The 56,343-nt window shown below is 39.3% G+C and carries 60 protein-coding genes and 1 pseudogene; 29 read left to right on the top strand and 32 right to left on the bottom strand.

Going from position 1 to position 56,343, the window contains the following annotated elements; all coding sequences use genetic code 11:
• Positions 1-33: 33 nt before the first annotated feature.
• Positions 34-2,367: a sensor histidine kinase gene (locus ACE1B6_RS16570; protein WP_413258358.1), complete on the top strand. Its 2,334-nt coding sequence runs from the start codon at positions 34-36 to the stop codon at positions 2,365-2,367.
• 78 nt (positions 2,368-2,445) lie between these two features.
• Here ACE1B6_RS16570 and ACE1B6_RS16565 read toward each other — a convergent pair whose 3' ends face one another.
• Positions 2,446-3,177, bottom strand: coding sequence for a Crp/Fnr family transcriptional regulator (locus tag ACE1B6_RS16565; RefSeq protein WP_413258357.1), 732 nt, complete (start codon positions 3,175-3,177; stop codon positions 2,446-2,448).
• 272 nt (positions 3,178-3,449) lie between these two features.
• On the opposite strand from ACE1B6_RS16565, the gene ACE1B6_RS16560 reads away from it, so the two are divergent.
• Positions 3,450-4,421: a DALR anticodon-binding domain-containing protein gene (locus ACE1B6_RS16560; RefSeq protein ID WP_413258356.1), complete on the top strand. Its 972-nt coding sequence runs from the start codon at positions 3,450-3,452 to the stop codon at positions 4,419-4,421.
• Between the two features lie 155 nt (positions 4,422-4,576).
• Here ACE1B6_RS16560 and ACE1B6_RS16555 read toward each other — a convergent pair whose 3' ends face one another.
• Positions 4,577-5,437 (bottom strand): Cof-type HAD-IIB family hydrolase, encoded by an 861-nt coding sequence (locus ACE1B6_RS16555; protein ID WP_413258355.1) that lies wholly within the window; start codon positions 5,435-5,437, stop codon positions 4,577-4,579.
• A gap of 181 nt (positions 5,438-5,618) precedes the next feature.
• On the opposite strand from ACE1B6_RS16555, the gene ACE1B6_RS16550 reads away from it, so the two are divergent.
• The gene (locus ACE1B6_RS16550; RefSeq protein ID WP_413258354.1) at positions 5,619-5,837 is read left to right on the top strand and encodes a hypothetical protein; all 219 of its coding nucleotides are present in this window, start codon (positions 5,619-5,621) and stop codon (positions 5,835-5,837) included.
• Between the two features lie 30 nt (positions 5,838-5,867).
• Positions 5,868-6,071 (top strand): type II toxin-antitoxin system HicB family antitoxin, encoded by a 204-nt coding sequence (locus ACE1B6_RS16545; protein ID WP_413258353.1) that lies wholly within the window; start codon positions 5,868-5,870, stop codon positions 6,069-6,071.
• Between the two features lie 18 nt (positions 6,072-6,089).
• On the opposite strand, the gene ACE1B6_RS16540 is transcribed toward ACE1B6_RS16545, so the two are convergent.
• Entirely contained in the window at positions 6,090-6,737 is a 648-nt protein-coding gene (locus ACE1B6_RS16540; protein WP_413258352.1) for a Uma2 family endonuclease, read from the bottom strand.
• Between the two features lie 51 nt (positions 6,738-6,788).
• Positions 6,789-7,451, bottom strand: a complete 663-nt coding sequence (locus ACE1B6_RS16535; RefSeq protein WP_413258351.1) for a Uma2 family endonuclease — start codon at positions 7,449-7,451, stop codon at positions 6,789-6,791.
• Between the two features lie 87 nt (positions 7,452-7,538).
• Between ACE1B6_RS16535 and ACE1B6_RS16530 the strand changes: the two genes are divergently transcribed.
• Both ACE1B6_RS16530 and recJ read left to right on the top strand, forming a co-directional pair.
• A complete protein-coding gene (locus ACE1B6_RS16530; protein WP_413258350.1) occupies positions 7,539-8,192 on the top strand; it encodes a GNAT family N-acetyltransferase in 654 nt (217 codons plus the stop codon).
• 30 nt (positions 8,193-8,222) lie between these two features.
• The gene (recJ, locus tag ACE1B6_RS16525; RefSeq protein ID WP_413258349.1) at positions 8,223-10,595 is read left to right on the top strand and encodes a single-stranded-DNA-specific exonuclease RecJ; all 2,373 of its coding nucleotides are present in this window, start codon (positions 8,223-8,225) and stop codon (positions 10,593-10,595) included.
• A gap of 165 nt (positions 10,596-10,760) precedes the next feature.
• On the opposite strand, the gene ACE1B6_RS16520 is transcribed toward recJ, so the two are convergent.
• From ACE1B6_RS16520 to ACE1B6_RS16490, 7 genes are all read right to left on the bottom strand, one after another.
• Complete coding sequence (locus ACE1B6_RS16520) at positions 10,761-11,804, bottom strand: hypothetical protein (RefSeq protein WP_413258348.1); 1,044 nt, start codon at positions 11,802-11,804, stop codon at positions 10,761-10,763.
• 56 nt (positions 11,805-11,860) lie between these two features.
• Positions 11,861-12,805 carry a glycosyltransferase family 2 protein gene (locus ACE1B6_RS16515; protein WP_413258347.1) on the bottom strand — a complete coding sequence of 315 codons (945 nt, stop codon included), beginning with the start codon at positions 12,803-12,805 and terminating at the stop codon, positions 11,861-11,863.
• 14 nt (positions 12,806-12,819) lie between these two features.
• The gene (locus ACE1B6_RS16510) at positions 12,820-13,518 is read right to left on the bottom strand and encodes a YdcF family protein (RefSeq protein WP_413258346.1); all 699 of its coding nucleotides are present in this window, start codon (positions 13,516-13,518) and stop codon (positions 12,820-12,822) included.
• A 36-nt stretch (positions 13,519-13,554) separates the two neighbouring features.
• The gene (locus ACE1B6_RS16505; protein ID WP_413258345.1) at positions 13,555-14,073 is read right to left on the bottom strand and encodes a MogA/MoaB family molybdenum cofactor biosynthesis protein; all 519 of its coding nucleotides are present in this window, start codon (positions 14,071-14,073) and stop codon (positions 13,555-13,557) included.
• Positions 14,074-14,140: 67 nt separating this feature from the next.
• Positions 14,141-14,479, bottom strand: coding sequence for a photosystem II reaction center protein Psb28 (gene psb28, locus ACE1B6_RS16500; RefSeq protein ID WP_413258344.1), 339 nt, complete (start codon positions 14,477-14,479; stop codon positions 14,141-14,143).
• A 466-nt stretch (positions 14,480-14,945) separates the two neighbouring features.
• On the bottom strand, positions 14,946-16,457 hold the full coding sequence (gene ilvA, locus ACE1B6_RS16495) for a threonine ammonia-lyase, biosynthetic (RefSeq protein ID WP_413258343.1): 1,512 nt from the start codon (positions 16,455-16,457) through the stop codon (positions 14,946-14,948).
• Positions 16,458-16,623: 166 nt separating this feature from the next.
• Positions 16,624-17,211, bottom strand: a complete 588-nt coding sequence (locus tag ACE1B6_RS16490) for a nucleotidyl transferase AbiEii/AbiGii toxin family protein (protein WP_413258342.1) — start codon at positions 17,209-17,211, stop codon at positions 16,624-16,626.
• Between the two features lie 298 nt (positions 17,212-17,509).
• On the opposite strand from ACE1B6_RS16490, the gene ACE1B6_RS16485 reads away from it, so the two are divergent.
• Together ACE1B6_RS16485 and ACE1B6_RS16480 are read left to right on the top strand one after the other, a co-directional pair.
• Positions 17,510-18,133 carry a hypothetical protein gene (locus ACE1B6_RS16485; RefSeq protein WP_413258341.1) on the top strand — a complete coding sequence of 208 codons (624 nt, stop codon included), beginning with the start codon at positions 17,510-17,512 and terminating at the stop codon, positions 18,131-18,133.
• 12 nt (positions 18,134-18,145) lie between these two features.
• Positions 18,146-18,364, top strand: a complete 219-nt coding sequence (locus ACE1B6_RS16480) for a type II toxin-antitoxin system HicB family antitoxin (protein WP_413258340.1) — start codon at positions 18,146-18,148, stop codon at positions 18,362-18,364.
• A 221-nt stretch (positions 18,365-18,585) separates the two neighbouring features.
• Here ACE1B6_RS16480 and ACE1B6_RS16475 read toward each other — a convergent pair whose 3' ends face one another.
• The 6 genes from ACE1B6_RS16475 to ACE1B6_RS16450 form a co-directional block, all read right to left on the bottom strand.
• Positions 18,586-19,083, bottom strand: a complete 498-nt coding sequence (locus tag ACE1B6_RS16475; RefSeq protein ID WP_413258339.1) for a DUF29 domain-containing protein — start codon at positions 19,081-19,083, stop codon at positions 18,586-18,588.
• 239 nt (positions 19,084-19,322) lie between these two features.
• Positions 19,323-19,565, bottom strand: a complete 243-nt coding sequence (locus ACE1B6_RS16470; RefSeq protein ID WP_413258338.1) for an acetyltransferase — start codon at positions 19,563-19,565, stop codon at positions 19,323-19,325.
• 134 nt (positions 19,566-19,699) lie between these two features.
• Positions 19,700-20,278: a hypothetical protein gene (locus tag ACE1B6_RS16465; RefSeq protein ID WP_413258337.1), complete on the bottom strand. Its 579-nt coding sequence runs from the start codon at positions 20,276-20,278 to the stop codon at positions 19,700-19,702.
• A 131-nt stretch (positions 20,279-20,409) separates the two neighbouring features.
• Entirely contained in the window at positions 20,410-22,554 is a 2,145-nt protein-coding gene (locus tag ACE1B6_RS16460) for a peptidase domain-containing ABC transporter (protein WP_413258336.1), read from the bottom strand.
• Between the two features lie 207 nt (positions 22,555-22,761).
• Positions 22,762-22,998 (bottom strand): hypothetical protein, encoded by a 237-nt coding sequence (locus tag ACE1B6_RS16455; RefSeq protein ID WP_413258335.1) that lies wholly within the window; start codon positions 22,996-22,998, stop codon positions 22,762-22,764.
• 54 nt (positions 22,999-23,052) lie between these two features.
• Positions 23,053-23,283, bottom strand: coding sequence for a hypothetical protein (locus ACE1B6_RS16450; protein WP_413258334.1), 231 nt, complete (start codon positions 23,281-23,283; stop codon positions 23,053-23,055).
• Between the two features lie 171 nt (positions 23,284-23,454).
• On the opposite strand from ACE1B6_RS16450, the gene ACE1B6_RS16445 reads away from it, so the two are divergent.
• Positions 23,455-24,417 carry an HlyD family secretion protein gene (locus ACE1B6_RS16445; protein WP_413258333.1) on the top strand — a complete coding sequence of 321 codons (963 nt, stop codon included), beginning with the start codon at positions 23,455-23,457 and terminating at the stop codon, positions 24,415-24,417.
• A 75-nt stretch (positions 24,418-24,492) separates the two neighbouring features.
• On the opposite strand, the gene ACE1B6_RS16440 is transcribed toward ACE1B6_RS16445, so the two are convergent.
• Positions 24,493-25,521: a calcium-binding protein gene (locus tag ACE1B6_RS16440; RefSeq protein WP_413258332.1), complete on the bottom strand. Its 1,029-nt coding sequence runs from the start codon at positions 25,519-25,521 to the stop codon at positions 24,493-24,495.
• Between the two features lie 235 nt (positions 25,522-25,756).
• Between ACE1B6_RS16440 and ACE1B6_RS16435 the strand changes: the two genes are divergently transcribed.
• Complete coding sequence (locus ACE1B6_RS16435) at positions 25,757-27,091, top strand: helix-turn-helix domain-containing protein (protein WP_413258331.1); 1,335 nt, start codon at positions 25,757-25,759, stop codon at positions 27,089-27,091.
• 47 nt (positions 27,092-27,138) lie between these two features.
• On the opposite strand, the gene ACE1B6_RS16430 is transcribed toward ACE1B6_RS16435, so the two are convergent.
• Both ACE1B6_RS16430 and pgeF read right to left on the bottom strand, forming a co-directional pair.
• Positions 27,139-27,987: an Rpn family recombination-promoting nuclease/putative transposase gene (locus tag ACE1B6_RS16430; protein WP_413258330.1), complete on the bottom strand. Its 849-nt coding sequence runs from the start codon at positions 27,985-27,987 to the stop codon at positions 27,139-27,141.
• Positions 27,988-28,002: 15 nt separating this feature from the next.
• Positions 28,003-28,848 (bottom strand): peptidoglycan editing factor PgeF, encoded by an 846-nt coding sequence (gene pgeF / locus ACE1B6_RS16425; RefSeq protein ID WP_413258329.1) that lies wholly within the window; start codon positions 28,846-28,848, stop codon positions 28,003-28,005.
• Positions 28,849-28,927: 79 nt separating this feature from the next.
• Here pgeF and ACE1B6_RS16420 point away from each other — a divergent pair, with 79 nt between their 5' ends.
• Both ACE1B6_RS16420 and ACE1B6_RS16415 read left to right on the top strand, forming a co-directional pair.
• Positions 28,928-29,758, top strand: coding sequence for a biotin--[acetyl-CoA-carboxylase] ligase (locus ACE1B6_RS16420; RefSeq protein WP_413258328.1), 831 nt, complete (start codon positions 28,928-28,930; stop codon positions 29,756-29,758).
• A gap of 23 nt (positions 29,759-29,781) precedes the next feature.
• Positions 29,782-31,422, top strand: a complete 1,641-nt coding sequence (locus tag ACE1B6_RS16415; protein WP_413258327.1) for a M23 family metallopeptidase — start codon at positions 29,782-29,784, stop codon at positions 31,420-31,422.
• A 73-nt stretch (positions 31,423-31,495) separates the two neighbouring features.
• Here the strand turns inward: ACE1B6_RS16415 and ACE1B6_RS16410 are convergent, their stop codons facing one another.
• Positions 31,496-32,149 carry a riboflavin synthase gene (locus tag ACE1B6_RS16410; RefSeq protein ID WP_413258326.1) on the bottom strand — a complete coding sequence of 218 codons (654 nt, stop codon included), beginning with the start codon at positions 32,147-32,149 and terminating at the stop codon, positions 31,496-31,498.
• Positions 32,150-32,493: 344 nt separating this feature from the next.
• Here ACE1B6_RS16410 and ACE1B6_RS16405 point away from each other — a divergent pair, with 344 nt between their 5' ends.
• The 3 genes from ACE1B6_RS16405 (at position 32,494) to ACE1B6_RS16395 (ending at position 34,793) form a co-directional block, all read left to right on the top strand.
• On the top strand, positions 32,494-32,997 hold the full coding sequence (locus ACE1B6_RS16405; RefSeq protein ID WP_413258325.1) for a bifunctional nuclease family protein: 504 nt from the start codon (positions 32,494-32,496) through the stop codon (positions 32,995-32,997).
• 89 nt (positions 32,998-33,086) lie between these two features.
• Positions 33,087-34,211: an aldo/keto reductase gene (locus ACE1B6_RS16400; protein ID WP_413258324.1), complete on the top strand. Its 1,125-nt coding sequence runs from the start codon at positions 33,087-33,089 to the stop codon at positions 34,209-34,211.
• A 15-nt stretch (positions 34,212-34,226) separates the two neighbouring features.
• The gene (locus ACE1B6_RS16395; RefSeq protein ID WP_413258323.1) at positions 34,227-34,793 is read left to right on the top strand and encodes a hypothetical protein; all 567 of its coding nucleotides are present in this window, start codon (positions 34,227-34,229) and stop codon (positions 34,791-34,793) included.
• Here the strand turns inward: ACE1B6_RS16395 and ACE1B6_RS16390 are convergent.
• On the bottom strand, positions 34,751-35,947 hold the full coding sequence (locus tag ACE1B6_RS16390; protein WP_413258322.1) for an extracellular solute-binding protein: 1,197 nt from the start codon (positions 35,945-35,947) through the stop codon (positions 34,751-34,753). The two genes, ACE1B6_RS16395 and ACE1B6_RS16390, sit on opposite strands and share 43 nt — an antisense overlap.
• A gap of 288 nt (positions 35,948-36,235) precedes the next feature.
• On the opposite strand from ACE1B6_RS16390, the gene ACE1B6_RS16385 reads away from it, so the two are divergent.
• The gene (locus ACE1B6_RS16385; RefSeq protein WP_413258321.1) at positions 36,236-36,613 is read left to right on the top strand and encodes a hypothetical protein; all 378 of its coding nucleotides are present in this window, start codon (positions 36,236-36,238) and stop codon (positions 36,611-36,613) included.
• 16 nt (positions 36,614-36,629) lie between these two features.
• On the opposite strand, the gene cobT is transcribed toward ACE1B6_RS16385, so the two are convergent.
• From cobT to ACE1B6_RS16370, 3 genes are all read right to left on the bottom strand, one after another.
• The gene (cobT, locus tag ACE1B6_RS16380) at positions 36,630-37,745 is read right to left on the bottom strand and encodes a nicotinate mononucleotide-dependent phosphoribosyltransferase CobT (protein WP_413258320.1); all 1,116 of its coding nucleotides are present in this window, start codon (positions 37,743-37,745) and stop codon (positions 36,630-36,632) included.
• A 134-nt stretch (positions 37,746-37,879) separates the two neighbouring features.
• Entirely contained in the window at positions 37,880-38,578 is a 699-nt protein-coding gene (locus tag ACE1B6_RS16375) for a DUF2232 domain-containing protein (RefSeq protein WP_413258319.1), read from the bottom strand.
• 25 nt (positions 38,579-38,603) lie between these two features.
• Positions 38,604-39,284, bottom strand: a complete 681-nt coding sequence (locus tag ACE1B6_RS16370; RefSeq protein ID WP_413258318.1) for a Crp/Fnr family transcriptional regulator — start codon at positions 39,282-39,284, stop codon at positions 38,604-38,606.
• A gap of 485 nt (positions 39,285-39,769) precedes the next feature.
• Here ACE1B6_RS16370 and ACE1B6_RS16365 point away from each other — a divergent pair, with 485 nt between their 5' ends.
• From ACE1B6_RS16365 to ACE1B6_RS16345, 5 genes are all read left to right on the top strand, one after another.
• Positions 39,770-40,924: a hypothetical protein gene (locus ACE1B6_RS16365; protein WP_413258317.1), complete on the top strand. Its 1,155-nt coding sequence runs from the start codon at positions 39,770-39,772 to the stop codon at positions 40,922-40,924.
• A gap of 8 nt (positions 40,925-40,932) precedes the next feature.
• Entirely contained in the window at positions 40,933-42,903 is a 1,971-nt protein-coding gene (locus ACE1B6_RS16360; protein ID WP_413258316.1) for a hypothetical protein, read from the top strand.
• A 279-nt stretch (positions 42,904-43,182) separates the two neighbouring features.
• Positions 43,183-43,875 carry a sugar transferase gene (locus tag ACE1B6_RS16355; protein ID WP_413258315.1) on the top strand — a complete coding sequence of 231 codons (693 nt, stop codon included), beginning with the start codon at positions 43,183-43,185 and terminating at the stop codon, positions 43,873-43,875.
• Between the two features lie 242 nt (positions 43,876-44,117).
• The gene (locus tag ACE1B6_RS16350; protein ID WP_413258314.1) at positions 44,118-45,503 is read left to right on the top strand and encodes a pentapeptide repeat-containing protein; all 1,386 of its coding nucleotides are present in this window, start codon (positions 44,118-44,120) and stop codon (positions 45,501-45,503) included.
• A gap of 46 nt (positions 45,504-45,549) precedes the next feature.
• Positions 45,550-45,786: a hypothetical protein gene (locus ACE1B6_RS16345; RefSeq protein WP_413258313.1), complete on the top strand. Its 237-nt coding sequence runs from the start codon at positions 45,550-45,552 to the stop codon at positions 45,784-45,786.
• 103 nt (positions 45,787-45,889) lie between these two features.
• On the opposite strand, the gene ACE1B6_RS16340 is transcribed toward ACE1B6_RS16345, so the two are convergent.
• The 5 genes and pseudogenes from ACE1B6_RS16340 to ACE1B6_RS16320 form a co-directional block, all read right to left on the bottom strand.
• Positions 45,890-46,096 (bottom strand): hypothetical protein, encoded by a 207-nt coding sequence (locus ACE1B6_RS16340; protein ID WP_413258312.1) that lies wholly within the window; start codon positions 46,094-46,096, stop codon positions 45,890-45,892.
• Positions 46,097-46,100: 4 nt separating this feature from the next.
• Positions 46,101-46,469: a GIY-YIG nuclease family protein gene (locus ACE1B6_RS16335; protein ID WP_413258311.1), complete on the bottom strand. Its 369-nt coding sequence runs from the start codon at positions 46,467-46,469 to the stop codon at positions 46,101-46,103.
• 125 nt (positions 46,470-46,594) lie between these two features.
• Complete coding sequence (locus ACE1B6_RS16330) at positions 46,595-48,544, bottom strand: protein kinase domain-containing protein (protein ID WP_413258310.1); 1,950 nt, start codon at positions 48,542-48,544, stop codon at positions 46,595-46,597.
• Positions 48,545-48,840: 296 nt separating this feature from the next.
• The gene (locus ACE1B6_RS16325) at positions 48,841-49,167 is read right to left on the bottom strand and encodes a helix-turn-helix domain-containing transcriptional regulator (protein ID WP_413258309.1); all 327 of its coding nucleotides are present in this window, start codon (positions 49,165-49,167) and stop codon (positions 48,841-48,843) included.
• A pseudogene (locus tag ACE1B6_RS16320) lies at positions 49,139-49,312 on the bottom strand (type II toxin-antitoxin system RelE/ParE family toxin); the annotation flags it as partial. The pseudogene ACE1B6_RS16320 and the gene ACE1B6_RS16325, both read right to left, overlap by 29 nt.
• Before the next feature lie 55 nt (positions 49,313-49,367).
• Between ACE1B6_RS16320 and surE the strand changes: the two are divergent.
• Genes surE through ACE1B6_RS16300 form a run of 4 tightly spaced genes read left to right on the top strand, consistent with a single transcriptional unit; the run spans position 49,368 to position 51,476 of the window.
• A complete protein-coding gene (gene surE / locus ACE1B6_RS16315; RefSeq protein WP_413258308.1) occupies positions 49,368-50,045 on the top strand; it encodes a 5'/3'-nucleotidase SurE in 678 nt (225 codons plus the stop codon).
• Positions 50,046-50,080: 35 nt separating this feature from the next.
• A complete protein-coding gene (locus tag ACE1B6_RS16310) occupies positions 50,081-50,260 on the top strand; it encodes a hypothetical protein (protein ID WP_413258307.1) in 180 nt (59 codons plus the stop codon).
• Between the two features lie 2 nt (positions 50,261-50,262).
• Positions 50,263-50,526: a hypothetical protein gene (locus tag ACE1B6_RS16305; protein ID WP_413258306.1), complete on the top strand. Its 264-nt coding sequence runs from the start codon at positions 50,263-50,265 to the stop codon at positions 50,524-50,526.
• Positions 50,527-50,537: 11 nt separating this feature from the next.
• Positions 50,538-51,476, top strand: a complete 939-nt coding sequence (locus tag ACE1B6_RS16300; RefSeq protein ID WP_413258305.1) for an NAD-dependent epimerase/dehydratase family protein — start codon at positions 50,538-50,540, stop codon at positions 51,474-51,476.
• Between the two features lie 374 nt (positions 51,477-51,850).
• On the opposite strand, the gene pgsA is transcribed toward ACE1B6_RS16300, so the two are convergent.
• Positions 51,851-52,378, bottom strand: a complete 528-nt coding sequence (pgsA, locus tag ACE1B6_RS16295) for a CDP-diacylglycerol--glycerol-3-phosphate 3-phosphatidyltransferase (RefSeq protein ID WP_413258304.1) — start codon at positions 52,376-52,378, stop codon at positions 51,851-51,853.
• 146 nt (positions 52,379-52,524) lie between these two features.
• Between pgsA and ACE1B6_RS16290 the strand changes: the two genes are divergently transcribed.
• The 4 genes from ACE1B6_RS16290 to ACE1B6_RS16275 all read left to right on the top strand — a co-directional run bounded on the left by ACE1B6_RS16290 (position 52,525) and on the right by ACE1B6_RS16275 (position 55,898).
• The gene (locus ACE1B6_RS16290; protein ID WP_413258303.1) at positions 52,525-53,055 is read left to right on the top strand and encodes a hypothetical protein; all 531 of its coding nucleotides are present in this window, start codon (positions 52,525-52,527) and stop codon (positions 53,053-53,055) included.
• Between the two features lie 3 nt (positions 53,056-53,058).
• Positions 53,059-54,504, top strand: a complete 1,446-nt coding sequence (locus ACE1B6_RS16285; RefSeq protein WP_413258302.1) for a DUF5009 domain-containing protein — start codon at positions 53,059-53,061, stop codon at positions 54,502-54,504.
• 97 nt (positions 54,505-54,601) lie between these two features.
• Positions 54,602-55,255 (top strand): peptide-methionine (S)-S-oxide reductase MsrA, encoded by a 654-nt coding sequence (gene msrA / locus ACE1B6_RS16280; protein WP_413258301.1) that lies wholly within the window; start codon positions 54,602-54,604, stop codon positions 55,253-55,255.
• 163 nt (positions 55,256-55,418) lie between these two features.
• Positions 55,419-55,898, top strand: a complete 480-nt coding sequence (locus tag ACE1B6_RS16275; protein WP_413258300.1) for a YbaY family lipoprotein — start codon at positions 55,419-55,421, stop codon at positions 55,896-55,898.
• A gap of 79 nt (positions 55,899-55,977) precedes the next feature.
• On the opposite strand, the gene ACE1B6_RS16270 is transcribed toward ACE1B6_RS16275, so the two are convergent.
• Positions 55,978-56,172 (bottom strand): hypothetical protein, encoded by a 195-nt coding sequence (locus tag ACE1B6_RS16270; protein ID WP_413258299.1) that lies wholly within the window; start codon positions 56,170-56,172, stop codon positions 55,978-55,980.
• Between the last annotated feature and the right edge of the window lie 171 nt (positions 56,173-56,343).

The following is a 56,343-nucleotide window of genomic DNA, read 5'->3' as shown; positions in this document are numbered from 1 at the left end:
GCTGCTGTTCAATCCAGGTATGGAGAATTAAACATGGCAAATCGAGGATGGAAAGAGTTAGAAAAGGGAAAACTTACCAATTTTCGATTTCCTATTCTCGCTCAGAAGGAAATTTCTAAGGAGGAGGATATCCTGTTTTGGGAATCGCCTGGGGGTATTTTATACCTGAGTTTGGATGGTGGGATTCTCAAAGCTAATCCGGCGATGAGTAATTTAATTGGTTATACGGAAGCACAGTTACGTCGTTTAGATTATCGGACAATTTCTCATCCAGATGATTTTGCTGATGAAATGAAATTTATTCAGCAGTTAATTAATGGTGCTGTCTTAGGAAAATCTCCTTTACAAAAACGGTTTATCTGTCGTAATGGAGCGATCGTCTGGGCAGAAGTAACGATTTTTCTGAGGGGAGAATTAGAAGCTGAGGATAGCTATTTGTTGGTGTTTGTGAAAGATTTAAGCTATACCTTAGAGGCGGAAAAAGAGATTCAACAAAGACGGGAAAGAGAAGCATTATTAAGTGAGATTGCGGCGACGATTCGCAGTACTTTTAATTTTCCTCAGATTCTCGAAATTGGGGTGAGAAAATTACAAACTGCGTTGAATTCCGATCGGGTAGTAGCTTATCAGTTGCAATCAGATTGTAGCGGTATTTGTATATCGGAAGCAGTTAATCCAGCATACAAAGCTATTAAAGGTCAGAGTTTTTCCGCAGATTGTATTCCCCAACGTTATTTACAAGCTTATAGTCAAGGTAGGCTTTGGCATAGTATAGATGTTCGCACTGAAGAGATGTCGGAATGCTATCACCAAATGCTGGAAGAAATGGAAGTGCGAAGTATTATAGTAGCGGCGATTCAACAACGGAAAGATAATTATTTGAAGTTGGATTATGGGAAACTTTGGGGTTTGTTGATTGTTCATCAGTGTCGCATACCTAGACAATGGACGGAAGATGAAAGACAGTTGGTGCAAGCGGTGGCGAATCAAATGGCGATCGCTTTTGAGCAAGCAAGTTTAGTACAACAATTGCAAGCTTACACTCAAGAATTAGAAGAAAGAGTCAAAGAAAGAACCTTAACTTTAAAGCGATCGCTACAATTTGAACAACTAATTCGTAAGTTAACAGTATCACTCCGCCAAGAGTTGAAAGAAGAGCAAATCTTACAAACAGCTGTAGAAGGATTAGTCACAGCTTTAGAAATTGATGGTTGTTGTGCGATGCTATTTCAAGCAGCGGAAGAAGTATTAGAAATACAGCATGAATATTTTCAAGATGAACTATCTTCTTTGATGATTAATCAGGATATTTCCTTAGTAGGAAAAAGTTTATTACTGAAAGAATTACCAAAAAATTGTTGTACTGCATTGTTGGCGGGAAAAACTTATCGCAGTTTAATTAACCTCAACAATATTCAGCCCGAAACAATAGTAAATATAGTTTTAATTAGTCCAATTTGGGACACCCAAGGCTTAATTGGGGCAATTGCTTTGTTACAGTCTCAACCCGATCGCTTTAGTCAAGATAAAGTTCGCTTGATTGAACAGGTAGCAAATCAATGTACCTTAGCAATTCGCCAATCTCGTCAGTTGCAACTTTTGGAAGCAAAGAATCAAGAATTGTCAACTTTGAACCGGGTAAAAGCAGAAATCATTGCTAACACTAGTCATGAATTACGCACACCTTTAACAGCAATTATGGGTTTTTCTAGCGTGTTGCTTGAGGAATGTTTTGGCAACCTTAACAAAAAACAAAAGGAATATGTCGATCGAATTTACAGCAGCGGGCAGTATTTGCTGGAGTTAATTAATGATATTCTCGATATGTCTCGGATTGAAGCTGGACGTTTGGAGTTAGATCTGCAAGTTGTATTTATTAATGAAATTACAGAAAATGCTGTGACTTTAGTTCGGGAAAGAGCGATCGCTCAAGGTTTATCTTTAGAAGTAGAGATAGCTGACGATTTAGAATACTTAGTTGCCGATCCGATTCGCCTGAAACAAATTTTAATTAACTTGCTCAGCAATGCAGTAAAGTTCACACCCAAAGGAAGTGTTGGTTTAAGAGTGTACCGTTCTCGCGAAACTGTTAATAACTGCACTAGTGACAAGGTGAATTTTACAGTTTGGGATACTGGTATTGGAATCGATCCCAGCGATCAAGTAAAACTATTTTCTCCATTTTCTCAGATTCATACTTCGTTATCTCGGCAATTTTCGGGAACTGGTTTGGGTTTAGCGATCGCTCGAAAATTAGCCGAACTTCACGGGGGCTCGATTACCCTAGAATCCTGTCTAGGAAAAGGCACAAATTTTACTTTGCAAATGCCGCTTCTTACTGCATCTTCGTTGCCAATTAAGTTATGAAGGGATGGAGGGATAAAAGGAGTCTAAAAATTGTTTAGTTACTACCCTTTAGCGAACCCACCATCCAATAACAACTTGTTATCGACGTAATGCCATATCCGCAGGTAAACAGATCAGGTTATCATCTTGGGTGAGAATTAATCCTCGTTGCCGTAGTTTACCCATCAAGCGGGTAACGGTGACGCGAGTCGAACCGATGGCGCTACCAATTTGAGCATGAGTCAAGGTCCAAGGTAGAGTGTAACCTTGTTCTGCTGGTTCGCCGTATTCTTCAATTAATAAGGTGAGGAATCCTAACAGGCGATCGATCGTCCGGCGTTGTCCCAAAGTACTCAACCAGAGCAATTTCCGCTGGTGCTGATAGCGAAATGCGTCCAAGACTTCCCGGCGAAAATGGGGCCAATTATCTAAATCGTGCCAATACATCCAAATTACTGAAGTTTGGTCAATGTGAGCATAACTATGTAAGGTAAATGGCGATTGAGCTACGATCTCAAAAGGTTGTCCAGCACCAACGAAACCTAAAAAAGCTTCTTCTTGATTCAGATTAGCAACAGCGCGTGCGCCTTGATTGCGATGAGTTGCACTAACTTGAGCAACTCCGACCATTCGTACTGCACCTCGCTGCACTAAGTAAAGTAGTCCCGGACGAGCCGGAATTTTTTCATCTTTGCTAAAAGTCCGGCAGCGATAGTGTTCATTAGCCCAGTCGAGAATGCGTTGCCATGTGAGAAATGGACGTGCGGGTTCAGGACGTAATGCTTCAGAATTTAAAGTGTTGGGTTCTAAAGAAACAGATTGTGGGAGCATAAGCTTGCGTGTCAACTAAAGATTAATCTTATTACCTTTGCCATTGGGGGAGATTTTACTGTTCAAACTTAGTCAAAATGATCTCTTCGACCAAGCTTGATTCATACTATCTTTATATAAGTTTTACTAGATATTTATAGTAATAAAGGATACTTTACAATTAATTAATCAGTCTGTAATTAAAGTTTTGTATTTGTTATATTTTACGCAATCTATATCCGTGGATAGATGGCAAAGATAAAAGTTAAACATTCGGTAATCCTTGAGGGTTGATGAATCTAAGTTTACCAGCAACTAAGTTCCCCGCAGCTAGAACCTTTCTACTGTTCTGGCTGCAAAGAACAATTACTAGGGTAGCATATCAGCAAAATTTAATACTTCCCATACCTTTGGCTTATGAACCGAGTTTCATCACCCGAAAGAGTGATTTGCATACTTCAAGATTGACAAAAAAATGTAGTCAGACTAGAGAAAACTTAGTTACAAAAGGTAGTCTTTTGTTGACCAAAGTAAAGGAAAACACAAGAACACTTTACATTTGTCCGATCGCGTTCCAACTATCTCAATCTTGGGAAACATCACCAATAGATATTGCTACCCAAATTGCCGATCGGTTTTCCTACTTATCAAGTCAAGAATTGTCTGCCAATCCCAAAAAATATTTTGCACTCAAAGTAGTACCTCCAGGTTGGTTGCACTTGCAACTAACTGACTTAGGAATAGTCACTTGGTTGCAGAGTTTGGCAGAGGAGCAGGAAAACTTGTTAACTCAAAACTCCTCCACCTCCTCGCCTAGCTCTTCCCAGTCCCCAGTCCCCAGTCCCCAGTCCCAAGTATTCTCTGTGCAGTATGTTCATGCGCGTTGCTGTTCTTTGCTGCGTTTGGCGGCGAGAGAGGGAACATGGGGAGGAGCGATCGCACCTGAAGCGATTCCCTGGTTAAATGAAAAGGGAGAGTTGCGATTAACCCATCCAGCAGAAGGCAACTTGATTTCTCAGCTACTTTCTGCGTTAGATACGCTGTACTGTCCTGAATCATCAAAAAATCCTAGTTGGGAAAAATTCGCTTCAGAAATTAGCCTCTCTTGGGAAAAGTTTTACAGTCAATGCCGCATTTGGGGCGAAGTCAAGACAGAAACGCCAGAATTAGCCCAAGCAAGACTCGGCTTACTTTTGGCTACCCAAACAATGCTGCAAATGCTGCTAGAAGAAGGTTTAGGCATTCCAGCACCTGGGGAATTGTAGTGGCAGATCTGCCCAAAGAATGAAAATTTCCTTAAAAGGGGTGACAAATTAAAATAGCTCCTGTATAGTTACAGATGTGTGAGGAGCGAACCAGTGAGAGAACCGAGACGAAACACGGCCAGTCGTCGGTTCTCTTTCTGATTTCAGGGGTTTTTTTAGAGAATGAATTTCTCGATCGCAGCGACTACCCCATCTTCTTCAACGCTAGGGGCTACCCAATGGGCGATCGCTTGCACCTCCGCAGGGCCACCACCCATCGCTACGCCAATACCTGCATATTCGAGCATTTCTACATCATTGAAGTTATCACCCACTGCCATGACGTTGCTAGCTGCCAATCCTAAGATTTCTTCAGCTAAGTAACGCACAGCTGCACCTTTATTTACCCCAGGGTTAGTCGCTTCAAAAAAGGTAGATACAGATGTAGTAAGGTAAAGTTCTGCTGGGGTGTATTGTTGCCTGAGACTGCCTAAAAGACGTTCGATCACCTCGATATCGTCGCTTAATGCTAATACTTTTGTCGGTTCATTTTCGGTGTCTAAAACTGTTCGCAAGTCACCCACTGCTATTGGTTGAATGTTGGAACGTCCGGCATAAATTTCGGTTTCTGGGGTGATTTCTCGGACGTAAAGCCGATCGTTGATATAAAAGTGGACGGAAAGGAGCGATCGCAATTCCGGCTGTTCAAAGTAATCTAATAGCTGCAATGCCATATTTTTAGATACTGGTAAATGTTGTAAAACTTTTTCTGTGCCAGGATCTTTGATTAGTGCTCCTTGATAAACCATTAGTGGCAGATCGGAATTGATATCTTGATGAAAGCGTAAGGCGGAACAGTACATTCTGCCTGTAGCGATCGCCACTTTTACGCCTTTAGCTTGCACTGCTTTTACTGCTTGTTTAACAGCTTCGGTAATTTGATTGGATTCTCCGGCGATCGTCCCATCAATGTCGAGAACTAAGAGTTTAATTTCCGAGTTTTCTGCTGTTAAAGACTGGTTAATTTCTCTATTCATGATTTAATTGTCGATTGTGCTTTATTGTCGGGTGTGTTAATAACGCACCATCCGCTAAATTTAACGCAAATTTGGATCTGATAGTGATGTTCCTGCCGATTTTGACGATCGAATTATTCCCCAAAATACCCAAGGAACAATTGTAGAATGCTATGAAGACCCGGAAGGTTATGCCGTCGATTTGGCAATTCCTAATTCTCATTTGGTGGGAGAATTTGAATACGGAAATGTAGTCTTGACTCCTGAACAATTTATGGTAGTAATTTATGCTAATTCAGTTGAAAAAACATCTTCTAGTTGGGATTTAGGGACAAATTCTGTGGAATGTGATGTAAAAGATGGCGCAATTAACCACGATCGCTATCTTTATAATTCATCATATCAGATCGATAGTTGCTAAAATATCCTTAACAAATAATTCAATAAGCAGATGAAAATTAGAGCAATCATTCATCCAGCAGAAGAAGGTGGATATTGGGCAGAAGTTCCGGCGCTTCCAGGGTGCATTACTGAAGGAGACACCATAGAAGAGGTGACGAATAATTTAAAAGATGCTGTTGAAGGTTGGCTGGAAGTTGCTAATAGTCGTGAAGCAATTGCTTCTACAGATCAAATTGTGGAAATTGCTGTATGAAATCTATTTCCCATCTATTTACAGCGATCGCAACTCTTCTTCAAACTCTCGCAGTGCTACGCTAGAACCAATTTGCCAACCTCGCTCGATGTATTGCGGAATTAAAGTTTTAAGATCGTAATTAGGGAACCAGCGGCTAATTTGGGATTCTTGATATTGTGGGGAATCGAAGTGATAAATTAATAATTGATTTTGACGGTAAACCCAAAGTTCTACAGGTGCGATCGCTTGATAATCTTCCGATTTAGTGGTGCAAGTTAGGTCAATTTCAATGGCTAAATCTGGGGCGGGATCTGTTTCTAAGTCAATGCGTTCTTTGCCTAAAATGCGATCGCGATTGTCTATATAAAAACAGCAATCTGGTTCAATTCCTTGGCGGTTAATTCGCTTCAATGTAACTGGGGTAAATGCGTCCCAATCTTTCCCCAAATGTCGCAATAAAGCTTTGACCAAATCTGCAAGTAAATCTGCATTCTTAGCGTGTCTTGGCAACGGTGACATAATTCTAATTTCCTGGGTTTTACTATTATAACGAATCCTCAAACCAGCTTTATCTTCTCGAAGCTTTAACAATGTTTCGTAATCTTGCCAAGTTCTAAATCTGAGGATTAGTTCATCCCCTGGGGCTAGAGAAATGATATCTTCAGTAATTGTCGGTAAAACCATATTTTGATTTCCTGAAAAGCTGACATTTTTCTAATTATAGCAAAGCTAAATTCACTCCAAAGCAGCAATTTGTTGAGCAAACCACATCGCCGCCATTCCATTTCCTTGGACTAACATTTTCAGAGTTTCCGATAACAAAGAAATTGGTAATCCTTCCATCACTCCTGAAAATTCACATTCTTGATATTTTCCCTTATCTTGTAACCTAAAGGCTAATACTCTTGCACCTTGAATATCTACCACCCAATATTCAGGAATTTTTAAAGCTGCATATAAACGTTTTTTCTCATCTAAATCATTGGCTAAAGTTGTATCGGCAATTTCACAAACTAAATCGGGTACACGCCATTTATCTAAGTTAATTTTTCGTGGTTCTCCTCTTTGCCATTGGGGGAAATCTTTACCGACGTATAAAACGCGATCGGGCGCACCTCCACCTACATTTGGCTTCTCAATTACGCACCCTCCTAGATCGTCAAAAGCTTGTTCTCTTTTGCTGCTAAAGCAGAGGAAAAATATCATTGTCAGCAAAGAGTTAAATCTAGCGTGGTTAATTCCTTCGTTACCCATTTCAATTAAAAGATAGCCGTCATAAAAAAATATTTTAGCTGATTCCAAGTTAGGATCTTCATAAGCAGCTAGATAATCTTCCCATGTAGCTGTTTGCCATTGGGAAATAGGGAGATTATTTAATAATGAAGTTACGCTATTCATAGTTCAAAAGCAGAGTATGATAGTAAGGTAGGCAATTAAATCTATTATAGATTTAAGCTAAGTAATAGAACAGATCATCATTGATTTATGAATCAAGCGGAAAACTATAACTCGATCTATATCCGCAACATGGAAATAGATGACATTGCTCCGGTATATCATTTAGGTGAAGATGTTTTTACCAGCGATTTGTACCCTTATTTATATCGCACTTGGGATGAATGGGAGGTGATCGGACTTTACAATACCGATCCAGAATATTGTTTAGTTGCGGAAATAGATGAACAATTAGCAGGCTTTGTTTTAGGTACAATAATTAACAAAGCAACCTGGACTTATGGTTACATTATTTGGCTGGGAGTTAATCCTAATTTTCAACGTCGAGGTGTGGGAGACAAATTAGTTGATAAACTGGTGGAAAGAATGATTGAAGATGGGGTGCGTTTTATGTTGGTAGATACCGATCCAGCTAATACGCCAGCAGTCAAATTTTTTACTCGCAAAGGTTTTGGTAATACTCGTCAGCACGTTTTTTTGTCAATGAATTTGAGTAAACATGAATATTATGGCAGATTAATTGCTTATGAACGGGAAAAAGCTGAGAGGTCTGCATATAAGCGATCGCGCCGTCGCCCACCTACTAAAACCCCAGAAGCAGTAAGTGAAGCTGCCACTAAAATAATGGTAAGTGATAATCACTTACCAGATGAAAATAATCCTAATATTTCCCCTAATAGTTAATAGCTAAAAGCCAAATTTAAGGAAATAAAAATGCCTCAGCAGCAACCTCAATGGCAAATTCAGCCAACAGTTCGACCACCAGAATGGTTAATTAATGCAGTTAAACAGCAAGCCCCAGAATTATCAGGTAATTATGCTGCTCAATTATTATGGCAAAGGGGAATTCGGGATGGTAAGCAATTAGCAGAATATTTAAATCCTGACTTTTATAAACCAGCTAATCCCTTTGCTTTTGGCGAAGAAATGAGGTGGGCAATGGAAAGATTGCTCAAAGCAAGAGACAATCAAGAAATTGTTACCATTTGGGGAGATTTTGATGCTGATGGCATCACTTCTACTACTGTTTTATGGGAGGGTTTAGGGCAGTTTTTTCCGCAAAATACGCAATTGTTTTATTACGTTCCGAATCGGTTTACCGAATCTCACGGTTTGAACTGTCAAGGAATTGAACAACTAGCGAAACAGGGAGTTAAGTTAATAGTTACTTGCGATACTGGCAGCACTAATTTAACTGAAATTGAATTTTCCCAAAAGTTAGGAATCGATGTAATTATTACCGATCATCATACTTTACTACCCGAAAGACCCCCAGTAGTTGCAATCATTAACCCCCGGAATTTACCAGCAGATCATCAATTATTTAATCTTTCGGGTGTTGCTGTTGCTTACAAACTGGTAGAAGCACTTTATCAAACGTTGCCAAATGTTCCACAAGAACCATTAGAAGATTTATTAGATTTAGTGGCGATCGGGTTAATTGCCGATCTAGTTCAATTAAGTGGTGATTGTCGATATTTAGCTAAATTGGGTATTGAAAAACTGCAAACAGATTTACAAAAACCACCTAAATTAAGGCGACATCCGGGGATAGGTAGATTGCTAGAACTTTGCAAGAAAAGTGGCGATCGACCAACTGATATTTCCTTTGGTATTGGCCCAAGAATTAACGCTGTTAGTCGCATTCAAGGAGATGCTACTTTTTGTGTAGAATTGCTCACTAGTCGCAATTTAAAACTAGTAGAAAAATTAGCTTCAGAAACGGAATTAGCTAACTCTCGCCGCAAAGCATTACAGCGAGATGTCGAAAAACAAGTTTGGCAAAAACTAGCTCAATTAGACTTATCAACTACTAGTATAATTGTCCTGACTGAAGTTGGTTGGCCTGTGGGAGTTTTAGGTTTAGTTGCAGGACAAGTTGCCCAAGAAACAGGTCGCCCAACTATTTTATTAAGTATAGAAACACCAGAAGAAAATCCAGAAAAAATTAATTTTGCTAGAGGATCGGCGCGTTCGGTTAATCAAATTGACCTTTATCAATTAGTCAAAGATCAAGCACATTTATTGCATAGATTTGGCGGACATCCTTTCGCCGCAGGTTTGAGTCTTGCTATGGAAAACCTGCCCGTATTTACGGAAGCAATTAATCATCAATTGCGCCAACAAATTGCCGCAGACCCTAGTAAATTAAACCGAATAATTACAGCAGATTTAGTGGTAGAAGTGGCAGATTTAGGTCAAGAGTTATTTCGAGAAATGAAAGTTTTAGAACCTTGTGGTATGGGCAATCCTGTTCCCCAGTTAATGATTAAAAATTGTTGGTTTGAGAATTTGGAAAATTATAATATCAAAGATGCGATCGGGAATAAAGTCACTTACATTAAAACTAATTTTTTAATTAAAGATTCTTCAACTAAAGTTGGATTTCCAGGGATTTGGTGGGGACATTATAAAGATGAAATTCCTCAAGGGCTTTGTGATGCGATCGCAGAACTAGATTTCAATACCTACCAAAAACGCTATGAAGTGCGGTTAATTGCTGTGCGTTCCTGCACAGAAAATGTTGACTTATTCAATAACGTTAATCAATATCAACCAGATGGAATTTTAGACTGGCGAGATACAGAAATTCCGCCATTAACTCCCAATTACCAACCCTTAATTGTCAGAGAATGTCCAAGTAATTGGGATGACTTACAGTTATGGTTTCGTCAAGCATTGCAAACTAATAAAGAGTTAGCTATTGCTTATCCACCTCCTAAACAAGTATCGCCTAATCAAATTTGGGAAGAGTTAGTAGGAATTGCTAAATATCTAAATCGTACTGGAAAAAGCGCGACACCAGATCAATTACAACAAAAATTAGGAATTAGTGATACTTGCTTATATTTGGGATTAGAAACTTTAGCCAAATTGGGATTTCAGGTAACAAATTGGGATGGACAATTTCAAATTACTAATAATCATAAATTGCCATCATCAAATTTGGATAGTAAAGCTAGTGAGGCGATCGCCCAATTTCTAGCAGCAGTGAAAGAAGAACAATTCCGCCGCCAGTATTTTTATGAAGTTCCTCTAGCAACTATTCAATCAGTAGTTTCTCGAACTAGTGTTTCCGAAATATAGCAGTTCTCATAATGGTGAGGTATACATATTGTAGGGGCGGGTTTAGCTGAAATCCTTGCTAGAGTGAAAGATATACCAATCAAAACCCGCCCCCAAATGTACCGCATCCAAACGAGAAAAGCTATAGATAGAAGTTACAACTATCAAATCTTAACTAGTTCGGAGTCAGGAAAATAAGCAACTAATTTGATTTTGCAAATTTATTCGAGCATTCAGCATTTTCAAGGAGAAAAATTGCTGTTTAAACAGTATTTTCTGTTTCCATCTAGTAGTATTACACCACTTTTCATAAACAGGAACAGCTTTTTCAATGAGGAAATTACGCCACTTTTTAACTACCTTGTTTGGTTGAGTTTCTTCACTACGTATTCGCCCATTTTCCACCATCGCATTACGGAAATTTTGCTCGTCTCTTAGTCGTTTAAGCGCCAGTAAAACTTCATTGAGCGAACTTACTTCGATATAATCTAAATCGCTTTTCCGTTCAGCCTGATATGCTGTTTCACAACCTAAAATTGCTGGTATTCCAGCGTGCCATGTATTATAAAGTTTAGTAGCTGGTTTACTGGTATGATATTGACGATCGAAACTCCGCACAGCCAATACTACATCTACATTGCTAAAATCATGCCAGCGATCGCGATTAACTATCTGAAAATTTAACCCTAATTCATCTATTTGCTCATTCCAGGCTGCTGTTTTTAACTCTGGTGCTAAATTTCTTTCATGACCAAAATAGGCCACATTTTCAAATTTATCACCTCTGGCAGCATCGCGAGGAATTAACCCTGGCTGCCTCCAATGAGGCATATAAGCACTCTGCCATATCTTTCCTGAATGTTTAAATATTTCTTCCTCACGATTCAACACAACATGAATCTGAGCATTAGGATGAGGAGCTTTATCCGCTAACATACAAACTAATAGAATTTTTGCTCCTGGTTGAAAATTATCTGTTAAAGATGAACGATGTGCTAAAACAATTCCTTCGGTAGGCATCTTTCCCACTAGTTGGCAAGGAAAATTATCCGCTTTTAGGCGAAGATATGTTTGCAAAGTCCAACAATAAACACCATCTTGATATACTCCAGGTAAGTAAACCTCTGGATCTTCGAGCATATTGTTTGTCAACTTTTCACAATTAGGTAAGTAAAAATAAATTGGCGGTAAGTTATTTGTCATATTGCGAGATAGTTCAACTGCGTTCATTGTAACTTACTCTCTTTCTTGTCCAAATTGATTGCAACAATATCCGCGAAATTACTTTATTTTTTTAACAATCGCCATTTAAGAGCTTTTGCCATAGTTCTAGGTACACCGTATAGTTTTTCTAAAAATAGATTCCAGAGATAACCGTACTGCGGGTATCTTTTAACTAGCAACGCATCAGAAATTACATGAAATCTTGGGGGTTTCAATTCTGGAGGTTTATCAACATAGCGGATTTGTTCTGGTTTAGGCATACAATGCCCAATAATAGCATCTTTTTGGTAGTATTTAGCTTGAATAAACAAACCTAATAGTCGATCGAAACCTGATGAAGGTATCCAGGTAATTGCACCCAATAATCTTGTAGTTTGAGAAAGATCTACTAATGCTTGTTGCACTAATTTATTTTTCCAAACTATATTATTGAAATTTTCAAAATGATAGCCTAAATTGTCTTTTCTACCTGTAAAAGGCAATAAGGCGAATTTTAAATCCAGCTTTTTTCCTAAAGGAACAACTGGAATTTCTAACAAACCTTTGTAATTGCCTTGCTGATAAGGATAAGGATTTTCTGGAGTTTTCTTGCAAATCTCTAATCGTCGAACATCAAGAATTTCATCCCAATCTTTTCTAATCAGTTCTTGATCTCTAAAGTCAATATTCTCTTTTTTTAACCTTAAAATCCAACTTTCGGGAAATTGTTCAAAATACTGAGTTGTCAAATGCACTACATCAGGATGTACAAAATCATCATCATCTAAAGCTAAAACATATTTACCAGTAGCATTGAGTAACCCAACAAATCTTTGCATCATTTCTCCTTTGTAGGGACTAGTCAATATTTTAACTCTCGGATCGTTTATAGGAGGAATCGGAACACTAGGGTAATAAACTAAGACAAATTCAACATTTCCTTGAATTTTCAATAATTGTTCTAACCAATAATTAGAAAATTTTCCAATAGTCGGAGTTACAATTGTCAGAATTGGCTGATTATTCATATCATTTATCCTAGTTAATAACCTAAATTAGCTTGTCTTTCACATTTAAAACCTTTCGTTTTCCAATCATTTAAGTTAACTTGGGAAAGTGGGATTAAATCAGTGCATTTTGGTTCATAAAATTGACTCACCACAGCCCAAATTAACCCGCGAGCTACATCTGCTATAGTTACCAAAAATGATTCCCGATTGGCAGGAACGCCTTTAGTTTCTGTGGCTATTTCTAGATCGACCCAAATTCCGTGAGAACCTAACATAATTTGTGCTAACCAAATTGCTCTTGGTAAATGGGTTGCTGAAGTAACTACTTTAACTTTTTTTACCTGCCATTCTTTGAGAATTGGTAAACTAAAATAGAAATTTCCAAAAGTTGAGTTGGCGCATTTTTCTAACCAAACTTTATCAATTGGAGCAGTAGCTCTTTGAAATATCAGTAAAATACAAGGATCTAAGGAACCGTGAGAAATTAAAATGGGGATTTCGGGGGATTGTTTCGCTAATTCAGAAACATGAATTTCTCTGGTAATACTTCCTCCTAACACGAGAATAGCTCCTACTGGTTTTTGAGAAGATTTATATAAGATCGCACTGTTATATAGTTGGAAAATTCCTAATACTAAGCATAATCCAACTAAACTGATAAGCAACGATCGCTTCGCCAAAAATTGCCCGCAAAACCGGAATTTCTTTTGACGTTTTCTCTCTGGTTTCATTGCTGATACTTTGCCTAATTTCGATCAATTTTGAGGTCAATTTTGGGCTAGGTTAGGGTTAAGTTGATTTACTAAATGCACTAGTTCAGGCAAAATTAATTTTTCCATAGCGAGTTTTACGGCATTACTAGAACCAGGAACAGAAAATATCAGTTTACCTTGATAAATACCTGCTACTGCTCTAGATGCGATCGCTCTCGATCCAATTTCCTGATAACTCAAAAACCGAAACATTTCCCCAAAACCAGGCAAACTTTTTTCTAGCAACTGTTCGATCGCGTCATAAGTTGTATCCCTTGGTGCAATCCCGGTACCACCATTAAAAATCAAAGCTTGCAAGTCTGAGCGTTGACTCAAAATTTGCATTTGCTGTTGAATTTGTGCTGGTTCATCTTTGACAATAGCGTAAGCTCCTACTGTATGACAAGTATCTAGTAATAAATTCTTGATTAAACTTCCGCTGCGATCGGTTTCCTCAGTGCGAGTATCACTAACTGTAATTACTGCACAATTAACTGTAAGTTTAGATTCATCGGGATGTGGCAAGTTTCTCATAAATTTTACTCATCTAAAAGGAGGATGAAGTAGTAAAATTAACCTCATCCTCTAGTTTTTGATTTTATTACTCTGACTTGTTCAAACCTAAACCATGTTCTTCTGCATACCGATTCATAAATCGGATAAACCGATCCCAATCCGCAGCCGATCTAATAACATAAAGTGCTTCCAATGCTTCAGGTTGACCGTTGATAAACTTAGCTTTTACTTCCCTTGTTACTAATTCGCCCTCTTCATCAACTAAATACATTCCGGTAATTTCTTCGGTACTGCTACTGCTGAGTGCTTTCGGTTTTTGGAAATAAAATGTAGCTGTGCCATTACTACCATCCCGCGATCGGGTAATCCGTACATCGGGAATCACTTCTTCATTGATGCCTCTAGAAAACTGAATTTCAGCCATGATAACTTAATCGACTATTTTTATGATTGCCAATCTTAGTATTTTCTCATTATTTAGAACCCAAAGTTATAGATCTTTTGAAAATTGGGATTAACAGTATAAAAAAACACTCTAAATCTGTATACTTTTACCGGGAATTGCTAGCATAACTTCACACTATTAACACAATTTTCGGAACCATGATAAAAATTTGATGAAGACAACTTTTTTTTTATGCTTTTTTACCCTCAAATTCGTATAATTTTTGCATAAGTACGCATAACTACGCACAACCTTTGCTTGTTGGGGGTATTGCCCACCGAGATTTTACAGGTAGCGTCTGAAGTGTCAATTTGCGTTATCCCTGCTACCAAGTTGCATTTTGCACCTTGGTACAGGTGTTTTATTTAAATCATCTTTTGCAAATTCACCAGGATAAAAGCGATCGATCGCCAGCTTGAATGCAGAGTGCGATCGCCTTTTTCTCCTACCCCAAAAACAACTTATAAGCTGGATTTTGGCTTTCATCCCAATAGCGATAACCCAAGGTATCAAGAAATGCTTGCCACTCTGCCATTTCATTAGGTGGTACTTGAATTCCGACGACAATTCTGCCGTAATCTGAGCCATTATTACGATAGTGAAATACGCTGATATTCCAATTCGGACTCATAGAATTAACGAATTTCATTAATGCGCCGGGACGTTCAGGAAATTCAAAACGGTACAATAATTCATTGTGTGCAAGTGGAGAACGTCCGCCAACCATGTGACGCAAATGTAATTTGGTGAATTCATCATCTGTTAAGTCAATTGTTTTCAAGCCATGCGCTTCAAAAGTTTCTACCATTTTGGCAGCATCGGCAAGATTTTCTACTTGCACACCGACAAAAATATGAGCGATTTTTTCATCAGCAATGCGATAATTGAATTCAGTTAAACCGCGTCTTCCCATACATTCGCAGAATTTGCGAAGACTACCGGGAGTTTCAGGAATTGTGACTGCAAAAATAGCTTCCCGGTGTTCGCCTAATTCTGCTCTTTCGGCTACAAAACGTAGGCGATCGAAATTCATATTAGCACCACAAGCGACAGCAACTAAAGTTTGCCCTTCGATTTGTTCTCTTTCAACATAAGCTTTAGCACCTGCGATCGCTAATGCACCAGCTGGTTCTAAAATTGACCTTGTATCCTCAAAAACATCTTTAATCGCCGCACAAGTATCATCAGTATTCACCAAAATAATATCATCCAAATATTCCTGACACAGGCGAAAAGTTTCCTCTCCCACTTGTCGCACAGCAACACCATCAGCAAATAAACCCACCTGCGATAAATTTATCCTTTCACCTGCTTTCAAAGACTGATACATTGCATCAGCATCCACAGGTTCCACACCAATAATTTTAATATCTGGACGAATGCGTTTTACATAAGCGCCAATACCAGAAATTAACCCACCACCACCAATTGCCACAAAAATTGCATGAATTGGTTTCTGATATTGTCGCAGAATTTCCATGCCGATCGTACCCTGTCCAGCAATCACATGAGGGTCATCAAAAGGATGAATAAAAGTTAACCCTTTTTCTCTTTCCAACTGCCGCGCATAACCACAAGCTTCATCAAAAGTATCGCCATACAAAACAACTTCGCCGCCTCTAGCTTTCACCGCATCAACTTTTACTTGCGGAGTAGTTACTGGCATGACAATAATTGCTTTTGTTCCCAATTTACTAGCACCAAGAGCAACACCTTGGGCATGATTTCCCGCAGATGCCGCAATTACACCTTGGGCTAAAATATCTGGCGGTAATTGTGCCATTTTGTTATAAGCACCCCGCAATTTAAAAGAGAAGACAGACTGCATATCTTCTCGCTTTAGCAACAGTTGGTTATTTAATCGCTTGGAAAGGTTTGGGGCGTATTCTAAAGGAGTTTCTTGGGCAACATCGTAGACACGGGCGGTGAGAATAAGTTGGAGGTAGTCGCAAAACATGGGATTGATTGGTTAGCAAATGGCGGTATGTAAACAAATTTTACTCTATTGTGGGTATAGATCCCCGACTTCTTCAAGAAGTCGGGGATCTATAGAAGTTTTGGTGTTTGCATAAAAAGTTTAAAAAAAGTGTGCTTTCTTCACTTCAATTCTAAACAATAAATACTTAAAATTCGTCATCTTCTGCTTCAATCTCCATTTGAACAACTTCTTGCCAAAATTCCAAAATTTTCTCGTTGGGTTCTCCGACTAAAAGACAGTTTAACACTTGACTCGACTCCTGTTTTAATTCAGGAAATGTCAATAATAGCATTGCCAAATCTCGCCAATCAGTACCAGACTTTGGCTTTCCGCGTCTCTGATAGTAAGAGATTACTTTACTAGCAACTAAATCTGGAGGGGCTATTACTAATACTTGTTCAATGCGTTGAGCATTTGGCAGATTCCTAACTTTCCTAAGATCTACCAGATGACGATTGCCGGAACTCTGAACTTGATATATCCTATATCCTTGCCCTTCTTTAACTTCTCGAACGCGCACAGCTATATAAAATTTCTGACTTAAATATTCGCGTAATTCTTCTGCTAATTCTTCGGCACGTATCGACATCAAATCAATATCTTGTGTCATGCGCGGTTCGCCTACATAGGCATTAACTGCTTGTGCGCCAAACACTACTACATCGTCACGGTTTCGCAAAAATTCAAACACCGACGCTTGGATGGTAGCTAACGGTAAAGGTTCTTTAGTCATAAACTCTTGAAAGGACAGGATATCAGTACCAAACATGATTGTTACTATTAAAGAAATGAGCAAATATTATCCAATTCTTTCCTAAAGCGTCAGCATAGTAGAATGAATTGACAAAAAGGATAACATAAGTATCAAGCTTACAGCATTGGATAATTCATTACCAAAACTTTAATCTTATCTTTGTCTTATGCCAGCTTCAATTAAGCTGCTGATACTGTTATTTGTGGACTGAAAATTCTTGTCATAAGTGCTATACTTCTTGATGTAGTAGAGAGTTTCTACACTAGCAAGAATAAATATGCGTTATAGAGAAGTGTTATCAGAGGCAAATACTATAGAGGCAGCTATGGCAGCGGAAGAATACTTTGCGCTAACTGCACTCGCTCAAATTCGCTGTACTGCTGAATTGGGAATGCTAGATATTGCATATAAAGAAATAGAGGAAGCTAACTCATTTTGGCAAAAAGAAGCCCACCGTGTTGCACAGAACATATTAATAGGAGATTATCCTGAACGTTTTTTAGCCAGTGACTTTGTTGAAAATGTATCAGTTTCAGAGTTAACGCAATGGTTAGATTTTGTATATGATGACCAAAAGGGATATGTTTGGATCGATGAATTAAGAACTAAGATTAATGAATGTTGGTATTCAAAAGGTTTTTTGAAAGGAGGTGGATCTGGTCTGAATAGAAATGTCGGGATAGGATTAGAGAAAGAGCAAAAAATGGTTATTCCTGCCATGAGAAAGCTGATTGCTAGAAGTACAGTCTTAGAAGGTTACATGGCACAATATGAAGTTTTAGAAACTCAGCAAATGATGCCATCTGAGTTTGAGCAGAAGATTAAGGAATTGCCAGAATCGTCAGCGGTTGATGGTTACTTAATTTTAGAACCAGAAGAAAAGTCAAACTTACTTGCATAGTTACGGTAAAAAATGACGAAGTTTAAGTATCAAATTTTGATTCAATGGTCTGATGAAGACAACTGCTTTTTAGTAGGATTTCCTGATTTTCCCGGACAGCGTTGGCGGACTCATGGTGATACTTATGAGGAAGCTTTTGCCAATGGTACTGAAGCTTTGGAGTCGCTAATTTTGGCTTATGAAGCTACTGGCGAACCACTTCCTGCACCAAAGATTTACAAAGCAGCTTAATCTGATTTATTGAGTCATTTTCGTGGCAAACAAACAGATCGATCGCTAATCTAATCTTTATCTGCGTTCATCTGCGTTTATCTGCGGTTAACAATATTCCTAACTTTCACTAGTTTTTATTACTTCAAACTCAACTTTACCATAAAATTTCCTTGTATCAACAGGTTTATCAAAGAGATTTAGATAACATTTGCAGTAACCTGTAACCGAAACCTTTGCCATTATTCCATTAATTCATCTGCCGCAACTTCACCTGGATAAAAGCCATCTTGAAAAATTTCTTCTAACGTATACGGGCAATTTTCAGGAAAACTTTTGAGTGGCAAATTTGTTTCTCCCACAGCCAAATCTCTACCACTCTCATATATTTTTTTCAGTGTTTCTTGCAAATAAGGTTTGAGACTAGGATTTTCTTGCAGTAATTCTTGAGTATCGCGACGCTGAACGCGAATTGTCATTAACCAACTACGGCTTCGTCGTTCCGGCTGAAATTCCCATTTTAATAGATGTCCGATTAAAACCTTTAATCGATTTCTCAATTCTGCACGCTGTTGTTTTCCCAAAGATTCAATCTCCTCTATTAAATTAGGCAAGTCAAGCTGATTCCATTGCTGAAATTTGAGAAATTTTGCTTGTTCCTGCGTCCAGGCATAAAAGTCAGTTTCATAAAGGTTTAATATTGAGTTTTCCATTGTTGGTTCGGTTTGGGGTGTGTGCATAGAAGGATTGAAACCTGGCAATCTTTACTCTATTATAAATGAATGGAAAATAGCTAACTTGGCGTTGGAAGCTAGACTTCAACCACCTTTAAAAAAAATTGTAGGGTGCGTTAGGCTTAGCCGTAACGCACCATCAACTAATATTTTGTTTTAAATTGTAGAGTGCGTTAAACGTAGATTTGAAATACACTCAAATCACAATTTTTGGTGCGTTACACTGCGTTAACGCACCCTACAATTTATGGGGTTGCCATTAGTGCAACTGGTCGCGGAGGAATTTCATTATAGTGGGAGTCTACCCAACAAATAGGTAAAGGTTCGCCGGAAGGAAAAACCAATTCTGATTTCAGGAAGATTTCCGGTTCTTGCATTTCTTCCCCGCAGTGAGATTGACCTGTAACTTCGGGTTTACAAGGGTTATAGAGATCTACGATCGTCAATACTTCAATCAAATCCCCGGTTTGCTTCTGTTTGAGAAACATAACGCCTCCAGGTTAAATACGCCTCTAATTATTAGATAGCACATTTCCTCTAGCAAAGATGTTAAATTTTGTCAATGGTAAAAATGATGAAAAGAGAACAAATCAATTGAGTTTTATTAAGGGTTTACACTGAGTTAATCAGGTAAGGCAAAACCTGTGCGAGGATCGCGGATATACAAACCGAGAACTAAAGAATTCATCACTGTATCCCATACTGGAGTTAGCTTTTCTGCTTGATCTGCCCAAAAATCAAAGGTAATTAAGCATTGCACGCCAGAACCTAAACCAATGCAAATTCGGGAAAAAGCTTCGCGGTTTTCGTTGGGGTCAATAAATTTAATTTCTGTCCAAACTACACGGGCGGTTTGACGTTTGATTTGGATGATTTCTCCTTGTGCGATCGGATTCCGTTCATCATCGCGAACGATCTGCTTTAATAGGGGAACTAAAGGAAATTCTGACCAATCGCCTTGGGGAAGTAAATTATAAGAAGCTTCTAAGCGACAATCATCATTTGGTGGTTTTTTGTCTAAAAATCGAAATGACTTAGTATCTGGTTCAAAATGCCAATCTTGGGGTACATCAAAGCGTACCGCCCCTCTTCCCGCAACAAAGATGCGAGTTCCTGGCGTTGATTTCCAGTTGTGATCCTCTTTTAACTCGATGGTTTCTTTGATCCATTGGAGATTGTGCTTTTTACCTTTCTTAGCCATAAATACTCCATTGTTGACTTCCCTATATTGTGCCGTAGGTTAGGCTCACCAGTACGGAAGAACCGATAAAAAAATGAGATAGGCAAAAACCTACCCCAAAATAGTTGTTTGTTTCGTCATTCCCTGAATAATTAAGGATTTAAAAATCCCTGATGTTCTCCACGTTTGGCGCGTAATTCTTCCAAAGTACCTTGTAATTTTAATCGTCCTTGCTCTAAATAAATTACCCAATCAGCACGATTAATTACTCTAGGACGGTGACTAATTAAAATCGTGGTATTTCCCCGACGATGACTGAGTAAATTTTCCAAAACTTGCGTTTCACTCACTGGATCTAAACCAGCAGTTGATTCATCCAAAATTAAAATTGGTGGGTCATTAACGATCGCTCTCGCAATAGCTAACCTTTGTCTTTGTCCTCCAGAAACATTTGCCCCAAATTCACCTAAAACGCTTTGATATTTGTCAGGTAACTGACTAATAAATTCATCAGCACCAGCAATACGACAAGCTTTAACAATTTGCTCAAAAGTGACTTGAGGAGAACCTAAACGGAAGTTTTCAATAATCGATCTACTCCAAAAATGAGCATCTTGAGGAACTAAAACCACCTGCTGACGGAAAGATTCTAAAGCTAAATCTTGCATATTATAAATGTCAATGCGAATATTCCCAGATTGAGGAGGATATAAGCCAGCAATCATTTTCGCTAAAGTACTTTTACCACAACCAGATTTACCAATAATTGCAACTACTTTACCCCCAGGAATCGTGAGAGAAAAGTTTTTCAGTAATTCTACTTTTCCCGCATAATGGAAGTTAACATTGCTGCAAACAATATCCGAATCTCCGGGAATAATTGCTTCTGGTTTTTTGGAATCTCCTTCTGCTTCTGGAGTAGCATCAATAACTTCTGTTAAACGTTGGCTAGCTGCTTGGACGCGAGCAAATTCATCAACAAATCCAATAGTAGTAGTAATTAAACCTGCAAAACTTTGATTTAAACTATTGAATGCGAGTAATTGTCCGATCGTTAACTCTTTATTAATTACTAGCAAACTACCCAACCAAAGTAAAGCGACTGCACCGCTATCAGAAACAAACTCAGAAAATACATTATTAACAATACCAATTTGATTGGTGCGGAGAGAAAGATTTGCTAACCGACCAAACTTGCTTTGCATTTCCTCCCAAAATTGAGCAAAAGCGTTAGTAGTTTTGAGAGTTTGTGCGCCCTTGAACGTTTCAACCAAAACCCCTTGAGTATCTGCTTCTTGAACTAAAAGATTGCGAGTGTTTTGTTGTAAACTAGGGAGAAAAATAATAGTGGAAATCGTCATTAATGCCGCAATAATCACAGCAGCCACGGTTAATTTCCAGCTATAAATTAGCATGAAAATAAATGAGACGCTAGCGACAAATAGCTGGCTGGGGTAACTAACAACTATTTGCGAAACTAACTGGTTAATTTCTTGAATATCTTGCAAACGGCTGACAATTTCACCACTGCGGCGAGCTTCGTAATAACTGAGAGGTAAACGGAGAATTTGTCTGGCGAATTCTAAGACTAAACCTAACTCTAATCTTTGAGCGAAGTGAGCGATAAAATTAGATTGCAGTAGTCCTAAACCACCACTAAAAAGGTTCATAACGATGACTGCGATCGCAACGCCAGTAAGTAACTGCATATCTCCGCGAATTAACACATCATCCGTGAGAATTTGCAGTAAAAAAGGCGAAGCCAAAGATAGAAAACCTAAAACAACGTTTAGCAGTAACGCTTGTAATAATAGAGTACGATAAGGCCAAACTCGTTCAAAAAAGCGACTAAATCCGCTAATCTTATCTTCTGGTTGATTATAGAAACGTACCGAATCGGGTTCTAACAAAAGCATTACCCAATCTTCCCAACTTTCTACTAATTCCTCTTTAGAAATATAGCGAACTCCCACCGCTGGATCGGCAATGACATATTTCTTTTTCCGCTGTCCATATAAAACTACCCAGTGAGTTCCCATCCAGTGAATAATCGCTGGTAAAGGCGCATCATTCATGTGGTCTAAAATTTCTGGGGAACTTTTTACTGTGCGAGCATTAAAACCTAAAGCTTCTGCACCCCTTCTTAAACCTAAAAGGGTAGTTCCTAACTTACCTGTACCAACTGCTTCTCGAGTGCGGTTAAGAGTTAACAAACGCCCGTAAGACTTAGCAACAGAAGCTAGACAAGCTGCACCGCAATCTTCTTCACTGTGTTGCAAAACAACTGAGTATTTCATCGGATAATCTGTATTATTGTGAGATGCTAGATTAGCTATTCATCCGTAACCAACACAAATCAGAAAAAAACACCCATCATATAGATATGGGTGTTCTTGTGAGTTTTTATTCCCGTTCCGAGTGACATCTGTAGAGAAATTTGGGCAATTTATGAAGATGGCTGCAAACTACCTAATTGCTCAAATTTCTAACTCACACATCCAGGCTTACCAGCAACCGTAGCCACCACCGTAATAGCTAGTCCGGTAGTAGTAAGTGCGTGGACGGTAGTAGTAAGTGCGATAATAAACGCGACGATAAGAACGACGGTAGCCGCCGTAGTAGGAAGAACGACGGTAGCGACTGCGACGGTAGCCACCATAGTAGCAACCACCATTAACGCTAGCTGCTTCTTCAGAATTCAATTCAGTAAACAGTGATTTTTCGACTTCTTGGTTATCCATGAATAACTCCATTTCTCTTTAAATTGTTCAAATTTCTAACTCACACATTCAGCCTTACCAGCAACCGTAGCCATAGCTAGCGCGAGAGTAGGAGTAGTAGCGTGGACGGGAGTAGTAACTGCGATAATAGACGCGACGAAAAGAACGACGGTAGCCGCCGTAGTAGGAAGAACGACGGTAGCGACTGCGACGGTAGCCACCATAGTAGCAACCACCATTAACGCTAGCTGCTTCTTCAGAATTCAATTCAGTGAATAGTGATTTTTGAACTTCTTGGTTATCCATTTGCGTAACTCCAGTTGAAATGACAAAGGCGAAAACTCGCTTCGTAGTTTTGCTGATTTGTTGCTCTACCTTGCGAATTCAGTTACAGATTCCCTGCGTTACCCACTCCCATCCGGAAGGTTCATGCGGGTAGTTTAAAAAAAATTTTTCCCCAACTAACTGAATGTCATCATGAGTAATAGATTTGATTCCAACCTACTCAATCCCTTAGAAAGCGATGAATTTTTACCTCCAATTAGTCGTTGGGCAAAGTTAACAGGGTTGTGTTTAGCGGCGACATTTGGTGCAGCACTAAGTTTATCTGCGGTGATTAAATACAACACCACTGTAGATGCAAGTGGAATAGTTCGTCCGGCTAGTGAGTTGCAACTTGTGGAGTCAGCAACACAGGGAAAGGTAAAAAGTATTGAAGTTAAGGAAAATCAGGATATTAAAGCGGGAGATCCGATCGCCAAAGTAGATGATGTTCCCTTAAAAACCCAAAAAAATAACCTGAAAAAGCAAATAGATCAAATAAGCTCTCAACTTGCCCAGCTTGGTTCTCAAATAAATCAGTATAGAGCCAAAAGTCCCAATTCAAGTAATATTTGGTACTTGTTCCGGCGCTACAAAAACCTAGAAGAACAATTGAATACAATTCAAACTCAGCATTATCAGGTTTCCCAAATGTTAGATAATGCTGTGATCCGTACTCCGGTATCTGGCAAAATTTTAAAATTGGAGTTACTAAGTATTGGTCAACAACTGAAAACTGGACAACAAGTGGCGCAAATTCTTCCAGCTAATACTGCTATGTTGGTAAGAGCGAGAGTAGCGGTACAAGATATTGCTCGGGTACAAATTGGACACACAGTACAACTGAGAATTTCGGCTTATCCTTACCCAGATTACGGAATTTTAGAAGGGAAAGTTACCTCAATTAGTGCTGATGCAATTACACCACAAAATACGACGGGAGAACCAGTTTCTCCTTACTACGAAGTGACGATCGAACCGGAACAAAGTTTTTTGGTGAAAAGCGATCGCTATTATCCCCTACAACCCGGAATGGAAGTTACTGCTAACATTATTTCCAAAGAAGAAACCTTTCTCGCTTTCATTCTCAGAAAAGCGAGACTCAGTACAAATTTGTAGTGAATTTCTCAGTAAGTTGTTGGGCTGTAGTGCCAAAGAAAGGCACTACAGCCCAACAACTTACTTTTTTTCGGTTTAAATTGGGGGATTAACAATAGGTGCGGAAACTAAATTTGATTCAGTTAACAAAGCATTCTGCACAATAGCAATCAGATCGTTGTTGTAACTAATGTTAGTATTGCTACCAGATTGAATTAGTGAATAATCCGCCACACTACCAGCAACCTCAACAAAATCTCCCTCTGCTGAATTAAAGTCTGTAATTGTAGCGTAACCATTTCCTAAATAATGAACAGTAGTGGAAAAACCAAGTGCAAAAGTATCTCCTCCAGTACCACCAGTGACAACATCATAACTTGTGCCACCATTACCACTATGACCACTCAAATAATCGTCACCACTACCACCAATCAGACTATCATTACCAGTACCGCCATAGAGTTCATCATTTCCTGAATCCCCATAAAGTTCATCATTTCCTGAATCCCCAGATAAGAAATCATTACCCCATCCACCAACTAAGCTATCATTATCAGCTTCACCAAAAAGATAATCATTACTAAAACCACCAATCAAGCTATCATTACCGCTGCCACCATATAAGTCATCACTCCCAAATCCACCATTAATATAATCATCGCCAGCTTCACCATCCAAACGGTTGCCCAAATTATTTCCTGTTATCCGATTATCGAGACTATTTCCGTAACCTTCATAAGCGTTGACAGTTAAAATTAAGTTTTCTTGATTGTCGCCCAATGTGTAGCCTAGCGGAAAAGTAATTGAAGAAATAACTGTGTCAATACCTTGAAAAGAACCTTCAATTACTTGGTCATTTTGATGATCGACAACGTATGTATCATTGCCTTCGCCACCATACATAATATCGACACCTGTACCACCATCTAAATAGTCACCACCACCAAGACCAAATAATAAATCATTTCCGCTATAACCATAGATGGAATCTGCACCTGTAGTTAATAATGTTCCCTGTTCCGGGTCCCAAATAAATTCCGGGTTAGTTCCTACTAAACCTGGGCGAAATTGACCGTAATTAAAGGTATAGTTGTCATTAAATGGAGTGCCATTAACGGTTGCCATTTTGATTGCTCCTAGTTTTGTTAATTAATTCTTGCGGTAGATGTATTACTGCCAATAAATGCGAGATAATTATAATTATTTGAAGAATTAGCCCGCTTGACGTTCCTGATAATTATCTATGTCTTATATTTCTAAATTGGCTGATTAGCCCGAAAAATGTCAGATCAGTTTTGGATCAGCAAGTAGTTAGCAAATATAGATTTGGCAGCTGGCTGCTTGTCAGCAGATGTAATTTATGCCTACTCTCAAAGTTTCTCAAATAGGTTTAACCAGAATTAAACAAGCCAGAAAAGAAAAGGGTTGGACTATTTATGATTTCCGATGGCTACAAGAGGCGAGTAAAGTTTTAAATCCCTCTTGGTGCGAAGATGATGTTTTAAGTGAGGGAATTTCTGAAGGTACTTGGAAACGATTTTTAGCAGGAAAACCGATCAAAACAAATACTTTTAAAGCTTTTTGTCAGGTATTAGGAGTTGATTGGTATCAAGTTGTGGAAAGAAATACCCAGCAAGATTGGGGCGGCGCACCTGATGTTTCTATTTTTTATCATCGTCGGGATGAAGTCGCTGAAATTGAGCGATCGATTTTACAGGAGCAATGCCGTTTAGTGTTACTTTTTGGTATGGGAGGAATTGGTAAAACTTTTGTGGCAACAAAGGTGGCAAAAAAACTGCAAAATAATTTTGAATTTGTAATTTGGCGAAGTCTCCGCAATGTGCCGACTTTAGCAGAATTGTTGACAGATTTAAGACAAGTTTTGACTAAAAAGTTGGTGGCGAATCCTACTATTAAAGAGTTGTTGGAATATTTAACTAATTTTCGTTGTTTATTGGTTTTGGATAACTTTGAATCGATTTTACAAAGTGGCGATCGTACAGGTAAATATCTAGAAGAATACGAAAATTACGCTCAACTAATTCAAGCTGTTGCGGAAACGCCTCACAACAGTTGTTTAATTTTAACTTCGCGGGAAAAATTGAAAACTTTAGCTGCGAAAGAGGGCGAAAAACTTCCAGTACGTTCTTTACAAATCACAGGTTTGCCCACAGCAGAAGCGCGAAAAATCTTCTTTAACAAGGGTGATTTCACTGGTTCAGAGGCGGAATGGAAACAACTGATTTCTCGCTATGGCGGCAATCCCTTGGCATTAGAAATTGTTGCTACTTCTATTAAAGATCATTTTGCTAGCAATATTTCTAATTTTCAGGAATTTATTAATACTGAACCGTTTATTTTTGATGATATTCGAGATTTGTTAGCAAAGCAATTTAATCGACTCAGTAACAGAGAGAAAGAAATCATGTATTGGCTGGCAATTAAACATCAACCTGTATCTTTACCAGAGTTACAATCAAGCTCACTTTCCTATTTATCACCTTGCGAACTCTTAGAATCCCTAGCTGCTTTACAACGTCGTTCATTAATTGAAAAAAATGACGCATATTTTAGTTTGCAACCTGTAGTTATGGAATTTATAACTACCCGAATTATAGATGGAATTGCTGAAGATGTTTTTTCAGAAAAATTAGCAATTGGAAACTTCGATCGCCAATCCGTAAGGAATAATTAATATTTTACCTTAATCCCAAATATTAATTATTCCTTGTCCCTAAACCCTCAAAATCTCCTTTGTTCATCCAACCAATTCACTAAATCCGAAACCTCAGAAAAATCAAACAATGCCTCATTCAAATCCTCCAATTGTGCCACAGATAATTCCTCAAGACGAGATTGTAATTCTGCATCTAACGTACCAAAACGGCGCGTCAGCGGACGCATCACCATCGCTAATGCTTCTTCTTTTTTTCCCTCTTGTCTTCCCTCTTGTCTTCCCTCTTCCAAAATATCCTGATAAATCACCGATTCCCGCATAATTCCCTCCCGGAAAAGATTGCGAATCAAACTTTTGTTAAACCTTAAACCTGCCAAAATTTCAGTAGAAGCTGTAATTTCCTGGCGTTGAACACTTGATTCTATTTTAGCCACTTCTGATGCTACTTGAGTGAGTAACTCAGTTGCATTATCTGAAGCAGCTAAAACAGCCATTGGTAGCAGTGCTGGATCTTGTAATAACGGTTCTGGAGATTGTTCCCACATTCGGATTACTTGATATCCATGACTGGTTAATCCTTGACGAAATTCGCTTTCAAATACTGCCGAATTAGTGGTTTGTTGTAACCAAATTAGCACTTGTGTCACAGGTAAATTATATTGCCAGTAAAGCCGGACAAAATAATTTAACATTCGCAGTGGCATGGGTTTACCACTTGGTACTTTTACTTGAAATTCTAAATGCAAAATCTGTGATTGAGTGCGGAGAAAAGTAACAGAATCAGCGCGAATGGGTTCTAAACTCAATTCGGTTTTTAATACTTCTACTCTGGTTGTTGGTTCTCCTAATAACCAAGTTGCAAATTTGTCAGGATACTTTTCTGCCAGATATTTACATAAATTGTCGAATTGCATGGTATTTTGTTTTAATTACTGGCTGACAATTCCTGACCATTGCACTTTTTTTAACTGATCTCGACGATAGGAAAAGAAGTAATCGGGTTGTTGATATGTACAATGAGGAGCAATAGCTATTTGTTGCTCAGCTATTCCCATTTGTTTTAACTGTAATTCATTGACTCGGCGCACATCTAAACGCACTTTTCCAGGTGCAGAATCTGGGAAAATGGGAGAATTTGGTAAATCTTGTAACGCATTTAAAATTTCGGTTTCCGAGTCAGCAGAAACAATGGTAGCCCCTACTTCTGCGGCTACTTCTTGGGAAACTTGATATACTGCTCCGGTAATGGCTGGACCCATTGCGATGCAGAGATTTTCTAGTTTGCTGCCTTGAGAAGTGAGACGTGCGATCGCTTCCGGTACAATTCTCTTAGCAGTACCCCGCCAACCTGCATGAATAGCCGCCACCTGTCCCGTAGTTTCATCAGCAATTAAAACCGGAGTACAATCAGCAGTACAAACCCAAACCCCCTGTTTTTCCCGTTGCGTCACCAAAGCATCCGCAGGCGGTAAAGACTCAAACTCCGCAGTTCCCGCATCCTTCTTTGTTCCCAAAAACTCCGCCACTTCCGCTGGAGTCAGCACCCCATTACCATGCACCTGTCTTACCCGATAAAACTCAGCATCCGGGTGCAAAACCTGGATCAAATCTACCGGAAACCGTGGCGAAAACTGTCTGGTAAAAAAACCATGTTGCCAATTTGCCAACAAACTACAAGTTAAATAAGGCAAATCTTCCCAAAAATGCCATTGCCAAGTAGCTGGAGAATTAGCAGAATTATGCAGTTCTAGTTCAGAGGTTTGGGGAGAAATCACGCTGAAAAAACTTTATAAAACAACAATGCTTTCTATGCTAACCTATACCAAGATTTAGTAAATCTAAAATCGAAAATTGATGGTGGGATTCGATCGGCAAAAATTCACCCAAGCTCTTGACTTCCTAAAAGAGAATTATCACCACCAAGAGCCAACTGTCAACAACCAAACCTTAACACTTCACCTATTTGACATTCTCCCATCCACCAATCAAAAACTATGGCAATTAATTGCACAAGGCGCACCACCAGGAACCGTCGTCATTGCCAGAGAACAACAAGCAGGGAAAGGTCAATGGGGTCGGCAGTGGTATTCGCCCCCAGGCGGATTATACTTATCTCTATCATTAGCTCCCAACCTGCCAGCAAAACAAGTTGCCCAACTAACCATGAGTAGTGCTTGGGGAATAGCGCAAGCATTACGCCAAATTGGTATCCCAGTCTACCTGAAATGGCCTAACGATCTGGTAATTTCTCAATATAAACTTGGTGGCATTCTCACCGAAACCAGAGTCCAGCAAGAGCGTATCACCAAAGCAGTAGTTGGTGTCGGCATCAATTGGGTTAACCCAGTTCCAGAAACAGGGATTAATTTACAAACTTGGCAAGAAAATCATCCCAGATTAATATCTTCAATAGAAATGTTAGCTGCCCTTACCTTAAGCGGAATAGTAGCAGGATACAATTCCTGGCAGCAGTCAGGAGTAAAAGCTCTCTTGCCCTCTTACGAAAAACTGCTCAATAACATAAATTGTCCAGTAGAAGTGAATGGACAGCAAGCAATCATAGTTGGTGTTTCGGAAAATGGAGATTTGCGACTTTGCTTGCATACTAACGGGGATAGCCCCCCTTCAGAAATACATCTTCCAGTCGGTACAATCAGTTTGGGCTATGCTGAAAAAATTTTGTGAATAATTAATACGGTGTGATGGAGATGAAAAAACTAAATTACGAAAACGAGCAAATAAAAGTAACCACCCCAGAAAATCAACCAAGCAAGAACACAGATACTCGATTTTGGCAACGTTCCTTGTTGATGAATGGTTTAGGATGGTTGGGTGCGATCGCACTTCTCGGCAGCAGTAGTATGATTTGGGTACAAAACCCCCAGACTGGGATAGCCGTCGCTGCTCCCAACATTCCAGAAATAATGCCCAAAGCGGTGCCAGACTCTCCCGCACCCGCAGCAAAAAAAGAACCCGACCCTGTATTCATCAGACGTACCCCCAACCCTGCACCCACTCGCGCCAGAACTCGCTCACAAAACCGAGTATCTCAAACTCGGAACAGCAGAGGTAACAACACTAGTTCCTACATTGACCCAACAGATTACAGCATTGGCGCAACCAACAGACAAGATTTGCCCGGAGGTTCCTATCAGCCACCTAGCGCCGTAGTATTCCGGGAACGTTCCAAACCCCGTCAGCGAGTTGTTCGAGAACAATTCTCTATTGAAGAACCTAGCGCAGATATAGCCACAGTTAGACCGCGAGTGAGAGTGAGAAGAAATGCGGTTACTGCTCGCCGTCGTCAGAGTTCACCTGCTCAAGTGAGTCGCGCCCCCAGAACTTACGAAATTGAACGACGCACTAATTCCACCCAAGTTAGCCGTGCTCGCAGAAGTTACGAAATAGAGCGTGTAACTCCAGAACCTTCAAACTCGCGTATTTCCCGGCGACGTTCTAATGAACAAGCAGAGAATACCCAGGTAGCTAGAACCACGAGACGGCGAAACACAACAGTTGCAGCAGCCAATCAAGTGAAAGTTGGCCCAATCAAGGTAACTCCCAATGGCATCAGAATGAGTCGCAGTGGAGTGATTAGAAGAGGCGAAACTCGCATTGCTAGCACTAATATCAACGGATTAGGTGATTCTGGCAACAATCAAACTGCTCGGAATCGGGTTTTAAATTATTACTACAATTCAGTCAAACCTAGCGAGTCATCGGATAACGAATCAAATCGTACCAATTTAGCGATGATTTTTCCCTTAGCTATTCCCGCCCAAATTACCTCAATGTTTGGCTGGCGCATCCACCCGATTACAGGCGAAAAGGGCTTTCATGCTGGGACAGATATTGGTGCGCCGATGGGAACGCCTGTGTTAGCGGCTCATGCGGGTAGAGTAGCCTTGGCTGATTTCTTGGGCGGTTACGGTTTGGCGGTGGTGTTGCGCCACAATCAAGATGCTCAGGAAACTCGCTACGGTCATCTTTCGGAAGTTACTGTTAAACCCGGAGATTGGGTAGAACAGGGAACTGTTATCGGTCGAGTTGGTGACAGTGGCAACACAAATGGCCCTCACTTGCATTTTGAAGTCCGGGAACAAACACCTCAAGGTTGGGTAGCTAAAGACCCAGGAGTGCAGCTGGAATACTCTCTAGCTCGATTGATTAGGGCTTTCCAAAGTGGTCAGGCAACTTTACCACAGGATGTCCAACCTTATGAGATGCCAGCGAATACTTTACAAGTAGAAAAGCTGTCGCCTCAAGTTCCTGTACCTAGCGCCGAGTTACCTGTAATTGCCATCCCTGGAACGGAAGCACCGCCTCCGCTGTTCTCCTCTGGAGAGTAGTTTTTTGGCAGGGGGGCAGGGGAGACAAGGGAAATTTTTACCTTTTGCCTTGGAATCTTCTGCCTTGGAGCCTTTAAATATAGCCGTTTTCAATTAAGAATTCGGGTGTGATGCTTTGGGGTAGTTTGCCGAAGTTTAGGAGTTTTTCGACGTATTTGCCTAAGATGTCGGCTTCTAGGTTGACTTGGCTGCCGTTTTTTAAGAGGTAGAGGTTGGTGTGGGCGTAGGTGTGGGGGATGACGGCGACTTTGAACCAAGTGCCGTCGGTGTTGGATTCGGCTACGGTGAGGCTGATGCCGTTGATGGTGATGCTGCCTTTGGGGACGATGTAACGGGCGACTGTTTCGGGGGCGGTGAAGCTGATTTCCCAGGAGTTGGCGGTTTGTTCTATTGTTTGTAAGTGTCCTACTCCGTCGATGTGTCCGGTGACGAAGTGTCCGCCTAGTTTGCTGCCGACTCGGAGTGAGGTTTCCAGGTTGACGTTGTTGTATTCGAGGTTTTCTTTGCCTAAGCGGGTGCGGCTGAGGGTTTCTGGGGAGGCGGTGGCTAAAAATCCTTGGGGGAGTATTTCTTCGACGGTGAGGCAAATACCGTCTACGGCTACGCTGTCTCCGATCGCTAAATCCCCTACAATCAAGTTGGCAGTGTGTTGGTCGCAAGTGATACTGATGCGATCGCCACTCTGGAATTGAATTGTTCCTAAGCTCTGAATTAGTCCTGTAAACACGGCTTTATAGAAAAATTTTATTATTGGTTCTTAATTTTATGGTATATATGCCTCTCAAATGTACTTATCCAACCAGCTGAGGAATGTAGTTTTTTTTGGGGAAATGTGAAAATTTTGCAGCCACGGTTAGGATCGTAGTCAAGACCCTGGCATACTGGGAATGTAAAGACATTCTTATTGGATGGTATCGATTCTACTTCCACTGGTTATAACTTCCAGTATTGAGTTAAATCGGTAACTCTCTAAAACCCGCTAAACTCTAAGGTACTAACCTTAAAAAGTCCAGTGCCAGATTATCGTATAAATGTAATCTCCTTACCAAAGGTATTCTATAGGCTAAACCAATGATAGAGATGAAAGTCGCTGGAATTGCAGTTGATGCAATCACGCGCAGCCCAATTGTACTCCTGAAGGATGGGACTGAGCGACGGGCTTTGCCGATTTACATCGGTCAAGATCAGGCAAAGTCAATTATCGCCGCTTTGGAAAATCAACCACCTCCCCGACCTCTGACCCACGATTTGTTAGTCAATATGTTGGAAGCGTGGGAAATGTCGGTAGAGCGAATTATTATTCACTCTTTACAGGACAATACTTTTTATGCGATCGTCACTGTTCGTAAAGGGGAGGTAAAAAAAGATATTGATGCTCGTCCTAGTGATGCGATCGCAGTGGCGCTGCGTACCCGGAGCCCCATCTGGGTGATGGAAGAGGTGGTTGCTGATGCTTCTATCCCTGTGGATAGAGATGCTGATGAAGCAGAACAAAGGGCTTTTCGGGAATTTCTGGAAAATGTTAGACCCGAAGATCTAATTAAGCGTGGTCGCTTCAGTAATGGAGAAGCCTAGCTGGTAATTAGTCTGATGTCTTAGTCATTAGTTAACAAATAACGCATGATAATTACAGATGACAAATGACAATTGACAAATGACTAAATATGCGATATAGGCGTTTTGGTAAAACCAATCTCTGGCTCTCAGTGTTTTCTCTGGGAACTATGCGCTACTTGGATAGTGAGGCGAAGGCGATCGAAACTGTACAGCAAGCTGTGGCGCAAGGAATTAATCACATAGAAACCGCCAGAGGCTATGGCAAAAGTGAGGAATATCTGGGAGTAGCATTAAGCTCTGGTGTAGATTTACCACGCTCCCAACTTTACATCACTAGTAAAATTCCGCCCACAGCTGAGGCTGATACCATGCGCCGCTATATCGATGAGTCTCTGAAACGATTAAAAGTTGATTATTTAGATTGTTTAGCAATTCATGGTTTAAATACTTGGGAACATTTGGATTTGGTAGAAAATAGCTGTTTTTCCGGGGTGCAACAAGCTATTAAAGATGGTCAAATTAGGCATTTTGGTTTTTCGACTCATGGCAGTTTAGAATTGATTTTGAAGGCGATCGACTCTGGTTTATTTGAGTTCGTCAATCTGCATTATTATTACTTTTTTCAACGCAACGCCGCCGCCGTAGAATTAGCCACCCAAAAGGATTTGGGCGTTTTCATTATTTCACCTGCTGATAAGGGCGGACGGTTGTTTTCTCCACCAACAAAGTTACAAGATTTGTGTGCGCCTTTCTCTCCTTTAGCTTTGAATTATCGGTTTTTGTTGAGCGATCGCCGGATTACTACCCTAAGTTTAGGTGCCGCTAATCCCACTGAACTAACTCAACCTTTAAGTGTAGCAGATCGAGATCACCCTCTGACAAGTGAAGAATTAAAAGTTTTAGCAGATTTGGAAACTCATCAATCAGCTATTCTGGGAACAGACAAGTGTAGTCAATGTTATGCTTGTCTCCCTTGTCCCGAAAACATCAATATTCCCGAAGTTTTACGATTGCGAAATCTTGCGGTTGCTTACGATATGACCGATTATGGTCAATATCGTTATCGAATGTTTGAAAATGCTGGACATTGGTTTCCCGGAGTTAAAGCTAACCGCTGTACTTCCTGTGGTGAATGTCTCCCTCGTTGTCCAGAAAATTTGGATATTCCTGCTCTTTTAGATGATACTCATCAACGATTAAATGGGCCAAGTCGCCGCCGACTTTGGGAGTAAAGAAAAAGGTTCGTAGTGACAACTTTAGTCGTTCAAAGGTTTTTCAAAGTAACTTACAACTGGGATATGATTGTTGAACTATTAGGAAAATCTTCCCGAAGAAATCTAACTTTTTGGCTAGTTTTCTGCTTATTTTTTTTGAGTTGGCAACCAGTCAAGGGACAAGATAGAGAGAGATTTGAGCAAAGAATTCAAAACAATATCTGTCCTAAACCAATTACCGAAAATGATATTTCCCAAACCAATCTTACACCACCTAGTATTTGGTGGGCTGCCCAAAGATTTGGGGGGATGTTGTTAGATTTTTGGTTTACTTGTCCCGGAGAAAGAAGGGTGTATTTAGTGGTAAACCGCCAAATTTGGAATTCTCTAAATTATGTGGAAAAGTACTCATTTGTGAATCATTTTGGCAATTATTCCCGTGTGGATAGATACAACGTGCAAGTGTTAAATCCCCAGTTAGAAAATTTAGCGGCTTATCGATGTGATTTTACGGTAAATCCAATTAATTGCAATTTATGGGTGGAAAGTTTTGGTGATTACGATCCGCCTGCTTTGCGATCGCGTAATCCTAAACCCTGAAACCGAATTTCTTGCCACAAATTTAAGTATTGCTGCTGCGCTGTCGGCGAAAGAGGTAAGAGAAAATCACTTTTTTGGTAAACTTCAGCGGTAGGGAAAATTAACTGTTTATCCCGGATGCTTTTTGGTAATTCATTTAACTTCTCACCTGCAAAAATTGGAGAAGCGGCTTTCCCAAATCGAGAGAATAAAACTGCGATTTCTGGTTGCCAACCAAAGTCAATCCAATCTCTAGCTAAATCGAAATTATTACTTGCTTTTGTCGGATGTACCCATAAATCTGCCCACAGAGAGGTTCCTGACTGGGGAATGACTGCTGCAATGATATTTGGGTAACGTTGAACTAAGGGTAAAATATCTGTTGACCAACCGACAGCTACCCAAGTGTCTCCCAAAATTAAGGGTTGTAAATAGGTGTTGTTGCTATAAAATTTTACCTGTCGATCGAGTGCTTTCAGTTCAGATTTAAGCTGAGGAATTTTATCTAATTGTTGAGTGTTGTAAGAGTTTTGGCGATCGATTTTTTTCAAGGTTAAACCGATGACTTCTCTGGGTTGATCGAGTAAAGAAATCCGATCGCGCAATTCCGGTTTCCACAAAACATCCCAATCTTGAGGCGGCGCAAAACCTCGATCTTGAAATATATCCTTTCGGTAAGCAATCATTGTAGTTCCCCAACGATAAGGCGCACCCCAAACTTCTCCTTTGAGGTCAATATTTCCCTGTTGATTGCGGCGGACTAATCGCTGATATTGTAAAGGTAATTTTTGCCAATTTTTCAAGCGATCTGGATCTAAAGGTTGAATTAACTTTTGCTCGATCGCTGCTGCTAACCAGTAATCTCCCAAAGTAACTAGATCGCTGCTGGGACGTACTTTTTCTCTCGGTGCTAGCAAAGGAAGTCTTGACCACCAATCGGGAGATTTTGGTTTTATTTGTAAACTTTCAAATAACTTGAGCAGTTGTGCTTCTACGGTTAAATCTAATTCACCTATCTGCTGAAATTCCTGGCGAAATTTGTTTAATAGCTGAGCCGGAATCGAATCTTTTAAAAGTCTAATTCTCAAACTTGCCTGTTGCTGACTACTACAGGCTGAGATTAACCCCAAAACTGTTACAGTACCAGTACCTAATAAAAAATCGCGTCGCTTCATTTAACTTTGATTGGCAATTTTGCTAGTTAATTCTTACACAAAGGAATTTTGTCAATAAGGATGTTTAATTGACCTTGAATTTGCCTGGGCAGCAAATAAAGTAACTAATTTAATCAAGTTAACATACTTCTCTAGCGAAGATCTGGTTTTATGGCTTGCCATAGCCCCCAAAAAGAAACATTTCTTAAGGTGATTGTAGGGAAAAGTTAAATGATTCGTAAGCCAGAGAAAGTTACAGAAAATATTCTGTAGCATAGGAGGATAGGTTTAATAAAGTAGGGGTATAAGATGGATTCGATAAAAAATCAAGTGAATGGATTAAACGAGAAGATAGAAACCCTCTGTCAATTGGTAGAAAATTTAAATACAAGAATGGAGGAAATTCTGTCAGAAATCAAGCGACCCGCACCTGAAAGTAAGGAACAGTTTGTTGGTTTAGTTGGAGAACGTCCATCGTATAGTACTTTAAGTAGAGTAGACGCTGCCTTAGCCCACAAAGATATTTTGATAGATAACAGCTATTCAGAATCAAATACAGGTACAGGAAGTCGGGAAAAAGAGTTAGGTCCAGATATTCAAATTCAACGCTTGACAGCGCAACTAACGGCAGCATACAACCGAATTGCTGCCTTAGAAGAACAATTATTGTCCAAAAGAGTGTACTAACTTTTGAACAGTAATTTTACCGATCGCCTTCTAAACGTGCTGCTAAAAGTTCGATCGCTTGGAGAAGCTGGCTATGATTCCAGTTTCCATAAAGCTCAGCGGCAATACAAGCTGCGCCTGCACCGACTCCTTCTTTGACGTATCCCTGCTCATAAACTCGTAATTTTTCATAGTGAGAATTGGCAAAACTGAAGTTACTAATCAGCAAAGGAACTGAACCAACCATTTGAGCTAAACCTACTGTGTCACCTGTAGGATCTTCTGCGACCCAACGAGTTGTACCGACAACAATTTGTTCCGGTTGCCAAGGTAAAGAGAATTCTGTTGCTATAGCTTGAATTAAGGCATAGATTGCTAGCATTTGGGTTCCTCCAGCTAGCATTACCCCGGAAGTTCTACTAGCAGCGATCGCCATTCCTGCAACTACAATTTGCATCGGATCGCCCACTGCTGCCACTAATTGCAGCGCCCCCAAAGTAGAGGAAAATTTGTCAAAATTGAGCAAACCAGCCGCTTTTAGTCCTTGTTGCACCACAGTCCACTTTTGTTCGTGGTTACATTCTGGATGACTACTGTTAACTTTACCAACAGCGGCAAAGCCTAAACCAGTAAGTATTGCCAATGCCGTAGTAGTTCCGCCAACCACACATTCGCTGAAAATTATCCAACTTGATGGATGCAGGATGGCTAATTTTTCGCCCCAGACTAACCCTCGATCGAGCAAACTTTTGACTATAGCTAGATCGAGGGCTTTTCCTGTACTCAAACAATTAGCCGCCGCACCTTTTAAATCAATTGCTGGAATTGGGGGTGTTTGGAGTAATCCGGCATTAAAAATATATAAAGGTAAGGAAAAAGACTCAACCACAGCACGAGAAATTAATACCGGAGAAGCGCCAGCGTGCAATGGTGGTAAAGGATATTTCGGACTAGGTGCGGGGCCATAATATAAAAATTCGGCATCTGCTAAGGCGGTGGATTTGCGATCGAAAGGAGTCGCCCCCGCCGCAGAGATTCCCGGTATTAGCCCAGTTTCCGTAAATCCCAACACACAAGCAAACACAGGCTGACAACCGCGATATCTTTGTAACCAACTTTTTCCCTGTTCTACTTGCGTGTAAATTTTAATCATAGTTTTCATCAAGGGGACTAGGTACTGGGTACTGGGTACTGGGAGAGGAAATTTCTTAATTCACAATTCTCCCAGTCGCCAATCCCCAATCCCCAATTCCCAATCCCCAATCCCCAATTCCTAATCCCCAACACCTACTCTTCATAATCCAAAATCACTTGTACCCAATGGGGAGGTTGCGGGATGGGGTTGCCTAAGCGTTGGAGTAGTAGCCAGGAGGCGATATGAACGATGAATAAGTAAACTAAATTGCTGAGAAAGACCATTGCGATCGCAATTACATTAATCAAAAATATACTTGGTTCTATTAATAACCCTAGTTTCAGGAATACCCAATCTAAAAAATTCGTTACTTGAGTAATGCCATAAACCCAAAGATCTTCACCCAAGAGAATTGAAAGCAGCCAAAATCGAAAAAAGAAACCGATACTACCTAACAATGCTCCTAAAAAAATTGATACTGTCCAATTAACTCTACGTCGCCAACAAGCACCCAGGAGTACACCCAACAAAGCAAAGGGAATGAAATATTGAATGCTGCGAGGCGGCCCCATCAATACTGATAATAATAAACCAGAAACAAAAGCCGACATCCAAGCGGCTCTAGCTCCCCAACGCAGGTAAACTAAAGCAATGGGGACTGGGAAAAAGATTCGCAGTACGGGGCCTAAAGGAAAGTAAAAATTGACTAACCAAATTAAGCTGGCAGTACTGGCTAAAAAGGCGGTTTCCACCAACACCAAGGGTGCAGTTGACTGCACTTGAGGTAGGGGAGTTGGAGAGCCAGTTTTACCAGCATTTTCATCTGCGGGATTCGGGAAAGATTCACTCATGCAAATTGCCAAAAGATACGCAGGTTTAAACGATCATTTTTTCCAAAGCATTAATGTCAGGAATTCTGAGAATATCCTGATCCCGCTTGATTAAGCCTTTCTTTTCGAGCTTCGTCAATACTCTGGTCACAGTTTCTCTTGCTAGTCCACTCAGACTACTTAATTCTCGGTGTGGGAGATTGGGAATTTCTACTCCTTCTGAAGTTTGTTTGCCCTGCCCATCTGCCAAAAATAGTATTGTGTCTGCTACTCGTGACATACTATCAGATTCTCTTAACCGGAGTCGGCGATTGACTTGGCGCAAACGTCGCCCCATCAATTGTGCCAGACGAACTCCTGCCATTGGCTCGGAATAGATTAATTGGACAAAATCCTGGGCTGGCATATTGCCAATTACTGTGGGAGCCAAGGTAATGACATCGGTGGAACGAGGTACTTCATCAAGTGCCGCCATTTCACCAAAAATTTCTCCTTTCCCTAAAATATTCAAGGTGACTTCTTTCCCTTCGAGGTTGTAGGTGCGAATTTTCACCCAACCTTCGAGAATGAAGTAAACGGAACTTCCCCAGTCATTTTCTAGCAAAATCACTTGGTTTGCTGGATGACTGCGGGTAACGAGGTGGGCTGTAGCTTTTTCAACGATACCTTCTGGTAATCCTTGGAAAAAAGGCGTTGAGCGGATTAGATTATGGTGTCGGTCTTCCATCAGACCATTCTTTCACTAAGACTATGTTGAGTAAATAAACTAAGGATCGATAGGGGCTGATTAGATTTTGGTAGGCTGATAAGTTGCCATAGTATCAGATTTAGTTAGGACTGCAAATCAATCATAACTAATTGACCACAGTATCTTGGGGGAACTGGAGTTCCTAAAGAACTATGATTTATTGTCTAAAACTGACACGATCCGTAGTATTGCAGCACTTTATAGAGATTATCACGAAAAATTCCGTGATGGTTAGTTTTGTACCGATCGCTTTTCAACATCGTCCTCTGTAGGTTCTTGCAGTTTTTGTAAATTTATGGTAAAGAACAACAGGAAAACTGAGAAAATTTACAGTAAAGTTTCAGGAATTTCTCTAGTATACTGATGTAAATTAAGATTAACTATGTAGAATTCTCGGATCGAAGCCAAGATTAAACGAACCTGTAGACTCAATCTAAAATCCCAAATCTCAAGTCTAAAATCGAATGACGTTCCAAACAGCTAAAATCCAAGCACTGATTGCTGAGATTGATGCAGTACTTAGCAAAGATAGTAAATCCCGCTTTAGTTGGTTGGTGGGAGATGGTAGTTCCGATCGGCAAATGTTGCAGCGGGTTCGCCAACAGCTGGAACAGTTAGCCAGATTACAGGCTACTGGGGGAAAAACTGAAGTGGCGGAAATTGCCAGTTACCAAGTTTTGTTTGAGCAAGGTGATGTCGAGGGCGATCGATCGGTATCATCGGAATCATTACAAACAGAAATAGACTTATTACAGCAACAGCGGCAAGAATTATTAAATGAAATCGATCGGCTACAGCAACAAAGAAAAGTCTTAATTAATCCCGAAATATTAGTTGAACAACAGCAAATTATTACAGAATTTTCTCAAGAATTAATCAATCGTTTCCAGTCAACTGTCAATCAACAATTGGCGGAAACTTTAGAAAAAATTCAACCTGTACAATTACCGGAAGCAGCAGAAGAAACTAGCTCAAATCAGGAAACAGAATCACCAGAATTAGAATTTATTGGCTTAGAAACCACAATAATCGATCCTGAATTGGAATCGATCGCTGCGTCAGCGGAACCATTCCCTTATGCTGGAGTTGAGTTACCCTCAGCAATCAGAGGAAAACTAGAAAATAAAGATTCTGTCAGATCACAATTAGAGCCAAATGATACAATTTCGGCATTAACAGATTTAATCGAAGGTTTAGCTGTAAATACCGAATTACCGGAAGAAGACTTGCTCACAACTGAGTCAACTATTCCCCAGGCAAAAGTAGACTTTTGGTTAGGAGATAATATTGCAGAGCAGTTAAATGAAGAGCTTTCCGATTTAGAAATAGTTGAGCAACCAGAACCGGAACCGGAATTTCAACCGTCAGAAGAGGTGAGAGAAACTATTGGCGATGTTAGTGAAGATCTCACCGATAGTATTGATTTAGATTTGACTGCTGCTGTGGAACAGGAGAAAATAAATTCTGCAATTCCCGAACATATTTTGGCAGAGTTTGAAGATTTATTTGGTGATACTAATAACCTCGCTAGTGCCGAAACTAATCCAGAATTAGAACTAGAAAAAAGTCCAGAATTAGTAACTAAGCAAGAACCTGTAGAATCAGAAAAAAAAAACTAAAATCAAAGTTGCAGCGTCAGAAAAAACGTTCAGAAAAAGCGAAAACTGAACCACAAATGTTAGCTGAAAATGCGGATAATTCCCCGAAAGAAGTTAAAGAATCAATATCGCTAACTGTTGCTCATCAAATTGAAAGAAGATTAATTTCTCGTCCAACCCCGTCTTCTCTGTTGTCTTTACGTCCTTTAACTCCTTTACCTGCGGCTCCTACTAGTGTTTGGTATTTGGGAATTGATATTGGTACAACAGGATTGGCTGCTACGTTATTAAATAAGTCTAGTAAACAAGTTTATCCGATTAGTTGGTCGGTTGCAGAACAAACAGATTTATCAGAAGATTGTCATCGTTTACCAATTACGATCGCTGGAAAAGTATTACCTAAAAACTTCAAAACTTATTTAAATGTTACATTGCCTTATTACTCGGCGGAAACGGGAAAATCCCAACCTGTTTTTAAGTGGTCAAAACCTGAAGAAAATGAGAGTTTAGCTTTAAGAGAAACTAGATATCAAGATACTCAAGAAATCGAATTAAGCGAAATTCTCTCAGTAATACCAGTGCTGTTGTCTTATTTTAAGGCTCCTGAAAATCGGGAAAATTTGCCGATTGAGTCCAAGAATAATTTGGTTAATTGTAGCTTTGCGGAAGGTTTGTCAAAAGCAGATTTTGAAAAAGCGATCGCAGATTTGGCAGGGATTATTGTTAGTTGTCCAATTGGTTGGTCGGAAGCTTATCGGTTTAATGTTAGAGAAGGGATTTTAGCATCGGGGTTAGTGAGTAATGGGGAGCAAATTTGTTTTATGGAGGAAGCGATCGCATCCCTATTAACCGAAATACATTTTCACGAAAATAACTCAACAACTCCAGAAAACATTAGCGAATCTGTTACTACTAAATATAACTCAGAAAACTATCCACTACGTTGGCAAGGAGAAACTTTAGTTATAAATTCAGGAGCTAATACTACAGAATTAGCACTAGTAGACTTACCCGAAAAATTGTTAGATTTAACTTATCAAGACTTTACCCTTCGTAGTTTTCCCTATGCTGGAAATCACCTCGATCAAGATATAGTTTGTCAATTACTTTTAAATGGAGAATCAGAAATTGAAAAACCCTTACCGGGCGAACCTGATTTATTAACTCGCCAGCAGTTACAAATGCGTTTAACAAGTACTGAGTGGGGAGAAACTTTGTTGTCAGCGGCGAGTTATTTAAAAGTAACTTTACCACAAGAAGATAGTTTCACTTTCACGATCGGAGAAGAAGAGCGAGAAATTAGGAAAAAAGATTTAGAAAAGCGTGTAACCAGTCGTTTTGTCCAAAGTTTGAATCGGGAATTAAACACACTTTTAACTCAAGCAGGTAGTTCTGTGGAAGCAATAAACCAAATTATTTGTACAGGTAAAACTACCATGATTCCCGGTTTAACTAATTGGTTACGCCAAAAATTCCCCAATGCTAAAGTAATCCAAGAAGCAGAAATTAAATCAACAATCAAACCAGAAAACCGTGTTGCTACTGGATTAGCAATTTTACCGCTTTATGTCCAACTTTTAGATAATTCTCGACAGCAGTATAACGATTACTTCTTATTATTGGAATTGTTACGTACCTTTGGAGAAACACAACTTTCTGTTGGTAAAATTATCAACTTATTGGAACGTAAAGGTATTAATATTCGTGCTTGTCAACAACGGTTGTTTGCTTTATTAGCGGGCGAACTTCCCGCTGGTTTAGTTCCCGCGGAATTAAATGCAGGTTTACTCACCGAAGCATCCTGGCAAAATACAGATTATCAAGCAATCAGAGCCGGAAAACTGTTTTCAGAGGTAGAAAATCAAAGCTATTGTCTAAATTCCGATTATGCTCAACACTTACGGCATTATTTAACGGCTGTTTTAGCTCGTACTTACCAAAAATTAGAAGAACCTTACACGACTTACTGGTTAGCAACCGTAGAGAGCCAAAATAGTTGAGAACTTTGTTACTAAATCAATACGTAGTTTCCTCAGATAAAATCGGAATCGAGGAAAGTTAAAACTTAATTCTTATTAAAGATTTTCTGAAGTAGAGTGTAGTTTTAATCAAGATGTATTAGATGTAAGTCTCAGTAACAATACAGAAGCTTAAAACTTTGGTTAGTAATTGAAAGATTTAGTAAAGTTAGTAGTTTTCCTACTCTCATTTCAGGATGAGCATGGTTATATTAGCTGTTAGATAAGGGTTTTACTCTCTGACACTTGTTGGTGAACAATATGATTTCTTCCGATCGCTTATCCAATATAATTGCTAATTCATCGATTCAAAAAAGTAATTATCAGGTTGATTTCTATAGAAGACTGCATCCTTCAGTAACCAGTAAGACTAAACGATTAATTGATATCTTGGGGGCCATCGTAGGGCTATTAATTACAGTTATAGTATTGGTACCTGTGGCGATCGCTACTCAGTTCGACAATCCAGGGCCAATTTTTTACAGTCAAATGCGTTGTGGGTTGAACGGTAAAATTTTCCGCATCTGGAAATTTCGCTCAATGGTAGTCAAAGCAGATAAACTCAAGCATTTAGTCAAAAATCAAGCCAAAGGTCACATTTTCAAAAATGACCACGATCCCCGAATCACCAAAGTTGGTCGTTTCCTGCGCCGCACTAGCTTAGATGAATTACCCCAATTTTGGAATGTTTTACTCGGAGATATGAGTTTAGTAGGAACTCGTCCACCCACAATTGATGAAGTAGAAAAATACGAAATTCACCATTGGGAAAGGTTACAAGTTAAACCTGGGATTACAGGCGAATGGCAAGCAAATGGTCGTTCTACAGTAACGGACTTTGAAGAGATTGTACGGATGGATGTAGATTATCAGCGCAAATGGTCTGTTTTGTACGATATTTCTTTAATTTTCCAGACAATTTCCGTAGTTTTAGCTAAAAAAGGCGCTTGCTAAGTTTTTCAACCTAAATCGCCGCGAAGATTCAGGGTGCTTACTATCCCAACTTTACCAATGCAGTAAATCAATTTGTAAAATTAAGTAATTTCTCGGTGGCATTTTGCCATGATAGAGTGAGATAGATTAAATATAAAATTTAACTGTGGATAATTGATAGTTTTTCTCTACCTGCTTTATAAAGTTTTTAATATATTAGTTAAATCAACAAAGTTGCGATCGTAGTACAAGTATCTAAAATTGTGGCTAATCAACGAGGGGACAAATCTACTAATTCCAAGCCCATTTTTCATCAGGAAGTCTTATTTCAGCCGACTTTAAGTGAAAAAGACCGAAATTTGCCAGTATTTATGGGTGCAAGTTCTGTTAATCCTTCTCTCAAAGGAACTAATCTCCGGGGTGCTTACCTGAAAGGTGCTTACTTGAGAAAAGCGGAATTAAGAAAGCTTGATTTAAGAGAAGCTTGTCTCAGTTTTGCCGATTTAATTGAGGCAAATTTGAGTGAAGCTTGTCTGACTTTAGCTGATTTAACCGAGGCTTGTCTGAACTTATCCAATCTGAAGAAAGCCGTACTCAATCAAGCTAATTTATTTAAAGCGAATTTAGTTGGTGCAGACTTGAATTATGCAGACTTGCGAGGAGCAAATTTCTGCAAAGCGAATTTAGTTGGAGCTAGCTTGGAACAAGCTAATTTAAGTAAAGCTAATTTATGTGGCACAGATTTAAGTAGCACAGATTTGCGAGGAGTAAACTTACAAAATGCTGTGTATGATTTAGCAACTCGTTTCCCAGAGGGTTTTGATTTAACTAAAGCGGGAACTTGTTTAATTGGCCCTAATATGTTGTTACCAGGAATTAATTTAAGTGGTGTCAATCTCAGTGGTACAGATTTGCGAGGGACAGATTTGCGGAGAGCTAATTTAAGAAAAACTGATTTGACTAATGTGAATTTAATCGCAGCTAATTTGAGTGGGGTAAATTTAAGCGAAGCTAATTTAACGGGGGCTGATTTACGAGAAACGATTTTCAAAAAAGCAATTTATAGTTGGGGAACTCGTTTTTCTGAAGATGTAGATTTGGAAAAGTTAGGCGCTTATTTGATTGCTCCTAATGTATGTTTAGCAGAAGTGAATTTAAGTGATGTAGACCTGAATGGTGCAAATTTGCCAGGTGCTAATTTAAGCCGAGCTAATCTGAAAGGTGCAACAATGAGGGGTGCAGATTTGATTGCGGCAAACTTGCGGCAGGCGGAGTTAACAATAGCAAATCTCCAAGATGCAGATTTGAAAGAGGCAGATTTGACTAAAGCAAATTTGCAACAGGCTAATTTCAGTAATGCGGATTTGCGAGATGTGAATTTGACTAAGGCAAATTTGCAAGGAGCAAATCTAGCAGGTGCAGATTTAAGAGGTGCGGATTTGACCGGAGTGTGCTTAAATCAGGCTAATCTAAGTAATGTGGATTTACGCCATGCGGATTTGACGAGGGTAGATTTACGGGGGGCAAATTTGAGTGGCACAGATTTTTCCCAAGTAGATTGTACAGGGATAATTTTAGATGAGGGAGTTGCGCTCGTAATTTCTCACCCCAAGAAACAATCTGCGAGAAACACTATTTCCAGACAATGAAATTTTAATGTAGAGATAGAAACCTAGTAGAGATGTAATATTAACTATGAGTTCGCCAGAAATTTATAAAGGTTGGATTATTGAGGCTAGACCAGTTTTTTGTGTGGAAGTTTGGAACGCTGGTGGTAAATGCTTTATTCCTGTCCACAATGCGAAGAATGCCAAGGAAGCACTGAAAATGGCAAAGCGTTGGATTGATATGCAAATGGAAGAAGAACAGCAAAATTTAGAATTTAATGATGATATATCGCCAGATTTTGATGATGATGATATGCCGTTTTGAGGGTAGTTAGTAGTTAGTGTTGATTTATTAATTGATAGGATGGTATTGATTATTTTAAAAAATGAGCGATCGCACTCAAATTACTAACAAATTGAAATGCTAACTATTGACCCCGCCCTGGTTTGCAGTCTGCAAAACCCAATGCTTCAGAATCAAGAAAGCTGGCTATTGCCATTTCCACAACAGTTTCGATCGGATATTCAATTTCAGCGGCGCGTGCAACTAGAGCAAGCCGGATTCTTTCGGGTAGGCGATCGAGGATAGCTTGAGCGTCAGCAACAGATAATTTTTCTAAGCTATTAGTCTGCATGGCTCTATTTCTCTGGAGGAATTTGGACGTTGTAGGGTGGCTCAGTTGCTCTTAAAATAACTGTTTCTAGCTCTAATAGTAGCGCAGGAGTTTCCCAAGAGGAGAGCAAATAAATTGCAATGCGGACATCTTCATCATTGTATCGATCGAGCCATGCCCATAAGAAGGCTTTGTGACCACCGCTAAAGCGTCCACGCAAACTTTTGGTTTTGCCAATGTAAAGTAGTCCTTCCGTGCGATGTCTGACTGCGTAAAGTCCAGGGCGAGGCGGAATGTTGTTAAAGCTGCGAGTGATTGGTTGGCATTGCTCGAAGGGAATTGATGCTAGAGTATTGAGAATTTGGCGGGCTTGTTGCTGGATGGAATCGGTCATGGAAATTGGGAGACGCAAGCGGTTATTACATCCTACAAGTAGAAGCGGTCGCACTCAAATTAACTAAGAAATTCAAATGTGCGATCGTACTCTCCTAATTAATAAGTTGAACTGAAAAGTCAAGTTTAATCACACCGCCAAATTTTTATTTTTCCATCACTACTACCACTAATAATAGTTCTCCCATCAGGACTAACAGCTAAACAATTGATAGAATCTGTATGACCACTGAAAACTTGAATGCGTTTACTATTCCGAGGATTCCATAATATTATTCTTCCATCATCACTACAGCTAGCAAGAATCTCTCCATTAGGAGAAAAGGCAATACAATTAACCTTTTGTAAATGTCCCTCAAGAGTGCGAGTTAACTTTCCAGTCTTTAAATTCCACAACTTAATTGTAGTATCTGGGCTGTTACCACCACTGGCAAGAGTTTTACCGTCAGGACTAAATGCAACTGACTTCACTCCTCCTAAATGTTCATTAAATGTTCGAGGTTTTCCGGTTGCATAAGGGTTCCAAAAATTAATTTCTCCCTCAAGTACACCATCAACCTCAGAATTAATAACAATACCACCAGCTATTATCTTTCCATCAGGACTGAAAGCAACAGATTTAATGTTTTCATAGTAACCAGGTTCGGAGTTATAGTAATAGCCTGGATCATACAAAGCTTGCTCATCCATACCAACCAATAAAATACGCTGTGGTTTTTTTTCTTCTAATAACTCTGGTATCCACAGGTTAATCTGATTGCAATAAGCACTAGCAATTATCTGACTATCAGGACTAAAAACTATAGGTGCGTCGCCCTTTACTTTTATAGTTCTAAATGGCAAACCATTTCCAGATTTTAATAATTTTTGTAAATTCCATAGTTTGATTTTTTCATGATGATTGAGTTTAAATTCACCTTCACTAACTATATCAAAACCACAGGCCAAAAATTCCCCATTTGGACTAATGGCTATTGATACAGGTACAAGTTGTTCCTCTGAAGATTCAGTACTTGAATCTTCAAAATCTAAAATGGAGTAGACAAATTTTTCTTGTTCAAGATCCCAGAATTTAATTGAGCAGTCTCCCCCACTACTAATTAACATTTTACCAGTGGGACTGATTGCCAATGAAGTAACTGCGTAAGAATGATCGGCTAGTGTTTTTACACATCTCCAAAATGATGCTTTATTAGCTAGACTTGCGGATATTTCTTTGTCGGATGGAGTTGTTTTTGAAGGGATATCTTTAATAACTTCATCTGCTGATTTATATCGGCTTAATTTACTCGTAAGAAGCTTTTTAAGGATTTTTTCTAGGGAATTAGTAATTAAACCGTTTACACTATATTCCCACAAACCATCTTGCCAGTCATCTCCATAATTGTTATAAAGATCGACTGGGCTTAAATTAGTTAATAGATGGATACAAACAGCACCCAAACTATAAAGATCGCTGGCAGGAGAAGACTCACGCTCTGGTGCTCTATAACCCTCTACTCCAAATTGAATACTAGGTATATTAGATTGAGTTTCTTGTTCCTGTAACCGTTTGGCAATTCCAAAATCTATCAGAACTAACTTGTGATCACTCTCTCGTCGAATTATGTTATCTGGCTTGATGTCACGGTGAATAATATCATTTTCGTGTATAAACTTGAATACAGGCAGTAAATCAATGAGTAGTTCCCAAATTTGCTGTTCACTAAAGGCTCCTTGTTTTTGGAGTTCATCCAATAATGTTTTCCCCTCAACAAACTCCTGTACCAAGCATTCATCTGCTTCAAGGTAAGCCAGCAAAACGGGAATTTGAGAATGCTTCTCCAATTCGTAAAGCCGCTTTCCTTCTTCACGAAAAAGTTGTCTAGCACGCTGCCCACTAGCCGAAGATTCTTCAAATGGCTGTATAAATTGCTTAACTACACAAAAACTATTCAATCTGTGTTGATCTTCAGCCATATAAGTTTTACTAAAGCCGCCATCTGCCAAAAGCTCTATAATCTTGTAGCGTCCGCCTATTGTTTCCCCAATCATAAGTTTTTGCCAAATGTTTACATAATAAAAATTGTGCCACACTTTCCATTAACTTAGGTAAGTAGAAGTATAAAAAGTTCACGATGAGTTATATACTCACTAATATTTGCTGAAAGTCCTATGCCTTAGTTCACGTTTGCTCAAATTAATCTATAACAATAATTCTCACTAACGACGATGGTATCGATACCCTAGCATTTAAGCATTACAAAAAGCAGTCAATAGCAAGGGGACAATTGTTGGCCCAAAAGAACATTTATTAGGTTGTAGGCATCAAGTTACCACCACTTACCCCATAAATGTTGTGCGACCTTGGTTTTCACTTTATTCACATCCACCTACTTAGAAGAGGATTCACTTTCTTTGGGTTTTACTTCCAAGCGAAAACCCATTTCATTTAATAGTGCTACCAAAGTATAAATTTCCGAATTTTCATGGTTTAATAACATCTGGCTAAGGTTCTGATAGTGCAGTTTAGCTTCTTCAGATAAATTGTTCATCTTCTGATGTGCTGCAACTACATTTCCCATTGCCAAATTTAATAATTTTGGATCTCCTTCTTCCAATGTCACTTCGATATAAGCAGCAGCGTGTTCAAAATCTTTTAAAGATTCCACTAGGTAGTCGTAGTAGCTATCACTCGCTGGGGTCTTTACGTTTTTCATAATCTGCCCAATACTCTTTAGCTTTGTTAATATCTCGATTTTGAGTGCTTTTATCTCCACCACAGAGAATCAGGATAATCGACGATCCGAATTGTCCAAAGTACACTCGGTAGCCGGGGCCATAATCAATTCTAAATTCAATTATTTTAATTGGTCATACTTAATTATAATTTTGCGGTGTTGATACTCTCCTAAAACAAATGACTCTAATTCTCACCAATGACGATGGCATCGATGCCCCTGGTATTCAAGCATTACAAAAAGCCGTTAACGGCAAGGGAACAATTGTTGCCCCAAAAGACCATTTATCAGGTTGTGGGCATCAAGTTACTACTACTGGCCCGATAAATGTTTTGCGTCGTTCTGAAACAGAATTTGCTGTTGGTGGCACTCCCGCTGACTGTACAAGGATTGCTTTAAGTCATCTTTTTCCTAATCCTAAATGGGTGCTTTCTGGAATTAACGCTGGGGGCAATTTAGGGGTTGATGTTTATATTTCGGGAACTGTTGCCGCTGTTAGGGAGGCAGCTATTTTGGGAATTCCGGGAATTGCGATTTCTCACTATCGCAAAGGGAAGCTAAATGTTGATTGGGATACGGCGGCGAGATGGACGGCGAAAGTGTTAGCGGATTTGTTCGATCGACCTTTAGAAACGGGAAGTTTTTGGAATGTCAATTTACCACATTTATTACCGGGAGAACCTGACCCAGAAGTGGTATTTTGTCAGCCTTGTAAAGGTCGTTTACCTATTAATTATCGTATTGAAACTGATGATTATTATTATCAGGGAAAATATGCCGATCGCGATCGCACTCCTAACACCGATGTCGATGTTTGCTTCTCCGGCAAAATCGCCGTAACTCAACTAAAACTGTAGAATAATTTAAGTGATACTAGTAATAGTAAAAACCTGTGGAACCAACAGAAGAACAATACCTAATTTTGAATGCCCTAGAAACTCTTGAGCTACTTAACAATGCCTTGTATGATGAAGAAAAAGGAGTGTGGTACATTCAAACACCTAGCTTGGTATTACCCTTTGCCATTATCAGGCGAAACGGTGATATAGTTCCTACTACCTGGAGGTCATAATTATGCGAGAACCTAATGCACTAGAGAAACAACAATATGAAAGATTCAAAGAACTGTTTGCTATATCGCGACAACGCTATTTAGAAGCAGGGGGCGATCCTCGGAAACGTCCCAGCGGTCGTAAGGGTGATGATTACTTAACTGATGAGGAAAGGCAGGAATTATATAGTATAGGACGCGAGATCTTTGGTGTTGTTACCAACGGCGATGAAATACAATGTCAAGGACAGTCTTGGAAAATTCCAGCTAAATCTACTAACAATTAGGATAGGAAAAAATGCGAATCTTAATCATGGGCGGGACTCGGTTTATCGGAGTTTATTTGACTAAACTTTTGGTGGAACAAGGTCACGAGGTAGTATTATTTAATCGGGGCAAAAAGCCTGCACCAGTTGAAGGTTTACAGCAAATTCATGGCGATCGCACTAACGCTGAGATCGTTAAGGAAAAGTTGGCTCATGAAAGCTTTGATGCGATTTTTGACAACAACGGTAGAGAACTTAGCGATACTCAACCTTTAGCTGATATTTTTCACGGCAAAGTTAAACATTTTGTTTATATGAGTTCGGCGGGAGTTTATCTGAAAACCGATCGATTACCTCATATTGAAGGGGATGCGATCGATCCGAAAAGTCGCCATAAAGGAAAGTTTGAAACTGAAGCTTATCTGCAAGAAAAAGGATTACCTTTTACCTCAATTCGTCCCACTTATATTTATGGCCCGCAGAATTATAATGATGTAGAAGCATGGTTTTTCGATCGCATAGTGCGCGATCGACCTATCCCGATTCCCGGTAACGGATTACACATTACTCAACTCGGTCATTGTGGTGATTTAGCTAAAGCAATGGCAGCAGTTTTAGGCAATGAAAAGGCGATCGGACAAGTGTATAATATATCAGGCGAACGTTACGTTACCTTTGATGGATTAGCCCGTTCTTGTGCCATTGCTGCGGGAAAATCACCCGATGATTTAAAAATTGTTCATTACGACCCGAAAAAATTCGACTTTGGCAAACGGAAGAGTTTCCCATTACGAGTTCAACACTTTTTCGCCTCAATTAATAAAGCAATTAATGAACTGAATTGGAAACCAGAATATGATTTAATTGCTGGGTTAAAAGATTCATTTGAAAATGACTTTCTCACCGTTGGAAGGGATAAATCCGAAATTGATTTTTCCGTAGATGATGAAATTATCGAGGCAGCATCTTAATTAGACCTTGATTAAAAATGCTATAGCTGCACAAAAACCATTTAGATGTGCAGTTCAATGGCATTTTTATTTTTTATTTTACATAAAAATAAAAGTAATTTATATTATTCCAGTGTGTAGAGATCTAAATCAGGAAAAACACCCAAATTTTTTAATTGCTATAATAGAAAAAACTTAAATATTCAAGTAAATTGGTTAAAATATGGGCAACATTGTGATTCGGGACGTTCCCAAAGAAAGATTTGTTATCAAATGAATGAGAGCTTAATGGATTTTCCTCGAAAGTAATCGTAAATAAAGAGGAGTAAAAACTAGGGTTTCTGATAGTGAAAAATCTGCTTGCTTGGCAGATTTTTTATTATCAGAAACCTATTCTACTGAGAAAATTCATTATTACTAGGATTTGGGGGCAAAACGTAGATAATTCCTGAAATTAATGTGAAAGCGACAGAAATCCAAAAAGCAATAACCGAATATAATTGCCAATTTGTCGGTAAAGGTGCGATTAAAAGGGCGATCGCTAAAATTTGACTCACAGTTTTGAATTTTCCCCAAATATTCGCGCCAGAAATTTTAGTTTGGTTGACGCGCCAACCTGCGATCGCTAACTCTCTCGCCAAAATTAAAAACACACCCCAAGCTGGCACTTGCCCTAATTCTATCAGCGCCAACAAAGGCCCTAAAATCAGCAGCTTATCCACTAAAGGATCGAGAAACTTCCCCAGATCGGTCACTTGGTTGAGTTTTCTTGCCAAATAGCCATCCAGCCAATCTGTGCTCGCAGCGATAAGAAAGATTACCAAACATACCCAACGACTTGAAGTAGTTGGATAATGTAAGCCATATAGTAAAAACGGCAACCCCAAAAGACGAGACAGAGTAATCCAAGTCGGAATAGTCATATATTAGTTAATAGCAGATTCTTCGATCTTAGTAGAACAGTGAGGAGATGAAACAGTGGAGGAGTGCGAAACATGAACCGCAATAATTATAGAAAACATCTGACCACAATATCTGTAAACATCAAAAAATCTTAAAAAAAACCACTATGCAAAACCGTTGGGCAGATCAAAAACTGAAAACTTGTGAAGCATCATTTCTTTGTTTAGAAGCCGCTTGGAAACAATATCTCCAAGCTACTAAAGGTATCAAAGAAGCTTTAACAGAGGGAATGCCGATCGCCTTACTAGAACAAACTTATCCCTTAAACTGGGAAAAAGTTTGGCAAGCAATTCGGCGCAAAAAATCCTGGGGACATAAATCATACCAACTATGGAAATGGTTGCAACAAGGAGAAATAATTCAGCAACATTTAATTCAAATCGAATTACTCATGGCTGATTACCGATTACAATTACATAATTCCGGGAAAAAAGCCACAGAATTTTGGCAAGGATACGCCGAAGGTAAAGTTCTTTGTCGTACTCCCTGTGAAGAATCGCCAAAAATAAATGATTCTCCCACACCTTACCAAAAAGGAGTACTTTTAGGTTGGCGTTATGCAGTAGTCAAGCATGAAATTCAAACTAGACTTTATTGCTGTCGCAAAACTACAGCTGATTTATTTACTTGGGGTTAAAACTTGAATTCAAATCAACAAGGGGAAACTACCATTTCTCATCAAAAACGCGCCTACTCTTTAGATGCTTTACGTGGATTTGCGGTGTTAACAATGGTGCTGTCAGGGACAATTTCTTACCGCATTTTACCCCCTTGGATGTACCACGCACAACTACCTCCGCCAACTCACGCATCTAATCCTAATTTACCCGGTTTAACCTGGGTTGATTTAGTTTTTCCTTTGTTTTTATTTGCTATGGGTGCATCTATTCCCTTAGCACTTTTTCGCCGGATTAAACCGGGAATTACTAATAAGATAAATGTGATTTTTTATATTCTCAAAAGAGGCTTTTTTTTGGGGGCTTTTGCCATATTTCTTGAACATTTTCGACCGGGTAGAATAGCCGATAATGCCCTAATCAACAAATGGTTAATTGCTGTAATTGGGTTCGTTATCTTATTTTTTATGTTTGTCCGGTTGCCAAATGATTGGAAGAAAATTCCGCAGCAAGCAATTACAATTGGCGCTTGGATATTGGCAGTTATTGTTATTTCAGGGATTCGCTACACCAATGGTATAGGCTTTTCTTTAGCTCGCAGCGATATTATTTTAATTGTCCTGACAAATACAGCAGTTTTTGGTTCGTTAATTTGGTTATTTACTAGACATAATTTATGGTTAAGAGTGGGATTAATCGGATTATTATTTGCTTTGCGTCTATCTTCGACAGTTGCTAAAAGTTGGACGGCTGCACTGTGGTCATTTTCTCCGATACCTTGGTTATTTAAGTTTCATTATTTATCTTATTTGTTTATAGTGATTCCTGGGACGATCGCCGGAGACTTAATTCTAAATTGGCTACAAAAACCTAAGTTTGAAAATGATTTTAATCGAACCAATAATCATAAGTTGTTAGCCATCATCTTTCTATTATTAGCTAATATTTTAATCTTACTCATTGGGTTACAAGCTAGATGGGTATGGCAAACAACATTAGTTAGTGCAGCTATTTGTTATTTGACTCGTTTTTTGTTAATTAGACCAAATAATGAAACTGAAATTTTAATTCAAAAATTGTATTACTGGGGTGTTTATTGGTTAGCATTAGGGTTACTTTTTGAACCGTACCAAGGAGGGATAAAGAAAGATCCGGCTACTTATAGTTACTTCTTTTTAACCACAGGGATTGCTTTTTTCGTGTTGATTATTTTTACGATATTAATAGATGGTTTTCAATTGCAAAAACCTCTACATTTGTTGATTGATAACGGACAAAATCCAATGATTGGTTATGTAGGATTTGCAAATTTAGTTTGGCCTATTTTTATTGCTTTGGGAATCGAAAAATTTGTAATTGCCAACGTGCAAACTCCTCTTCATGGCTTTTTCAAAGGAATTTTTTATACTTTAACTGTTGCGTATATTGTTAGTTTGTTTACCAGGTTAAAACTGTTTTGGCGAACATAAGAACTATAGTTAGATCTTTACTCTTACACAAAAGGTTGGTTATTGCGTTATATTAAGAAATGTAAAGATAGCGATCGAAAACCAAAATTTAGGAACTATGGGATTATTTGGATTTGGCAAAAAACTTAGCTTACCTACTCACGATCAAGCATTACCGGGACGTGAGGAAGAAATGAGTGTTCCAGCGCGTCATTTTGTGAATGGTAATCCTCTAAAACCTCCCTTTCCCGAAGGAATGGAAATGGCAATATTTGGGATGGGATGTTTTTGGGGTGCAGAACGCAAATTTTGGCAACAAGAAGGCGTATTTACCACAGCAGTTGGTTATGCAGCAGGTATAACTTCTAACCCAACTTATCAAGAAGTTTGTACCGGAATGACGGGACATAATGAAGTTGTTTTGGTTGTTTTCGATCCGAAAGTGATTAGTTACGAATCCTTGCTGAAGGTTTTTTGGGAAAGTCACGATCCGACTCAGGGAATGCGTCAAGGTAATGATGTTGGGACTCAGTACCGTTCAGGAATTTATGTTTATTCTGCTACTCAAAAGGAAATAGCAGAAGCTGCAAAAGCAGCTTATCAAAATGCTTTGGATGCTTCGGGTTATGGAAAGATTACCACGGAAATTCTTGATGCACCAGAGTTTTATTATGCTGAAGCTTATCACCAACAGTATCTGGCGAAAAATCCTAATGGATATTGTGGTTTAGGTGGAACAAAAGTTTGTTTCCCAGAAACAACCACAGCTTAAAAGTTAAGTGGGGGTAAAGGGTTAAGTTTTCCCTTTGCCCTTTTTCCAACTCGGTGATTGTTAAATTTTCTAATTTTGAAGAAAATGGAACTGAGTAATGGGAAAATAAGTCTAGAAAGATAGTTAATACTGTAAGTAATTTTAATTGTCGGAAGGACTAAAAATGAAAAGTATTGGTTCTGTTTTGGCGATCGCCCTAACTACCACCGCCTTAGTTGGAAGCACAACTGCGATCGCGCAAACTCCCACAACCACAGGTCAATTTTCCAGCGTCAGCGGTAATGTCACCTATCGAGAAAGAATTGCTTTACCACCAGATGCGTTACTAATTGTACAACTCCAAGACACATCTAAACAAGATGCTCCAGCTGTTGTAATTGGTCAACAAATTATTCCTACTCAAGGTCGCCAAGTTCCCTTTCCCTTTGAAATTGTCTATAACCGCAACACAATTAACCCAAGTCACACATATACAGTTCAAGCAAAAATTATTGTTGATAATCGACTGCGTTTCATTAATACAAATTCCTATCCTGTGATTACTAGGGGAAATCCTAACAAAGTCGATATTTTACTAAACTCAGTAGGAACTTCTCCTCGTCCTAAAAGTGTATTTTCCAGATTTGAACCATTAAATAACTAGGGAAAATTGAGGTTTGGATTCATGGTTAATCAGAAAAAGTAAACTTCTTAATTAACCATGACTATCTATCTATAACCGATTAATTCCGAGAAAGCGCCGCAATAACTAAAGCAGCAATAAAGGGAATGAGAATTGGTAAAACTACAATCAATCCCCATTTACCAAAACGAATTTCTTCCCCTTCAGATTTCAGAAGTGCAATCCAAGCAGCCGTTCCCATAATTGCCCAAAGAATACCAAACGCGAGAAAAATCACAAATGTCGAATCTTCCATTTCTGTCAATTTTGAGTAAAACTTCTACTTATAATTAGAGCGAATAATCTGTTACGCATTTAAATCACTTATTAACGAGTAGGGTGCGTCAGACGGTAAAGCCTATGTAGAAAGGAAAATATCTAAATCTGACGCACCCTACAATATGACTTTTAAATGCGTAACAGCTTA

It is taken from the genome of Floridaenema fluviatile BLCC-F154 (assembly GCF_041929135.1).
In the GTDB taxonomy this organism is placed as follows: Bacteria; Cyanobacteriota; Cyanobacteriia; order Cyanobacteriales; family Aerosakkonemataceae; genus Floridanema; species Floridanema fluviatile.
This window is presented reverse-complemented; position numbering and strand designations above follow the sequence as displayed.

What these genes read in the sequence shown, in the direction of transcription:
- ACE1B6_RS16570 (WP_413258358.1), top strand. Translation starts at nt 34, where the DNA reads ATGGCAAATCGAGGATGGAAAGAGTTAGAAAAGGGAAAACTTACCAAT.
- ACE1B6_RS16565 (WP_413258357.1), bottom strand. Translation starts at nt 3,177, where the DNA reads ATGCTCCCACAATCTGTTTCTTTAGAACCCAACACTTTAAATTCTGAA.
- ACE1B6_RS16560 (WP_413258356.1), top strand. Translation starts at nt 3,450, where the DNA reads ATGAATCTAAGTTTACCAGCAACTAAGTTCCCCGCAGCTAGAACCTTT.
- ACE1B6_RS16555 (WP_413258355.1), bottom strand. Translation starts at nt 5,437, where the DNA reads ATGAATAGAGAAATTAACCAGTCTTTAACAGCAGAAAACTCGGAAATT.
- ACE1B6_RS16545 (WP_413258353.1), top strand. Translation starts at nt 5,868, where the DNA reads ATGAAAATTAGAGCAATCATTCATCCAGCAGAAGAAGGTGGATATTGG.
- ACE1B6_RS16540 (WP_413258352.1), bottom strand. Translation starts at nt 6,737, where the DNA reads ATGGTTTTACCGACAATTACTGAAGATATCATTTCTCTAGCCCCAGGG.
- ACE1B6_RS16535 (WP_413258351.1), bottom strand. Translation starts at nt 7,451, where the DNA reads ATGAATAGCGTAACTTCATTATTAAATAATCTCCCTATTTCCCAATGG.
- ACE1B6_RS16530 (WP_413258350.1), top strand. Translation starts at nt 7,539, where the DNA reads ATGAATCAAGCGGAAAACTATAACTCGATCTATATCCGCAACATGGAA.
- recJ (WP_413258349.1), top strand. Translation starts at nt 8,223, where the DNA reads ATGCCTCAGCAGCAACCTCAATGGCAAATTCAGCCAACAGTTCGACCA.
- ACE1B6_RS16520 (WP_413258348.1), bottom strand. Translation starts at nt 11,804, where the DNA reads ATGAACGCAGTTGAACTATCTCGCAATATGACAAATAACTTACCGCCA.
- ACE1B6_RS16515 (WP_413258347.1), bottom strand. Translation starts at nt 12,805, where the DNA reads ATGAATAATCAGCCAATTCTGACAATTGTAACTCCGACTATTGGAAAA.
- ACE1B6_RS16510 (WP_413258346.1), bottom strand. Translation starts at nt 13,518, where the DNA reads ATGAAACCAGAGAGAAAACGTCAAAAGAAATTCCGGTTTTGCGGGCAA.
- ACE1B6_RS16505 (WP_413258345.1), bottom strand. Translation starts at nt 14,073, where the DNA reads ATGAGAAACTTGCCACATCCCGATGAATCTAAACTTACAGTTAATTGT.
- psb28 (WP_413258344.1), bottom strand. Translation starts at nt 14,479, where the DNA reads ATGGCTGAAATTCAGTTTTCTAGAGGCATCAATGAAGAAGTGATTCCC.
- ilvA (WP_413258343.1), bottom strand. Translation starts at nt 16,457, where the DNA reads ATGTTTTGCGACTACCTCCAACTTATTCTCACCGCCCGTGTCTACGAT.
- ACE1B6_RS16490 (WP_413258342.1), bottom strand. Translation starts at nt 17,211, where the DNA reads ATGACTAAAGAACCTTTACCGTTAGCTACCATCCAAGCGTCGGTGTTT.
- ACE1B6_RS16485 (WP_413258341.1), top strand. Translation starts at nt 17,510, where the DNA reads ATGCGTTATAGAGAAGTGTTATCAGAGGCAAATACTATAGAGGCAGCT.
- ACE1B6_RS16480 (WP_413258340.1), top strand. Translation starts at nt 18,146, where the DNA reads ATGACGAAGTTTAAGTATCAAATTTTGATTCAATGGTCTGATGAAGAC.
- ACE1B6_RS16475 (WP_413258339.1), bottom strand. Translation starts at nt 19,083, where the DNA reads ATGCACACACCCCAAACCGAACCAACAATGGAAAACTCAATATTAAAC.
- ACE1B6_RS16470 (WP_413258338.1), bottom strand. Translation starts at nt 19,565, where the DNA reads ATGTTTCTCAAACAGAAGCAAACCGGGGATTTGATTGAAGTATTGACG.
- ACE1B6_RS16465 (WP_413258337.1), bottom strand. Translation starts at nt 20,278, where the DNA reads ATGGCTAAGAAAGGTAAAAAGCACAATCTCCAATGGATCAAAGAAACC.
- ACE1B6_RS16460 (WP_413258336.1), bottom strand. Translation starts at nt 22,554, where the DNA reads ATGAAATACTCAGTTGTTTTGCAACACAGTGAAGAAGATTGCGGTGCA.
- ACE1B6_RS16455 (WP_413258335.1), bottom strand. Translation starts at nt 22,998, where the DNA reads ATGGATAACCAAGAAGTCGAAAAATCACTGTTTACTGAATTGAATTCT.
- ACE1B6_RS16450 (WP_413258334.1), bottom strand. Translation starts at nt 23,283, where the DNA reads ATGGATAACCAAGAAGTTCAAAAATCACTATTCACTGAATTGAATTCT.
- ACE1B6_RS16445 (WP_413258333.1), top strand. Translation starts at nt 23,455, where the DNA reads ATGAGTAATAGATTTGATTCCAACCTACTCAATCCCTTAGAAAGCGAT.
- ACE1B6_RS16440 (WP_413258332.1), bottom strand. Translation starts at nt 25,521, where the DNA reads ATGGCAACCGTTAATGGCACTCCATTTAATGACAACTATACCTTTAAT.
- ACE1B6_RS16435 (WP_413258331.1), top strand. Translation starts at nt 25,757, where the DNA reads ATGCCTACTCTCAAAGTTTCTCAAATAGGTTTAACCAGAATTAAACAA.
- ACE1B6_RS16430 (WP_413258330.1), bottom strand. Translation starts at nt 27,987, where the DNA reads ATGCAATTCGACAATTTATGTAAATATCTGGCAGAAAAGTATCCTGAC.
- ACE1B6_RS16420 (WP_413258328.1), top strand. Translation starts at nt 28,928, where the DNA reads ATGGTGGGATTCGATCGGCAAAAATTCACCCAAGCTCTTGACTTCCTA.
- ACE1B6_RS16415 (WP_413258327.1), top strand. Translation starts at nt 29,782, where the DNA reads ATGAAAAAACTAAATTACGAAAACGAGCAAATAAAAGTAACCACCCCA.
- ACE1B6_RS16405 (WP_413258325.1), top strand. Translation starts at nt 32,494, where the DNA reads ATGATAGAGATGAAAGTCGCTGGAATTGCAGTTGATGCAATCACGCGC.
- ACE1B6_RS16400 (WP_413258324.1), top strand. Translation starts at nt 33,087, where the DNA reads ATGCGATATAGGCGTTTTGGTAAAACCAATCTCTGGCTCTCAGTGTTT.
- ACE1B6_RS16390 (WP_413258322.1), bottom strand. Translation starts at nt 35,947, where the DNA reads ATGAAGCGACGCGATTTTTTATTAGGTACTGGTACTGTAACAGTTTTG.
- ACE1B6_RS16385 (WP_413258321.1), top strand. Translation starts at nt 36,236, where the DNA reads ATGGATTCGATAAAAAATCAAGTGAATGGATTAAACGAGAAGATAGAA.
- cobT (WP_413258320.1), bottom strand. Translation starts at nt 37,745, where the DNA reads ATGATTAAAATTTACACGCAAGTAGAACAGGGAAAAAGTTGGTTACAA.
- ACE1B6_RS16375 (WP_413258319.1), bottom strand. Translation starts at nt 38,578, where the DNA reads ATGAGTGAATCTTTCCCGAATCCCGCAGATGAAAATGCTGGTAAAACT.
- ACE1B6_RS16370 (WP_413258318.1), bottom strand. Translation starts at nt 39,284, where the DNA reads ATGGAAGACCGACACCATAATCTAATCCGCTCAACGCCTTTTTTCCAA.
- ACE1B6_RS16365 (WP_413258317.1), top strand. Translation starts at nt 39,770, where the DNA reads ATGACGTTCCAAACAGCTAAAATCCAAGCACTGATTGCTGAGATTGAT.
- ACE1B6_RS16355 (WP_413258315.1), top strand. Translation starts at nt 43,183, where the DNA reads ATGATTTCTTCCGATCGCTTATCCAATATAATTGCTAATTCATCGATT.
- ACE1B6_RS16345 (WP_413258313.1), top strand. Translation starts at nt 45,550, where the DNA reads ATGAGTTCGCCAGAAATTTATAAAGGTTGGATTATTGAGGCTAGACCA.
- ACE1B6_RS16340 (WP_413258312.1), bottom strand. Translation starts at nt 46,096, where the DNA reads ATGCAGACTAATAGCTTAGAAAAATTATCTGTTGCTGACGCTCAAGCT.
- ACE1B6_RS16335 (WP_413258311.1), bottom strand. Translation starts at nt 46,469, where the DNA reads ATGACCGATTCCATCCAGCAACAAGCCCGCCAAATTCTCAATACTCTA.
- ACE1B6_RS16325 (WP_413258309.1), bottom strand. Translation starts at nt 49,167, where the DNA reads ATGAAAAACGTAAAGACCCCAGCGAGTGATAGCTACTACGACTACCTA.
- surE (WP_413258308.1), top strand. Translation starts at nt 49,368, where the DNA reads ATGACTCTAATTCTCACCAATGACGATGGCATCGATGCCCCTGGTATT.
- ACE1B6_RS16305 (WP_413258306.1), top strand. Translation starts at nt 50,263, where the DNA reads ATGCGAGAACCTAATGCACTAGAGAAACAACAATATGAAAGATTCAAA.
- ACE1B6_RS16300 (WP_413258305.1), top strand. Translation starts at nt 50,538, where the DNA reads ATGCGAATCTTAATCATGGGCGGGACTCGGTTTATCGGAGTTTATTTG.
- pgsA (WP_413258304.1), bottom strand. Translation starts at nt 52,378, where the DNA reads ATGACTATTCCGACTTGGATTACTCTGTCTCGTCTTTTGGGGTTGCCG.
- ACE1B6_RS16290 (WP_413258303.1), top strand. Translation starts at nt 52,525, where the DNA reads ATGCAAAACCGTTGGGCAGATCAAAAACTGAAAACTTGTGAAGCATCA.
- msrA (WP_413258301.1), top strand. Translation starts at nt 54,602, where the DNA reads ATGGGATTATTTGGATTTGGCAAAAAACTTAGCTTACCTACTCACGAT.
- ACE1B6_RS16275 (WP_413258300.1), top strand. Translation starts at nt 55,419, where the DNA reads ATGAAAAGTATTGGTTCTGTTTTGGCGATCGCCCTAACTACCACCGCC.
- ACE1B6_RS16270 (WP_413258299.1), bottom strand. Translation starts at nt 56,172, where the DNA reads ATGGAAGATTCGACATTTGTGATTTTTCTCGCGTTTGGTATTCTTTGG.